The 54,849-nt window shown below is 57.3% G+C and carries 66 protein-coding genes (2 of these 66 running past the window's edge); 41 read left to right on the forward strand and 25 right to left on the reverse strand.

What is annotated here, in order from left to right:
• A protein-coding gene (locus HW561_RS13450) for a trypsin-like serine peptidase (RefSeq protein WP_176865584.1) crosses the window boundary here: on the forward strand, positions 1–760 show its 3' portion. Its footprint begins 56 nt before the window's first position; only the last 760 of its 816 coding nucleotides appear in the window; the start codon falls outside the window, past its left edge; its stop codon occupies positions 758–760.
• Between the two features lie 124 nt (positions 761–884).
• A complete protein-coding gene (locus HW561_RS13455) occupies positions 885–1,352 on the forward strand; it encodes an Hsp20 family protein (protein WP_176865586.1) in 468 nt (155 codons plus the stop codon).
• A 131-nt stretch (positions 1,353–1,483) separates the two neighbouring features.
• Here HW561_RS13455 and HW561_RS13460 read toward each other — a convergent pair whose 3' ends face one another.
• Both HW561_RS13460 and HW561_RS13465 read right to left on the reverse strand, forming a co-directional pair.
• Positions 1,484–1,993 carry a GNAT family N-acetyltransferase gene (locus HW561_RS13460; RefSeq protein ID WP_176865588.1) on the reverse strand — a complete coding sequence of 170 codons (510 nt, stop codon included), beginning with the start codon at positions 1,991–1,993 and terminating at the stop codon, positions 1,484–1,486.
• A gap of 143 nt (positions 1,994–2,136) precedes the next feature.
• The gene (locus HW561_RS13465; RefSeq protein WP_176865590.1) at positions 2,137–3,612 is read right to left on the reverse strand and encodes an NAD-dependent succinate-semialdehyde dehydrogenase; all 1,476 of its coding nucleotides are present in this window, start codon (positions 3,610–3,612) and stop codon (positions 2,137–2,139) included.
• Positions 3,613–3,881: 269 nt separating this feature from the next.
• Between HW561_RS13465 and HW561_RS13470 the strand changes: the two genes are divergently transcribed.
• Genes HW561_RS13470 through HW561_RS13515 form a run of 10 tightly spaced genes read left to right on the forward strand, consistent with a single transcriptional unit; the run spans position 3,882 to position 11,807 of the window.
• Positions 3,882–4,961 (forward strand): coiled-coil domain-containing protein, encoded by a 1,080-nt coding sequence (locus HW561_RS13470; RefSeq protein WP_176865593.1) that lies wholly within the window; start codon positions 3,882–3,884, stop codon positions 4,959–4,961.
• Positions 4,962–4,966: 5 nt separating this feature from the next.
• Positions 4,967–5,374 (forward strand): hypothetical protein, encoded by a 408-nt coding sequence (locus tag HW561_RS13475; protein ID WP_176865595.1) that lies wholly within the window; start codon positions 4,967–4,969, stop codon positions 5,372–5,374.
• A complete protein-coding gene (locus HW561_RS13480) occupies positions 5,371–6,489 on the forward strand; it encodes a hypothetical protein (RefSeq protein WP_176865597.1) in 1,119 nt (372 codons plus the stop codon). Before HW561_RS13475 ends, HW561_RS13480 begins: the two co-directional genes overlap by 4 nt.
• Before the next feature lie 56 nt (positions 6,490–6,545).
• A complete protein-coding gene (locus tag HW561_RS13485) occupies positions 6,546–8,477 on the forward strand; it encodes an AAA family ATPase (RefSeq protein ID WP_176865599.1) in 1,932 nt (643 codons plus the stop codon).
• Complete coding sequence (locus HW561_RS13490) at positions 8,474–8,833, forward strand: hypothetical protein (protein WP_176865602.1); 360 nt, start codon at positions 8,474–8,476, stop codon at positions 8,831–8,833. Before HW561_RS13485 ends, HW561_RS13490 begins: the two co-directional genes overlap by 4 nt.
• Position 8,834: 1 nt before the next feature.
• Positions 8,835–8,978: a hypothetical protein gene (locus HW561_RS13495; protein WP_176865603.1), complete on the forward strand. Its 144-nt coding sequence runs from the start codon at positions 8,835–8,837 to the stop codon at positions 8,976–8,978.
• Between the two features lie 5 nt (positions 8,979–8,983).
• The gene (locus HW561_RS13500) at positions 8,984–9,547 is read left to right on the forward strand and encodes a hypothetical protein (RefSeq protein WP_176865605.1); all 564 of its coding nucleotides are present in this window, start codon (positions 8,984–8,986) and stop codon (positions 9,545–9,547) included.
• Positions 9,544–10,881 carry a DUF6638 family protein gene (locus HW561_RS13505; protein ID WP_176865607.1) on the forward strand — a complete coding sequence of 446 codons (1,338 nt, stop codon included), beginning with the start codon at positions 9,544–9,546 and terminating at the stop codon, positions 10,879–10,881. Before HW561_RS13500 ends, HW561_RS13505 begins: the two co-directional genes overlap by 4 nt.
• Positions 10,882–11,148 carry a hypothetical protein gene (locus HW561_RS13510; RefSeq protein WP_176865609.1) on the forward strand — a complete coding sequence of 89 codons (267 nt, stop codon included), beginning with the start codon at positions 10,882–10,884 and terminating at the stop codon, positions 11,146–11,148.
• Positions 11,149–11,159: 11 nt separating this feature from the next.
• Positions 11,160–11,807: a DUF1523 family protein gene (locus HW561_RS13515; RefSeq protein WP_176865611.1), complete on the forward strand. Its 648-nt coding sequence runs from the start codon at positions 11,160–11,162 to the stop codon at positions 11,805–11,807.
• 74 nt (positions 11,808–11,881) lie between these two features.
• Here the strand turns inward: HW561_RS13515 and HW561_RS13520 are convergent, their stop codons facing one another.
• From HW561_RS13520 to HW561_RS13545, 6 genes are all read right to left on the reverse strand, one after another.
• Positions 11,882–12,976 carry a flagellar basal body P-ring protein FlgI gene (locus HW561_RS13520; RefSeq protein WP_176865613.1) on the reverse strand — a complete coding sequence of 365 codons (1,095 nt, stop codon included), beginning with the start codon at positions 12,974–12,976 and terminating at the stop codon, positions 11,882–11,884.
• Positions 12,973–13,980: a flagellin gene (locus HW561_RS13525; RefSeq protein ID WP_176865615.1), complete on the reverse strand. Its 1,008-nt coding sequence runs from the start codon at positions 13,978–13,980 to the stop codon at positions 12,973–12,975. Before HW561_RS13525 ends, HW561_RS13520 begins: the two co-directional genes overlap by 4 nt.
• A 2-nt stretch (positions 13,981–13,982) precedes the next feature.
• Positions 13,983–15,434 (reverse strand): flagellar hook-associated protein FlgK, encoded by a 1,452-nt coding sequence (gene flgK, locus HW561_RS13530; RefSeq protein ID WP_176865617.1) that lies wholly within the window; start codon positions 15,432–15,434, stop codon positions 13,983–13,985.
• 33 nt (positions 15,435–15,467) lie between these two features.
• Positions 15,468–16,763 (reverse strand): flagellar hook protein FlgE, encoded by a 1,296-nt coding sequence (locus HW561_RS13535; protein ID WP_176865619.1) that lies wholly within the window; start codon positions 16,761–16,763, stop codon positions 15,468–15,470.
• Between the two features lie 91 nt (positions 16,764–16,854).
• Positions 16,855–17,694 (reverse strand): flagellar motor protein MotB, encoded by an 840-nt coding sequence (locus HW561_RS13540; protein ID WP_176865621.1) that lies wholly within the window; start codon positions 17,692–17,694, stop codon positions 16,855–16,857.
• 86 nt (positions 17,695–17,780) lie between these two features.
• Complete coding sequence (locus HW561_RS13545) at positions 17,781–19,100, reverse strand: FliI/YscN family ATPase (protein ID WP_408015389.1); 1,320 nt, start codon at positions 19,098–19,100, stop codon at positions 17,781–17,783.
• 105 nt (positions 19,101–19,205) lie between these two features.
• On the opposite strand from HW561_RS13545, the gene HW561_RS13550 reads away from it, so the two are divergent.
• Genes HW561_RS13550 through HW561_RS13590 form a run of 9 tightly spaced genes read left to right on the forward strand, consistent with a single transcriptional unit; the run spans position 19,206 to position 23,736 of the window.
• Positions 19,206–19,592 (forward strand): FlgB family protein, encoded by a 387-nt coding sequence (locus HW561_RS13550; protein WP_176865625.1) that lies wholly within the window; start codon positions 19,206–19,208, stop codon positions 19,590–19,592.
• 12 nt (positions 19,593–19,604) lie between these two features.
• On the forward strand, positions 19,605–19,991 hold the full coding sequence (flgC, locus tag HW561_RS13555; protein ID WP_176865626.1) for a flagellar basal body rod protein FlgC: 387 nt from the start codon (positions 19,605–19,607) through the stop codon (positions 19,989–19,991).
• Positions 19,992–20,003: 12 nt separating this feature from the next.
• A complete protein-coding gene (gene fliE / locus HW561_RS13560; protein ID WP_176865628.1) occupies positions 20,004–20,294 on the forward strand; it encodes a flagellar hook-basal body complex protein FliE in 291 nt (96 codons plus the stop codon).
• A 3-nt stretch (positions 20,295–20,297) separates the two neighbouring features.
• A complete protein-coding gene (locus HW561_RS13565; protein WP_120631687.1) occupies positions 20,298–20,570 on the forward strand; it encodes a flagellar biosynthetic protein FliQ in 273 nt (90 codons plus the stop codon).
• Complete coding sequence (locus HW561_RS13570; RefSeq protein ID WP_176865631.1) at positions 20,570–21,280, forward strand: flagellar hook-basal body complex protein; 711 nt, start codon at positions 20,570–20,572, stop codon at positions 21,278–21,280. Before HW561_RS13565 ends, HW561_RS13570 begins: the two co-directional genes overlap by 1 nt.
• 19 nt (positions 21,281–21,299) lie before the next feature.
• Positions 21,300–22,085, forward strand: coding sequence for a flagellar basal-body rod protein FlgG (gene flgG, locus HW561_RS13575; protein WP_176865634.1), 786 nt, complete (start codon positions 21,300–21,302; stop codon positions 22,083–22,085).
• Complete coding sequence (gene flgA / locus HW561_RS13580; protein ID WP_176865636.1) at positions 22,085–22,501, forward strand: flagellar basal body P-ring formation chaperone FlgA; 417 nt, start codon at positions 22,085–22,087, stop codon at positions 22,499–22,501. The genes flgG and flgA overlap by 1 nt, the downstream gene beginning before the upstream one ends.
• A complete protein-coding gene (gene flgH, locus HW561_RS13585; RefSeq protein WP_176865638.1) occupies positions 22,501–23,232 on the forward strand; it encodes a flagellar basal body L-ring protein FlgH in 732 nt (243 codons plus the stop codon). The genes flgA and flgH overlap by 1 nt, the downstream gene beginning before the upstream one ends.
• A 9-nt stretch (positions 23,233–23,241) precedes the next feature.
• Entirely contained in the window at positions 23,242–23,736 is a 495-nt protein-coding gene (locus tag HW561_RS13590) for a flagellar basal body-associated FliL family protein (RefSeq protein WP_328803286.1), read from the forward strand.
• 38 nt (positions 23,737–23,774) lie between these two features.
• Here the strand turns inward: HW561_RS13590 and HW561_RS13595 are convergent, their stop codons facing one another.
• The 8 genes from HW561_RS13595 to HW561_RS13630 all read right to left on the reverse strand — a co-directional run bounded on the left by HW561_RS13595 (position 23,775) and on the right by HW561_RS13630 (position 30,845).
• Entirely contained in the window at positions 23,775–24,161 is a 387-nt protein-coding gene (locus HW561_RS13595; protein WP_235962900.1) for a hypothetical protein, read from the reverse strand.
• A complete protein-coding gene (gene flhB, locus HW561_RS13600) occupies positions 24,158–25,246 on the reverse strand; it encodes a flagellar type III secretion system protein FlhB (RefSeq protein WP_176865640.1) in 1,089 nt (362 codons plus the stop codon). Before flhB ends, HW561_RS13595 begins: the two co-directional genes overlap by 4 nt.
• Before the next feature lie 2 nt (positions 25,247–25,248).
• Positions 25,249–26,016, reverse strand: a complete 768-nt coding sequence (locus tag HW561_RS13605; protein ID WP_176865642.1) for a flagellar biosynthetic protein FliR — start codon at positions 26,014–26,016, stop codon at positions 25,249–25,251.
• Complete coding sequence (gene flhA, locus HW561_RS13610; protein ID WP_176865644.1) at positions 26,013–28,100, reverse strand: flagellar biosynthesis protein FlhA; 2,088 nt, start codon at positions 28,098–28,100, stop codon at positions 26,013–26,015. The genes HW561_RS13605 and flhA overlap by 4 nt, the downstream gene beginning before the upstream one ends.
• 9 nt (positions 28,101–28,109) lie before the next feature.
• The gene (locus tag HW561_RS13615; RefSeq protein WP_176865646.1) at positions 28,110–28,808 is read right to left on the reverse strand and encodes a transglycosylase SLT domain-containing protein; all 699 of its coding nucleotides are present in this window, start codon (positions 28,806–28,808) and stop codon (positions 28,110–28,112) included.
• A gap of 72 nt (positions 28,809–28,880) precedes the next feature.
• Positions 28,881–29,309, reverse strand: a complete 429-nt coding sequence (locus HW561_RS13620) for an Lrp/AsnC family transcriptional regulator (protein ID WP_176865648.1) — start codon at positions 29,307–29,309, stop codon at positions 28,881–28,883.
• Between the two features lie 51 nt (positions 29,310–29,360).
• A complete protein-coding gene (locus HW561_RS13625) occupies positions 29,361–30,578 on the reverse strand; it encodes an MFS transporter (protein WP_176865650.1) in 1,218 nt (405 codons plus the stop codon).
• Positions 30,579–30,581: 3 nt separating this feature from the next.
• A complete protein-coding gene (locus HW561_RS13630; RefSeq protein ID WP_176865652.1) occupies positions 30,582–30,845 on the reverse strand; it encodes a metal-sensing transcriptional repressor in 264 nt (87 codons plus the stop codon).
• 134 nt (positions 30,846–30,979) lie between these two features.
• Here HW561_RS13630 and HW561_RS13635 point away from each other — a divergent pair, with 134 nt between their 5' ends.
• The 7 genes from HW561_RS13635 (at position 30,980) to HW561_RS13665 (ending at position 35,763) form a co-directional block, all read left to right on the forward strand.
• The gene (locus HW561_RS13635) at positions 30,980–31,594 is read left to right on the forward strand and encodes a ribonuclease D (protein WP_176865654.1); all 615 of its coding nucleotides are present in this window, start codon (positions 30,980–30,982) and stop codon (positions 31,592–31,594) included.
• Positions 31,591–32,559, forward strand: a complete 969-nt coding sequence (locus tag HW561_RS13640; protein ID WP_176865656.1) for a KpsF/GutQ family sugar-phosphate isomerase — start codon at positions 31,591–31,593, stop codon at positions 32,557–32,559. Before HW561_RS13635 ends, HW561_RS13640 begins: the two co-directional genes overlap by 4 nt.
• A gap of 11 nt (positions 32,560–32,570) precedes the next feature.
• Positions 32,571–33,170, forward strand: a complete 600-nt coding sequence (locus HW561_RS13645) for a hypothetical protein (RefSeq protein WP_176865658.1) — start codon at positions 32,571–32,573, stop codon at positions 33,168–33,170.
• 3 nt (positions 33,171–33,173) lie between these two features.
• Positions 33,174–33,665: an LptA/OstA family protein gene (locus tag HW561_RS13650; RefSeq protein ID WP_176865660.1), complete on the forward strand. Its 492-nt coding sequence runs from the start codon at positions 33,174–33,176 to the stop codon at positions 33,663–33,665.
• Positions 33,665–34,423 carry an LPS export ABC transporter ATP-binding protein gene (gene lptB, locus HW561_RS13655; RefSeq protein ID WP_176865662.1) on the forward strand — a complete coding sequence of 253 codons (759 nt, stop codon included), beginning with the start codon at positions 33,665–33,667 and terminating at the stop codon, positions 34,421–34,423. Before HW561_RS13650 ends, lptB begins: the two co-directional genes overlap by 1 nt.
• A gap of 252 nt (positions 34,424–34,675) precedes the next feature.
• Positions 34,676–35,239: a ribosome hibernation-promoting factor, HPF/YfiA family gene (hpf, locus tag HW561_RS13660; RefSeq protein ID WP_176865664.1), complete on the forward strand. Its 564-nt coding sequence runs from the start codon at positions 34,676–34,678 to the stop codon at positions 35,237–35,239.
• A 59-nt stretch (positions 35,240–35,298) separates the two neighbouring features.
• Entirely contained in the window at positions 35,299–35,763 is a 465-nt protein-coding gene (locus tag HW561_RS13665) for a PTS sugar transporter subunit IIA (RefSeq protein ID WP_176865666.1), read from the forward strand.
• 62 nt (positions 35,764–35,825) lie between these two features.
• Here HW561_RS13665 and dalA read toward each other — a convergent pair whose 3' ends face one another.
• Positions 35,826–36,341, reverse strand: coding sequence for a divisome-associated lipoprotein DalA (gene dalA, locus HW561_RS13670; RefSeq protein ID WP_176865668.1), 516 nt, complete (start codon positions 36,339–36,341; stop codon positions 35,826–35,828).
• Positions 36,342–36,510: 169 nt separating this feature from the next.
• Here dalA and HW561_RS13675 point away from each other — a divergent pair, with 169 nt between their 5' ends.
• Both HW561_RS13675 and HW561_RS13680 read left to right on the forward strand, forming a co-directional pair.
• Positions 36,511–37,110 (forward strand): L,D-transpeptidase, encoded by a 600-nt coding sequence (locus tag HW561_RS13675; protein WP_176865670.1) that lies wholly within the window; start codon positions 36,511–36,513, stop codon positions 37,108–37,110.
• Between the two features lie 139 nt (positions 37,111–37,249).
• Positions 37,250–37,432: a hypothetical protein gene (locus HW561_RS13680; protein ID WP_085823694.1), complete on the forward strand. Its 183-nt coding sequence runs from the start codon at positions 37,250–37,252 to the stop codon at positions 37,430–37,432.
• A gap of 74 nt (positions 37,433–37,506) precedes the next feature.
• Here HW561_RS13680 and hemH read toward each other — a convergent pair whose 3' ends face one another.
• Both hemH and HW561_RS13690 read right to left on the reverse strand, forming a co-directional pair.
• Positions 37,507–38,556 (reverse strand): ferrochelatase, encoded by a 1,050-nt coding sequence (gene hemH / locus HW561_RS13685; protein ID WP_176865672.1) that lies wholly within the window; start codon positions 38,554–38,556, stop codon positions 37,507–37,509.
• Between the two features lie 56 nt (positions 38,557–38,612).
• Positions 38,613–39,443, reverse strand: a complete 831-nt coding sequence (locus HW561_RS13690; RefSeq protein ID WP_176865674.1) for a class I SAM-dependent methyltransferase — start codon at positions 39,441–39,443, stop codon at positions 38,613–38,615.
• Between HW561_RS13690 and HW561_RS13695 the strand changes: the two genes are divergently transcribed.
• The 5 genes from HW561_RS13695 to HW561_RS13715 all read left to right on the forward strand — a co-directional run bounded on the left by HW561_RS13695 (position 39,424) and on the right by HW561_RS13715 (position 42,405).
• The gene (locus HW561_RS13695; RefSeq protein ID WP_328803287.1) at positions 39,424–40,188 is read left to right on the forward strand and encodes a ComF family protein; all 765 of its coding nucleotides are present in this window, start codon (positions 39,424–39,426) and stop codon (positions 40,186–40,188) included. The genes HW561_RS13690 and HW561_RS13695 overlap by 20 nt on opposite strands.
• Before the next feature lie 37 nt (positions 40,189–40,225).
• Positions 40,226–40,483: a glutaredoxin 3 gene (gene grxC / locus HW561_RS13700; protein ID WP_176865676.1), complete on the forward strand. Its 258-nt coding sequence runs from the start codon at positions 40,226–40,228 to the stop codon at positions 40,481–40,483.
• Positions 40,483–41,313: a carbon-nitrogen hydrolase family protein gene (locus HW561_RS13705; protein WP_176865678.1), complete on the forward strand. Its 831-nt coding sequence runs from the start codon at positions 40,483–40,485 to the stop codon at positions 41,311–41,313. Before grxC ends, HW561_RS13705 begins: the two co-directional genes overlap by 1 nt.
• Before the next feature lie 14 nt (positions 41,314–41,327).
• A complete protein-coding gene (locus HW561_RS13710) occupies positions 41,328–41,768 on the forward strand; it encodes a MarR family winged helix-turn-helix transcriptional regulator (RefSeq protein ID WP_176865680.1) in 441 nt (146 codons plus the stop codon).
• A 100-nt stretch (positions 41,769–41,868) separates the two neighbouring features.
• Positions 41,869–42,405, forward strand: a complete 537-nt coding sequence (locus HW561_RS13715; RefSeq protein ID WP_176865682.1) for a hypothetical protein — start codon at positions 41,869–41,871, stop codon at positions 42,403–42,405.
• Positions 42,406–42,431: 26 nt separating this feature from the next.
• Here HW561_RS13715 and ubiG read toward each other — a convergent pair whose 3' ends face one another.
• Positions 42,432–43,178 carry a bifunctional 2-polyprenyl-6-hydroxyphenol methylase/3-demethylubiquinol 3-O-methyltransferase UbiG gene (gene ubiG, locus HW561_RS13720; RefSeq protein WP_176865683.1) on the reverse strand — a complete coding sequence of 249 codons (747 nt, stop codon included), beginning with the start codon at positions 43,176–43,178 and terminating at the stop codon, positions 42,432–42,434.
• 48 nt (positions 43,179–43,226) lie between these two features.
• Between ubiG and pip the strand changes: the two genes are divergently transcribed.
• The 6 genes from pip to infB all read left to right on the forward strand — a co-directional run bounded on the left by pip (position 43,227) and on the right by infB (position 50,539).
• Positions 43,227–44,204, forward strand: a complete 978-nt coding sequence (gene pip / locus HW561_RS13725; protein ID WP_176865685.1) for a prolyl aminopeptidase — start codon at positions 43,227–43,229, stop codon at positions 44,202–44,204.
• Positions 44,201–45,022, forward strand: coding sequence for an ABC transporter substrate-binding protein (locus tag HW561_RS13730; RefSeq protein WP_176865687.1), 822 nt, complete (start codon positions 44,201–44,203; stop codon positions 45,020–45,022). The genes pip and HW561_RS13730 overlap by 4 nt, the downstream gene beginning before the upstream one ends.
• Positions 45,023–45,191: 169 nt before the next feature.
• The gene (rimP, locus tag HW561_RS13735; RefSeq protein WP_176865689.1) at positions 45,192–45,782 is read left to right on the forward strand and encodes a ribosome maturation factor RimP; all 591 of its coding nucleotides are present in this window, start codon (positions 45,192–45,194) and stop codon (positions 45,780–45,782) included.
• A complete protein-coding gene (nusA, locus tag HW561_RS13740; RefSeq protein ID WP_176865691.1) occupies positions 45,782–47,401 on the forward strand; it encodes a transcription termination factor NusA in 1,620 nt (539 codons plus the stop codon). Before rimP ends, nusA begins: the two co-directional genes overlap by 1 nt.
• Before the next feature lie 22 nt (positions 47,402–47,423).
• Complete coding sequence (locus HW561_RS13745; protein ID WP_176865693.1) at positions 47,424–48,047, forward strand: RNA-binding protein; 624 nt, start codon at positions 47,424–47,426, stop codon at positions 48,045–48,047.
• An 8-nt stretch (positions 48,048–48,055) separates the two neighbouring features.
• Complete coding sequence (gene infB / locus HW561_RS13750; RefSeq protein WP_176865695.1) at positions 48,056–50,539, forward strand: translation initiation factor IF-2; 2,484 nt, start codon at positions 48,056–48,058, stop codon at positions 50,537–50,539.
• A 65-nt stretch (positions 50,540–50,604) separates the two neighbouring features.
• Here infB and HW561_RS13755 read toward each other — a convergent pair whose 3' ends face one another.
• The 5 genes from HW561_RS13755 to HW561_RS13775 form a co-directional block, all read right to left on the reverse strand.
• Complete coding sequence (locus tag HW561_RS13755) at positions 50,605–51,435, reverse strand: alpha/beta hydrolase (protein ID WP_176865697.1); 831 nt, start codon at positions 51,433–51,435, stop codon at positions 50,605–50,607.
• Between the two features lie 3 nt (positions 51,436–51,438).
• The gene (locus tag HW561_RS13760) at positions 51,439–52,326 is read right to left on the reverse strand and encodes a tryptophan 2,3-dioxygenase (protein ID WP_176865699.1); all 888 of its coding nucleotides are present in this window, start codon (positions 52,324–52,326) and stop codon (positions 51,439–51,441) included.
• A 64-nt stretch (positions 52,327–52,390) separates the two neighbouring features.
• Positions 52,391–53,419 carry an L-threonine 3-dehydrogenase gene (gene tdh / locus HW561_RS13765; RefSeq protein ID WP_176865787.1) on the reverse strand — a complete coding sequence of 343 codons (1,029 nt, stop codon included), beginning with the start codon at positions 53,417–53,419 and terminating at the stop codon, positions 52,391–52,393.
• A 14-nt stretch (positions 53,420–53,433) separates the two neighbouring features.
• A complete protein-coding gene (locus tag HW561_RS13770) occupies positions 53,434–54,618 on the reverse strand; it encodes a glycine C-acetyltransferase (protein ID WP_176865701.1) in 1,185 nt (394 codons plus the stop codon).
• Positions 54,619–54,727: 109 nt separating this feature from the next.
• Positions 54,728–54,849 carry the 3' end of a helix-turn-helix domain-containing protein gene (locus HW561_RS13775; RefSeq protein ID WP_176865703.1) on the reverse strand. It continues 442 nt past the right edge of the window, so only the last 122 of its 564 coding nucleotides appear in the window; the start codon falls outside the window, past its right edge; the stop codon is at positions 54,728–54,730.

The following is a 54,849-nucleotide window of genomic DNA, read 5'->3' on the forward strand; positions in this document are numbered from 1 at the left end:
TCATGCGCAAAGTGACAAGCGTAAACTGACGGATCGCGATGACCTTTATGGATGGGAGGCCATCGGACGGCTGGATGTCGGAACCGTGTCCTTTTGTACCGGCACTCTGATCGCGCAGGATATGGTTCTGACGGCAGCACATTGTGCCTTGGACAAGGAAACCGGGGCTCCGTATCTGCCGGGTGAGGTCACGTTCCGGGCGGGACTGAGCAATGGTACAGCGCTGGCAGAACGCCAGGTGGTACAGATTGCGGCGCATCCGAATTACGGAGCTAACGATCCATTGTCGCCGCAAAGCATCCGGGATGATGTGGCGCTGATGCGGTTGGAAACGCCGATCCCCTATTCCGTCGCAGACCCTTTCGCGCTGCACAGTGGACGGGTGTCAGGGACCGAGATCAGCATCGCCTCTTACGGGCGCGGTCGGGCTGAGGCCATCACGCGCGAACGGTCCTGTCGAATTTTGAACCGGCGGCAGGGGCTGATTGTCTTTGATTGCGATATCACCTTCGGGTCGTCCGGATCGGCTATTCTGGCTAAGAAAGGGTCACGCTGGCAAATCCTGTCGGTTGTATCCGCAGTCTCCGTCACTAACGGCAAAAAGGTCGGGTTTGGCATGGAGCTGGCGGGTGTCGTGTCCGATCTCAAGGCGATTATGCGCCGGGATGCCCCACAGCCCAAGGCCACGATCCGCAGGCTGCAGGTTGGGTCCGGCAAGTCCAGTTCCGGTGCGAAATTCATCAGCTCCGGAGGGGGTTGAACTCGGTCAAATTGCTACCCATGTGAATTGTATCGGATCGCCGCAAACGGGGTTCGGTATTGATAACCGCCCGTCCATTCGGAGGGCACATATCGTAAATCGCTCGAGAAAGAGGATACGACACATGCGTAGTTTTGATTTTGCACCGCTGCACCGTGCCACCATCGGTTTCGACCAGATCGCAGACATGATGGATCGGGTTCTGACCAATGATGTGGCTCAGCCCAGCTATCCCCCGTACAATATCGAGAAAACCGATGCCGACACCTACCGGATTTCGGTGGCCGTCGCGGGCTTTTCGGAAAACGACCTGTCGGTCGAAATGAAAGAGAATTCACTGCTCGTCGCTGGTAAGAAAGCGGCTGAGGACAAAGATCGCAGCTATCTGCACCGTGGTATCGCCACCCGCGCGTTCGAACGCCGCTTTGCGCTGGCCGATCACGTGCGCGTCACAGGCGCCAGCCACGAAAATGGCATGCTGCATATCGATCTGAAGCGTGAAGTGCCCGAAGCGCTGAAGCCGCGCCGGATTGAGATTTCCTCGTCCAAGGCGATCGAAAAGGATGTGGTTGACGCAAAGGCCGTGAACTGAAGCTTTTGATAATCGCGCGATAGTCCGTTCCTCCCTGGACTATCGCAACACGCGCCCCGCGTTCCTCCAGACGCGGGGCGCAGTTTATTCGGAGCTTTTCACAGCATCCTTCACAACTCAGATCACCATGATCACCTGAGTTGGTAGGAATAAACGTTGTTCAGGTATCCTTCGGTTTCGATGCGAAAGTAGGCTTCCCCCACGAATTCAAAGCCCTGAGAGAGATAGAACGCGATGGCAGGAGTATTCTCGGCATTGGTTGCCAGCCACACGGATTCGATGGATCTATCGCGGCATTCGCGTAATGCAGCATGAAGAAGGCGCTTTCCAACTCCCTTCCCATGATGGCGCGGTTGAACATAGAAAGTTGAAATTTCAACCTCGGAACAGCCTGATACCGGTGCTGTGCACCCCGAAGACAAGCGTATGAACCCGTCGAGACCTTCTTCATTTTCAGAAACGAGGATGAAATGATCGGGATCTGAAATCAGGCCTTCGATCTTCGCCGAGGTGAACTCGGCCAACGCATAATCTGCAAAGAAACCGCTGACACCGCGTTTCAGATAAGTGCCAATCCAAACCTCGATCGAAATTGCCGCAATACTCGACGCATCCGATATTTTTGCCTTGCGCAGTGTCATGACGGATAGATGCCAGAATTCCGCGCGCGGTCAATGCTGCGTTTCTCGATAGACCAAACGGATCGTTGTGCCGATTGCCCCAGCTCATTTAGAGTGGATTGCGCGGCCCCTGAATGGATGTCCAAAACAGAGGCCGCTTGAAATCAGACTGACAGGCAGACGTATTTCATCTCAAGATAGTCTTCCATCCCGTGATGGCTGCCCTCGCGGCCAAGGCCGGATTGCTTGACGCCGCCGAACGGGCCCAGCTCGGTCGAGATGATACCGGTGTTGACGCCAACGATGCCGTATTCCAGCGCTTCGGCCACTTTGTAAACACGGCTCAGATCTTTGGCATAGAAATACGAGGCCAGACCAAAGATCGTATCATTGGCCATGGCGATGACGTCATCCTCATCCTCGAATTTGAACAGAGGGGCCAGCGGGCCAAACGTCTCTTCCTGCGCGACCTTCATATCCTGCGTGACACCGGTCACGATGGTCGGCTGAAAGAACGTGCTGCCCAGGTCATGGGGCTGCCCGCCTGTCAGGATCTGGCCACCCTTGGCGGTTGCGTCAGCGATATGATCCTGCACCTTGGCGACGGCCTTGTCGTTGATCAACGGGCCTGTGGTTACGCCGTCTGCAAGACCATCGCCAACGGACAGCGCCTCGGTCGCGGCCTTCAGTTTGGCGGCGAAGGCGTCATAGACACCAGCCTGCACGTAGATACGATTGGCACAGACGCAGGTCTGACCGTTGTTGCGGAATTTGCACATCATCGCACCTTCGATGGCCGCATCCAGATCGGCATCGTCGAACACAATGAAGGGCGCGTTTCCACCCAGCTCCATCGAGCATTTCATCACCTGATCCGCTGCCTGGCGCAGCAGGATGCGGCCCACTTGGGTTGAACCGGTAAAGGTCAGCTTGCGCACGCCGGGGTTTTCGCAGAATTCCTTGCCAATCTCGCTGGCGTTGACCGAGGGTACAACGTTGAACACGCCCGCCGGTATGCCCGCGCGTTCAGCCAGTACAGCCAACGCCAAAGCCGACAGGGGTGTCTCTTCGGATGGGCGCGCGACAAAGGCGCAGCCTGCGGCCAGCGCCGGCGCTGCCTTGCGGGTGATCATTGCGTTGGGAAAGTTCCACGGTGTGATCGAGGCGGCCACCCCGATCGGCTGTTTCAGCACCATGATCCGCTTGTCGCGCTGATGGCCCGGGATCGTCTCGCCGTAAACCCGCTTGGCCTGTTCGCCAAAAAACTCGATGAACGAGGCGCCATAGCCAACCTCGCCAATGGCCTCGGCCAGCGGCTTGCCCTGTTCAGCCGTCAGGATTTTGCCCAGATCTTCGGCATTTTCCATCATCAGGTCGAACCAGCGCCGCAGAATTCCCGCGCGTTCTTTTCCGGTCAGCTTGGCCCATTCCTTCTGCGCCGCTTCGGCTTGGGCAATTGCACCGGCGACCTGCGCACGGCTCAGATCCGCAACCTCGGTCAGAACGTCGCCGCGGGCAGGGTTGGTGACGGGAAAGGTTCCGTTGTCGCCGTCCACCCACTGGCCGCCGATATAGGCTTGGGTCGCCAGCAGTTCAGGGTCTTTCAGGATCGATTTAAGGTCGGTTGTCGCGTCCAACATGGGTCAGTCTCCGGCAGGAATGAAATTGCGTGCACCCAAACAGGTGGCGCGGTTTCTGTCTATGGCCACTCGGGTCCTCCGATCAATCCAGATAGGGTCGTATTCAGCCATTGTCTGGCTCGCGCAGATCTTCTTTGGATTGCGTTCTCGCGCCTATCTTTTTCGTTGCGATTTTGCCAAAGTCCCAGTGATTTGGAGACCCAAGGGGATGTAAATGGTCATAACATTCCCTATCTTATTGGGTACATAAGAAAAATAGGGATAGAAAGATGTCGAACCAGCAATTCGAAGCGTTGATTGAAGAGACTCAAACCAAGGTGCGCGAGTCACAATCGCAGATCGAAGGCCTGACATCACGGATTGAAAAAGCCCGAGCCAAGATCGGCACCACCGAGGCCGATATCGATATCGAAAATGCCACGCTCGAAGATGTGCACGCCCACACCGAGGTGATGAACGCCAATATTGCCGAGCTGATCATGGGTCTGGACGACGTTACCAGCGCGTTTTCCAAAGATTTCGACGAGATGCGCTCGAAATCCGGGTGGGAGTCGTTTGTTGGCATATTCTCGAAAGGTAAATCCGAGTCGATGCGGCAGGAGCGGATGCGTACCGCCAGTATCGATGACAAACTGCAGGACCTGATCGCCAAATCGGACGTGATCGTGCAATTGCTGCAAGGTCAGCTGGCCGTTCTTGAAGAGCAACGCGTGAAGGTCGAGGAAAACCTGACTGCCACGCTGGACGACCGTGAGGCCACCGTGGCGGAACTGGAAGCGCTGCGCACCGAAATTCAGGGCATGGACCCAACCATTATCACGTTGGAAAACAAGATCAGCGTCGAACAAGACGCCGCGGCGCGGACTCAGCTGGAAACCGAACTGGCCGAGCTGAACAAGCAATACAACGCCAAGGTTCAGGAAGAGCAGGTCAAGCTGGCCAAAAGCCAAACGCTGGAGCGGTATATCGAAAAAGGCAAAACCTGGGTCGATTCACTGCAGAACCAGGCGGCGACGCAGATGGTGCTGATCAACAAGCTGCAGACAGACACGCAACAGCGTGTGGTGTTGTACGATGCCCTGACCAAATCGCTGAAAACGGCGCAGCAGCAGGACGTGGCCCACCGCATCAACGAGATCGGCGTGCAGACGGACCAAGAGGCGCAGACCGCCATGGCCTCGATCGGCACCGCGACCAACCAGAAGATGGCCGACATGCTTGAGGCGCATGAGGACCACATGGTCTTTGCTCGCGACGTGTTGGAGAAAAAAGCCAAGGCGGATGAACGCTTTGCCCGCCGGTTTGCCTCGATTGTCGAGAAGCATGATAAGAATTTGTATGGGGGCTGAGGTAGTTGTTTACCAAAACTGTTCGCAACAGGATCGCCCGCATAGTTGGGTACTCATCGCTTCTTCTGTGCCTCTTAGGGATTTTCTTGGGGACCAACGCGGTTCTTGTCATTGGAATTTGGGGTTGCGCGTTCGCGCTTTGCATCGTGTCGCCAATACCGATGGGCTCAGATGCAAGAGAGATTGGCGAAGAGCAAAAAATTAGTTTCGCCAATGCAATTGCGGTGAAAGTCGTTTGGGGTTCGATGCTGAGGAAATATGGCGTTTACATTGTTTGTTTGGCCATCGGCACCTTTGCGCTGCTCCGTTGGGGCGTACCTTGGATCGGAATTCTGGGAATCTATGCAACTGCATTTCTGAGCTTTTTCAAGTCAGACATAGTCGAAGTTGAGCGATCGCAAGTCAGCACATGACAGACCCCACCCAAGACCATGTCGGCCTGACCGATACCTTCGCCTCGCGCCGCTATTTCCGCAAATTCGAGGTGATCACCGTTCACCTCCTGCGCGTCGCCGCGACGATGGAGGCTGAGGGCGCGATCAGCAAGCAAGAGGTGCGGATCGTGTCGCGCTACCTCTCGGGGCTGCTCTACACCTTCCGCGCGCTGTCCATGAAATACCTGCTGGTCGGGCGTGATACTGGGCGGTTCTTTGGCAGCCTCGCCATGGACAAGCGCGACAGCGGGTTTCCGGTGGCGGCCGAGTTGCTGACCATGGCCAATGATGCTCAACAGGCGCAGGTGCATCTGGCGAATATGCCGTCCGAGGACGAGCTGAAAACCGATATGGTGCGGACGATTATAAGCGACCGCGAAATCCCGACCAAGCTGCAATTCGCACTGTCCCAAAGGCTCTATTACGAGGAATTGCTGAAAGGTCAGCTGTTTTGGGCCCGCAACGATCCCGAATGCCACTGGATCGGGAATGAGGGCGAACGGCGCAAGTTCATGATCCATTGGGCGGTCTATGACAGCCAGATCAACCTGCCGGTCATCTACCTGATGCAGTTGGAGGATAGTGGCAAGATGGCTCTGCCCAAAGACCAACGCCGCTGGCCTGAGGTGCAGGCGCATCTGATGGCGCAGGCGCTGGGCGGGCTGAAATTGGTGACTATCGCCAAAGGCTTCGATCAGGATTTCGACGACCTGCACCCCAAACACCTGCGCCGCATCCATGTGGGGCCGATGTATTCCACGGCTTTTACTGAACAATCCGGGCCTCTGCGGCAGGTGCTGGAAGATGCGAAGTCCCCTCAGGGACAGGATTGGGCACTGGCCTGGACCACCGAAGAGCTGCAAAGCGAAGAGGTCATCGAAGAACGCGCCGGGTGGTTTTCCTCCGTCGAGCGCGAGATTTTCGCACTGGACCCCTTTGGCGGGCAGGGTGCCGAAACCGGCGCCACCCGGACCCAGCGGTCGATCATCCTGCCTCAGCGTCCGTTTCAGGTGCTGGCTGAGCGCAACCCGCCGGGGTTTGCCGATGTGCGCAAGTTCGTCGTTAGCAACGCCGGGCAGGTGTTGCGCTATTAGAATTTATGGCTCCGCCGGGAGTGTTTTTGAAAAGATGAAGCAAGGACGGTTTTGAAATGAGTTTGACGTCAGATCAGATGGAATTGCGAGAGGCGGATATTCGCAAGCATTATCCGGCGGCGACTGCCTTGCTAAACGGGTTTGAGCATGCGCCGCGTATTGCGAAGGCGGTTGAGGTTTCGGCTGAGCGGTCGCCGGGGGTGTCCACGAAACGACGGTTTCGGTCCACGACGCCGGGGCTGGTGACACGGCGTACAGTGCGTGCGGATGGGATACATCTGGTTGAGCGGATTGAGGCATCGGATGACGGCGACACGCTGGTCTCACCGCCTCAGGCCACCACGCAGCAAGCCATCCGCCGCGCCATCGCCATCGCTCTGGCCGTGGCCGAGGCATATGCGGAACAGACCCCGCTGGCCGATCTGAAACGCGCGAACCTCGCCGGGGATCTGCCCATTGCCCGCAAGACCGAATTCTCGGAACTGTTGACGGCTGAAGCCTTGATCACTTCCCATGTTCTCGGGAACGCACTGGCCTATCTGATGTCCTCGCATCTGGGCGAGACCACCGTTGACATTGGCGAGATCGAAGAGGTCCTGACCGACAATGGCCAACTCGCCCTGCACGGCGCCCTGTGGGAGTTGGATCAGACGCTGGCCAAACACGCCCCCGATGATGCGCATATGATCGCCGCGACCAGTGCCTATGCCGAGCAACTGCTGGAAAAGGCCACCCTGCGCGCCCAATCAGCTGGCCATCTGGCCCCGTTCCAGAACGCAGCCTGGCATATCGAGGCCGATGATCTGACAATCCGCGGGTTTGAGCCCGCCTCGAAGGCCAAGTCCACCACGCTGACCATGACGTTCAAGAAACCGAACGAGGTGGTCGGCAACCATATCGCAAAATATCAGGCGATGAAACTAGCCAAGATGGTCATGGCCTATGACTTCGACCGCCGCCTGAACCCGTTTGCGGAGCTCGGCGGGTTCATTTTCACATTCATGGGTGATGGCAAACCGGGCACCGGTAAGACCACACTGATCCAGATGATGGCTGGGCTGATCAACAATTATTGTCAGAACGCGGGCTATCCGTTCCGCTATCAGAACCTGAGCACCGACAATATCGACAGCTATCAGGGTAAATCGGGCCAGAACGCCAAGGCCTTTATCAACACGATCCTTGACCCTTCGGTCATCGGCTTCGGCACCATCGACGATATCGATCAACTTGCGGGCAAACGCGGTGACCGGCAATCCAGCGCAGGGCAACTGGAAATCACCGCCGTACTGATGGAGAGCTTTGCCGGCGCCAACACCGTCGTGCGCGGCAACTGCACCTTTGGCATGTTCTCGAACTACCCCGAAAATGTGGACGACGCCCTGCGTCAGCGGGCGGGTGCGCGGTTCCTGGTGGACGGGCCACAGACGCGCGAGGATTACATCGACATCCTGCACCTGCTGATGGGCCGCAACCACGACATCCCGCTGGGCGAGCACGAAGCCTATGCGGCGCAGGAAATCAAAAAAGCCGTCGCTGCCAGTTTCGAAAGCCATTCCCGGCCGCATGAAGAGGCTCTGTTGCAGGTCTATGACCGGGTCGAGGGGCAGATCGGCCAGATGGATACGATCGCCAAGATGGGTGCTTACCTCAAGGCGATCCAACAGGCGGATGAGCAGTTCACCGGCCGCGCGATCAAGAACATCACCGACGCGGTCAAGGTCCGCGCGATGGATTTCGAACTGCCCGACGAATGGATGGAAAACCCGGACCTGTTCCTGTTCCGCGACTACGACACCAAGAAAGCGATGATCGAGGACCTGCGCCAGCCGATCACAGTGGAAATGGTGATCCAAGAGATCAACCGCTATGCCGACAGCGAATTCCGCTATGCCGACAAGAGCGACGAGGTCGCCATCGAAAACGCCGTCCGCGAAATGGGCCGGATGGAAGAGGCCAAGCGGCGGTATCTGGAGGGTAATGGGTGACCGGAGGACTATTCCTTATTCTCGCTACACTAGTCTCGACCTGTATCTATTTTGGGGTCTCCGTGGCTCGAAAACGATCGGGTACTTTTGGTGCGTTCGCTCAACTGTGTCTGATCATTTTTGCGATTTGTTATGTGTGGAGTTCGCTGTTTGAGATTTGGATAAACGGTGCCTCGTTGGACGACCCGAAGTCGTTGCTGCACGCTTTTGGTCCCGGTCAAATGCCGTCTTTGTTTTTGCAAAGGGCTGTTGCTTGGTTCATTCCAGCGATGCTTATTGCTGCTATAAGCTTTGGGTTGGTGCGGGTTCGTATTGTGAATTCACGCGATGATGCGGAACAGCAAGAGGAGGGTTGAGATGGTGATGCAAGAGATCAACCGCTACGCCGACAGCGAGTTCCGCTACGCCGACAAGAGCGATGAGGTCGCCATCGAGAACGCCGTCTGCGAGATGGGGCGGATGGAAGAGGCCAAGCGGTGGTATCTGGAGAGGAAGGGGTGACGCCAATGGTGATTGAATTCCTTCAAGATGTCGTTGGGGTGTTGGGAGTGCTCAACGAATGGCTGAGTGCCAATAAGCTTCTGGTTTTTTCTTTGGCTATTCCTGCCTTTTCATATCTTTTCTCAAAGCAATATGAGGAACGGTCTGCCATCCGTGCGTTTGATCAACGCCAACATGAACGAAACCTTCAAAAAGAACTCAGGCTATTCGATCTAAAAGAAAAAAGGATGGAAGAACTTCGACGAGATTTAGCCAGAGTCATCGAACTAGACGCGTTGGCAGCAGCTACTAGTACGTCTGAAGAAGATAAGATTAGCGCACTTGAGACGATTGCAAGCCTACGTCTTCGAGTTCCAATAGACGACCCTGATTACCAATGTTTCCATGATTCTTGCAAATTATCGACGCAGAGAATTCTTGGTGAGGCAGTTGACAAACCAATATTGGAGTCTCGGGAGAAAAGTATCCGCCCGCTTGTTTCGGTGGGTCACGAGATACTGTGTAGATGGGAGCGAGACTTAGAAAAAAATCTTAGAATGTCGGACATGCAGAAGGGTAATTCGACATGATCCGTCTCATCGAAAAGGGCCTGATGTTCGGCAACCTCGTCCACATCTCCAGCCCGCCTCTGGTCGAGCGGTATAACCGCGCGCTGCAGCATCTGGCGGGCAAAACCACGGCGCTGATGGATTTCCATGTCGATATCTCGGGTTATTCGCCGGAGGTGGGGATTGAGCTGGACGACGCGCTCTACCTCAACCCCAACGGGGTCAACCGGCAGTTCATCCTGCTGACGACCGAACAGAAACGTGCGCCGCTGCTGAACGTCAAATTCTCGACCTCGCGCGATATCCTGCGGGACTTCATCGAGATGAACGAGGCGCAGCTGTTTGCCCTGACCGCCACCGATGCGGTGGCCGGAGAGTTGGTGAACTCGGTCATCAAACTCAGCACCCCGCGCGATCTGTTCAACCTGCGTAAGATCGAGATCGAGGCCGACACCATAGGCGGCACCCTGCGCAAGGCCCAGCAACTGGCGGGCATGGTCGAACAGTTCAAGACCGAAGAAGACGCCTGGTTCGACGATGTGCTGATCGCCAAGATGATCGAAACGGCCAAAGAAACCGGTGACGTCACCCGCAATCCTGTCCGTTTGCGTCACACCGCATTCGAGCAACGCAACTTCTGGACGGCGCATTTCGGCGGATTGTACCTATTCCCGGATATGGATCACCCGGCGGCGATCTGCATGGGGGAAAAACCTGATGATCTGAAGATCAAATACACGTTCGATCCGTCACAGCGGAACCAGATTGCCAAGTTCCTCGACTACAATGATCTGGTCGAACCCATCGTCAAAGCACGCGGTGTGGATGCCACCGCGATCCTGCAGCAGAAGATGGATTTCCTGACTATCGACGCTGCCGCGGATGCCGATGTTGACCTGACCGGGTTGGATCGCAGCGACATGCGCCGTCTGGCGCGCAACCATTCGGATCGGTTGCCGCAAGCTTATCACGGCCTTGCGCAATTGCTGCGCTGGGCAAGTGATGGCGGCCCATGGCCACGGATCACCTCGGATCACCCGGCCTATTTCTATACCCTGCGGGCGACCGATACGTCGAACCGCGATCTGGTGAACATGATGCTGGCTGAACTGGCCCCGCTGGACCCGCGCCAGATGTTCATTTGCCACAAGGAACTGTTCTATAGCACCTACGCCAATTGGCCCGAAAGCAAGAAGGCCTATGTTGCCGAGTTCCTCGCGCGCGAGTATCAGGTGGACAAAGCCGGTTCCCGAGCGGCTCTGTTTGGTCACGAGCCAGATATGAGCGGTGACGACCGGATCAGCGATGAGGTCATCGCGCGCGTGGGTCCCTGGGGCTCAGTTGGGAGAAATTGAATGATCGTCGCAATCCGTTTTCTGATTCCGCTGCTGATTGTGCTGACGGTGATCTATGTCGGCCTGTCGATCTATTCCCGCTTGGTAAGGCGACGCAAGCTGATCACGCATTGGGAGAAAAAAGAGTTGAAGGGTGATCGTGACGCGTTTGTCGCGCGCGGGTTGAAGAAATACGATAGCTCCTTTCGCCGAAAACTTTTATTGGGTGTCTATGTTGTCCCGCTTGGGGCAATTGCCCTGCTGATCTATATTATCAACTTCAAATGAGGGCCGGATCGATGGTCTATGTCAAATGGGCGTTCATCGCAGTTTTCTGGGGCTTAGTCGCCTCAGTGTTGGAGTACACCCTGCCACAGCAGGACGTGGTGCGCGTCGTCAAAACCGAGGTGCGTCGAGTTGATTTCGGCGAGAACTCAATCTTCTGGGCGCAGCAGGACACCGGCCAGGAATCCGCCCAGACGGTCAATCGCGATGTTCGTTTTGTTGAGACCTTCCGCCCCAATGGAAAGCCACGGGTCTACCGCAACGAGGATACAGGATGGGGCTGGCCGCCTTACTTCAAACTCGATAGTTCCAACCTACAGGCAGAACTTACCAATCTGGTTTCGACCTCTAAGGACCCACAATGGGTCGTATTGCGCCACTATGGTTGGCGGAACGAGTTCATGACGATCTACCCGAATGTCGTATCTGTGCGCCCGGTCGACAGTCCTGACGTGCGGCTGATCCCTTGGTTCAACATCATCTTCCTGACGATGTTCTTTGCCATTGTCTGGGCCCTTTGGGTGCGGTGGCGCCGTTTCCGGCAAAGGAGGATCGACCCTGTGCTGGAAAATATGGAAGACGGCCTTTATGCCGCCGGGGACGCGATAGAAGAAAGGCGCAACGGTTTCCGCCGGTGGCTAGACAGCTGGAAATCAAAGTAGGGTCCAATATCTGAAACTGGCGCCGTCGTGAACCTGCTACATACTGGCCCACCGAATGTATCTGCGGACCGACGTCATCTGACGATGAATTCGGCATGCAAGGCACCGGCTGCCTTTATGGTTTTCAGAATGTCGATCATATCGCGTGGTGAAACACCCAGGGCGTTCAACCCAGCCACGACCTCGGATAGGGTGGTGGCCTCGGGTATCTCGGCCAGACCGGTGCCTTCGTCTTCCTCTATCCCTGCGATTGTCCTTGGTACTACAACCGTTTCTCCGCGCGCGAATGGGTTGGGTTGAACCGCAATTGGGGCTTCTTCGACGGTAAGAGTCAGGTTGCCTTGTGATACCGCCACGCGAGAAATCCGCACCTCTTGTCCCATGACAATGGTGCCAGAGCGCTGATCAACAACAACACGGGCCTTGGTTTCGGGCTCTACCAGAATGTTCTCGATCCGTCCGATCGCATGCGCGGTGGAAATGGCCTGAGTGGCCGCGATGTTCAGCTCGACCGTTCCGGAATCGCGCATGATCGCTACGGCGCGGTTGAATTCGGTGTTGATCGCGACCTCGATGCGCCCTGCTGTTGTGAAATCGGGTTCTCGTAAGGCAAGTCGCATTTGAGTCAAAGTCGACAGATCAAAGTCGATCTCACGCTCTACGCGCGCGCCGGAGGGGATTACGCCGGAGGTCGGCACACCACGCACGACGGATGCGGCCTCGCCCTCGGCAACGGCACCGCCGGCGAGGACTGTCCCTTGTGACACCGCATAGATCTGCCCGTCTGCCGCATTAAGCGGCGTCATGATCAGCGTTCCACCCAACAGACTGTTGGAATCCCCGATGGCCGAGACGGTCACATCGATCTGGCCCCCGACGCGTGCAAACGGAGGCAGGCTGGCTGTTACCAGAACGGCGGCCACGTTCTTGGGTCGAAAATCCTCACCGGTGACATTGACGCCCAATCGTTCGAGGATGTTGGACATGATCTCTTCGGTGAAGGGTGAGTTTCGCAGCCCGTCGCCGGTCCCATTCAGCCCCACGACAAGGCCATAACCTACAAGGTCATTGCCCCGCACACCGTCGAAATTGACAAGGTCCTTTAGCCGGATCGCGCCAGCAGACGCTATTCCGGGCAAGAGTATCAAAAGGAAAAAGAGAACTCTCATCTCAGGAAATTCACCAATGACAGATTCGCGTTGCGAACCGTGACGGAATAGAGACTTTCCAACTGGAATTGCACCGTTTGCAACTTGGCAGCCGTCTCATATGGATCGGCCTCGATCAGCGCATTTCGGCTGTAATCCAGGCTGGTGCGTGCGGCAGAGTTGCGGATGGCAGCCTCTTCGACACGGGCTTCGGCCGCGCCAACCTCCGCCCGTAATTTCACGGTTTCATCCTGAGCGTTGGCGAGGCCAACACCCAGTTGTGCAAACAGGATCGTTCGTTGATCTGTTGGCAACGCGAGCGCATCGTCCGAGGTAAGCGCTGCGACGGCGACATCTCTCAGCGCGGCCTTGAACGCTGGGTCGGTTGCGGTGATTGGGATGGTTATGCGTTCATTCTCAGAAATCTGCATTGACGACAAGGGTGTGTCCGAGCCCTGATAAATCACGGCATCGAACCCCGCTGGATCATTGAACCAAGCCTCTGCGGCCGCACGAATGTCTGTCACCGTTGTCAGGCCGGTCAGCTCAGCCTCCAGCGCGGTCAGCAGCGTTTCCGAAGACGGCAGCGGCGAAACATCCGTCGCGATCCCTGAAAACAGGCTGCGCCCGCCCACTCGCGTGTTTAGGGACGACATCATAGTGTCGAGCTCATTGCGGGCTTGCACTGCGGCCTGCTCATGCGTGACCGTGTGGTTGGCCGTTCCGAATGACAGGAGAGAGGCGGTGATTTCACCAACCGAGTCGCCGAACGTCGTCAGGCTTTGCTGCATGACATCGGTGAACAGATCGGCCTCGGCAGTGGCGGTCCTGAAGGCGTCGAGCCTGGCAAGGCTGCGGTCCAGATCCAGAATTTGGGAATAGTCTCCGCCCAGACGTTCCGAGATGTCCTGTACCTTTCCGGTCGACATTTCGTAAGACAGGGTCTCAATCTGGGTTTTGATTTCTGTAGCGCGTGTTCGAAGGGTCAGGCCCCGCGCCAGATCACCTATTGCAGTCAGGTTCATGTTCACAACCTCAACAGAGTTTCCATAAGCTCATCAACGACCGTGATGACCCTTGCGTTTGCGGCATAGATCTGTTCGATCTGCATCAGGCGCTGCAGTTCCTGATCCGTATCCACGCCTTGTTCAGCCTCGATCTGAGCCATTTGTAGCTGTGCGCCGTTTGCGAAGGTTTTACGCTGGTCGGCCACGTGCGCATTTGCCCCGGCCTTCGACAACAATGCTTCGGTGATTTCAGCAGCGCGCATATTTCCGGTGCCAAAAAGAGACCCTGATACCGGGCGCGCGTCGCTCAGGATCGCACTGAAGGCTTGCAATTGTGACGCACTCCCCGGTTCACCCGGGACTGCTGCACCAAGACCGGTTCGAAGTTTCCAACTGTTTCCCCCCGCATCCGGATCGACAACTGAATTGATTGCAATGCGAGAAGCCAATCCGGTCATGCTTGCCGCATCGAACCGATTGCCGTCATCCGTGAACAGTCCAGGATCGGTTGCAAGCGCGGTCAGGTCCAGACCGGGTGTCTCAAAGCGTTCGACCAGATCGCGGGCAACGGTGTCCAATTGCACCTGGGCTTCAACGGCCAATTCATCACGGATGGCGAATTGGGCCATCAACGCGCCGCCACGGATCTGGGCATCTTCGCCACTTGTTCGCACCGGCTGCCCGTTCATTTCCAGCCCTGACAGCAGCCCGTTTGCAACGGTCATGTGTGGTTTCGTTTCACCAGTGGTGGAAAAGGTGAATTCAGCAGCCTTCCCTTCCAACAGGATCAGTCCACCGTCGGAATACAGGGACACCCGATCATTATCGCGCGCCACAACATTGACCGGGATCAGTTCGTTGACCTGATCAATCAGGACCTGCCGTTGATCCAGCAATGCTCCGATGTCACCGCCCGAGTTCTGGATGGCGGGGATTTTGGCGTTCAGGTCTTCGATATCTTTGAGAGTCTGGTTCAGGCTGTCGATCTGCGTTCCGATCTTTCGATCTGCATCCGATCGTGCTTGTCGTACGCCCTCGGACGCTGCGTTTAGGCCATTTGCAAGATCGCGCCCGGTGCGGGCTACCTGATCAAGGCGTTCAGCTGAATCAGGTGAGCTGGCTGCAGTGATCAGGCTGCCTTCGAAAGACGACAGGCGCGCAGCCAGAGATGTCGCATCATCCGCTGATCCAACCAAACCTTCGAAGCGTGTGTGAAAGTCTGATACCGCTGATTGTCTGGCCAAATCCGCATCAGTTGTGCGTCGATTGGCAGTCAATACGGGATCCTGATGCCGGGTCACGCCGACAGTACGTACTCCATTTCCTGAAATCGGGCTGGTTGCCAGTTCAAGGGATCGGCGCGCATAGCCTGGCGTCAGGGCATTGGCGATGTTGCCAGACACCACTGCGGCCCCACGACTGGCTGCGGTCAGCCCGCCCAATGCGTTGTTGAAAGCCGTCGACATGTTCATGAGACCGTTCCTTTCCTGTGGTCAAGACCCGGATCAGCGTTTGATATTCGTTGTTTCCTGCAGCATTTCGTCCACCGTCTTGATGACCGTGGCGCTGGAGGAATACGCGCGTTGCGTTTGAATCAACGAGGTCAGCTCGGTTGCGACGTCAGTGGTTGATTCTTCCCGCGCGAATGAAACAAGATCTCCGGTTGGGCCTTCGCCGGAATCCCAGAGAAAGAAGGTACCGCTTTCGCGTGACGGCGCATAAGTTTGACTATCCAACGCCGTGAGGCCGTTCGGGTTGGGAACATCTGCCAACGGAATCTGGAACATACGTCGGCTGACACCGGTATCGTAGAACGCGTAGACATACCCGTTTTCATCCACTTGAACGCTTGTCATCGTACCCACGGCTGAACCGTCGCGGGTGATTGAAACCGGTGCGAACGTATCGGAAAGCTGGGTAATTCCGTCAGGATCACCGATCATGCCGACATTGACCTCCATCGGTCCGCCAGCAACGTTGACTAGGACGCTGCCGGTTGCCGGGTCATAAGCTCCGCCAGAAACTGCGGTGACACTGGCCAAGGTGCCTCCGGCAGTTCGGCTATCGGTAAAGGTCAGCGTGTACTCGCCGATGATCGCGCCGCCTGATGCCGAATCGCGCATGATCATGGTCCATTCATTGCTGGAACCAGTTGCCGGTACGGTTGGCACCAACTCGATATCGACGCTTTCGGATTTGCCCAGATTGTCGAAATACTCGACCGACAATGGCTGCGTATCACCCAGAGAACCGGCTTCGGTGGCAGTTGCCGGCAGGTTCATCCGCAGGTTCATTTGCGTGGTGGGCGAGCCGGACAATTGATTGACGCTGAGTTGGATCGGCTCAAGCGCAGCAGGAGTATCCCGCGGTACGGCCGGGATAGAGCCGTCAGCGGCGGCGCGCCATCCCAGCAATACCAGACCGGATTCGGTGACCAGATACCCTTCCTCATTTGCGCGAAACGAACCGGTGGTGGTCAGTAACATCTCGTTCGATCCAGACGCGATCTGGGAGCTGGGGCGCACGGGCAGCATGCCGCGCCCACGGACGGCAAGGTCGGTTGAATTATTGGTTGTAACGAGCGCACCACGCTGATCGATCAGGCGTTGACTGGTCGTTCTGACACCGCCCGCTGAATAGCTACCACCTTGGCCGGATGTGACCATCGAGTGAAAATCCGTCTCGACCCGTTTGTAGCCAAAGGTTGAGGAGTTCGCGATATTGTCGGAAATCGTGGCCAGCCTGTTGGCGTTGGCCTTCAATGCGGCCACCCCGGCATTCAGCGAAGAGGAAATTGTCATCGGCACGCCCTTCTGTTGCGTCAATCGTTGATGCAACAGGTAACGCGCTGGCCCTTAACACCGCGCTAACAGGTAAAATGCGTTCTATCCTTTAGGTGCCACGCAGGAAAATAATCTCGATCCGGTTGTTGCGCGGGGCCATCGGATTTTTGCTGAACAGTTTCCGGTCGGCATGGCCCGTGACGCGGTCAAGACGCTGTGCCGCAACGCCTTTGTCCTGCAATATCTGACGCACGACCTGTGCCCGCGATGTTGAAGTGTCCCAGGATGGGTTGCGAGCCAACACAACCGGAGATGCGCTGACATGACCTTCGACGGCAATCGAGTTCGTCACCAAATCCGAAGATCTGGCCAACATCAGCGCCAAAGCGCGCATTGTCGAGGTTGGATTGTCGGTACCCGGTTCGAACAGCTGTTGATCCTCGGTATCGAACAGTTCGACGATCAGGCCTTCATCTGTGACACGTGTGACGATGTGCTTGAGAACCTTGTCCGACACCATGCTTTCACCGGTGCGGCCCAAAAGCTGCGCCTCGAGGGAAGAGAAGTCTTCGAACGCGCCTTTGGCACCACCCTCAGAATCCACTCCGCTTGAACCGCGTGCCCGTTTGGCTTCGGTCGGGCGTTGATTGCTTGCGCCCGAACCGTCCATCACCATTGTATTTTCTGAAAACATGTTGTTTCCGCCAAAGGCGCCATCGCCGCCACCTGACACCGGATTGACCGGGATCGTTGGCGAAAAGTAATCCGCCAGCCCTTTGCGTTGCTTTTCTGTTGTTGCATTCAGCAGCCACATCAACATGAAGAAGGCCATCATGGCCGTGACAAAGTCCGCATACGCGACCTTCCACGCACCACCGTGATGGCCATCGCCACCCGATACACGCTTCTTCTTGATGATGATTGGCGCCGCATTGGTTTGCGCACCCATCTCCACCACCTTTTTCTCACCCACTACCGGAGTATCAGCGCAGGTCTTAAGGTGGGTTTAACACTTAAAACTGTTCAGATTTCCTGTCACCGCGGCAAGCCTGCTGTCGCGCGGCGCAGGATCAGAGACAGGCGATTAAAGCTGTTTTTGATCCCCTCAGCGTCCGCTTTGCCAAAGAACCCGTCCAGCTCTTCACGAACCCGCACAGCTTGATCCAGCAGTGGATCGGTGCCTTCCGAGTAAAGCCCGGCCCTGATCATCACTTCGGATTGCTCATAGCTGCCGACCAGTTTCCGCGTTTCCGAGATCATTTGATTCTCGGCTTCGGCAGCAGCAGCAGGCAAGCTGCGCGACACGGACCGACTGAGATCGATGGCTGGAAATCGGCCGCGTTCGGCGATGTCACGGCTGAGGACAATGTGCCCGTCCAGAACGCCGCGCAGGATGTCGGCCACAGGTTCGTCCAAATCCGACCCCGCGACTAACACGCTGAATACGGCAGTGATGTCGCCCTGATCATGTCTCCCGGGCCCGGCGCGTTCGCACAGATTGGCAATCAACGGTGTAACGGACGGGGGAAACCCGCGCAGCGATGGCGATTCGCCCATGGCAACGGCGATTTCCCGATGCGCTTCGGCAAACCGTGTAACAGAATCTGCGAGAAACAGAACGTTCAGACCCTGATCGCGCAGATATTCCGCCACCGACATGGCCGACCATGCGCAGCGTCTGCGTGCAAGGGCCGATTGATCCGAGGTCGCCGCCACGACCACGGACCGTTTCATGGCTGCGGGGCCTAGGGCGTTGGCCACGAACTCATTCACCTCCCGCCCACGTTCCCCGACCAGAGCCACCACAACTGCGTCCGCCTGCATTGACCGGGCCAACGTCGCCAAAAGCGTGGATTTCCCGACGCCTGATCCCGCGAACAGACCAATCCGCTGGCCTCGCACGATAGGTAAAATGGTGTTGAGTACGGCCAGACCGGTCGCCATCCGCTCACCCAGAGGTTTGCGTTCTACAGCGGGCGGCGGTGCTTGCATGATGTCCCGGTTCTGCAATCCGCCCAGCAGGGGTTTGCCATCCAGTGGCTTTCCAAATGGGTCAATCACCCGACCCAGCCAGTGATTCCCGGGCGTAAATCCGGGGGAAGGATCAAGATACACACGATCCCCCAGGCTGACCCCATCGGGTGCCGCGCCCGGTAGCATGTGAATATGCTCGGCACCGACATGTAGAACCTCTCCCGCCAGATCTGGCCCGGTGCGACGCTGCAATGTCAGCAGATCCCCGGTTCGGGCCTGTTCGGTCAGGCCGCCCACTTCGATAACGCCATGTGCCACGCCGGTGACCAGTCCGATATGCCGGACCGCAGTCATCCTGTCGAATTCGCACTTCAGAAGCATCGGGTCGAGATCGGACATCGCGAGTCCTCCAATTGGTTTCTGAAAACTGTTTCTAAAGGAATCGGGGTTAAGCCTTGATTGAAATTGATCGAGGGAGAAGCCCCGATGTTCTCTGACCTGAACGTCTTTAAGACAGCGTACGCAATGGCAACCCATGCCGGGCAACGGCAAGCTGTCATTTCGCGCAACATGGCCAATGCAGATACGCCCGACTACCAGCCCCGCGATATCGAGGCCTTTCAAACCGCATTCGAAAACTCCGGTCGACAGACCGTGATGACCGCCAGCCGACAAGGGCATTTGAATGGTGGTCCGTCCGCACAGCCTTGGCCCGAGTATCAGGCTGAACCGTCGGGTGATCCCAACGGCAACGGCGTGTCGTTGGAAGAGGAGATGCTGAAAGCGGTCGAGGTCAAGCGGCAGCATGACCGCGCTCTGGCCATCTATCGCTCGTCTATCGGAGTGCTGCGGACCAGTCTGGGTCGTGGGTAACAGGAGGCTGACATGAGTGACTTTTCCCATTCCCTGACGGCCTCGGCCAGCGCGCTGCGTGCGCAGGCCGCGCGGTTGCGCCATGTGTCCGAGAACATCTCGAACGCGGATACGCCGGGATACCGGCGCAAAACCGTACCGTTTGAGATGGTTCAAAAAGACGGAAAAGACATGGTTCAGGCTGGCCGGGTTCAGCTCGACCGTCGCGATCTGAGCCGCATTTATGACCCCAGCCATCCGATGGCGGATGACACCGGCAATTATCGCGGCTCGAATGTCGATCTGATGATCGAAATCGCCGACGCACGGGAAGCCCAGCGCAGCTATGAGGCCAACCTCAAAATGTTCGACCAGACCCGGCAGATGTCGTCGTCGCTGATGGAATTACTTCGTAGATAAAGGAAAGCCAGAATGGATATCCGATCACTGAGCGCGGCGCAAAGCTATGCCTTTGCCCGCCCCGCAACACAGCCCGAACCAGACCATAACGGAATGGCGCAAGGGATGCGTTTGACCTTTCAGGATTTTGCCACCACGCTGAAACACAGCGAGCATATGGCTGAGGCATCGATGGTTGGGCAAGCCGACCCGCACGCGTTGGTTCAGGCATTGGCCCAGACTGAACTTGCGGTCGAAACCGCAGTGATCGTCCGCAACAAGGTGGTCGAGGCTTATCAGGAAATTCTGCGGATGCCGGTCTGAGCGATGCTGAGCGAAGGTCTCTTCTACGACATCGTCCGTCAGGCGCTGTGGATTGCGGTCATCACCTCGGTCCCGATTCTGGCGGTGGCGCTGATTTCAGGCCTGATCGTAGGCTTGTTCCAGGCGCTGACCTCGGTGCAGGAGATGACGCTGACCTTCGTCCCCAAACTGATTGCCATCGTCATCGTGTTCTGGATTTCGATGGGGTTCATGACTCAGACACTCGTCACTTTTTTCACCGGGACGCTTGTCCCATTGATTGCAGGAGGTCGTTGATGGACACCGCCTATGTCACCTTGTCCCGCCAGTCCGGGCTGATGAATGAAATGCGGTTGGTTGCGAATAACATCGCCAACGCCAATACCACCGGCTATCGCCAGCAGGGGCTGGTGTTCTCGGAGTTCATCCGCGACATGCCAAACAACCCCCCGCTGTCCATGAGCCGTGCAGAAGTGCGCAATACCTCGCTGCAACAGGGTGTTTTGACGGAAACCGGCGGTCAGTTCGATTTCGCCATCGAAGGTGACGGGTTCTTCATGGTCGAAACGCCAGAAGGCAATCGCCTGACCCGGGCGGGCAGCTTTTCCCCCAACGTCGAAGGCGATCTGGTTGCCATGGACGGGGCGCGGGTGCTGGATAGCAATGGATCGCCGGTTTTTATCCCGCCTGATGCGGCTTCGATCGATGTCGGCAATGACGGAACGCTGAGTGTGGATGGCCAGTTACTGGGTCAGATCGGGGTCTACCAGGTTGCTGAACCCAAGGATCTGGTGCGCGAGGGCAATACCCGGTTTCGACCGCAGGGAGATATCGACCCTGTCGACGAGCCGGTTGTTCTGCATCGCTTTCTCGAAGGATCGAACGTCAACGCCATCCAGCAGGTGACCCGGCTTGTCGAAATTCAACGCGCCTATGAGCTGGGTCAGAGCTTTCTGGAAACTGAAGATGAGCGTGTGCGTGGGGCGCTCAAGGCCCTGATGCGTTAAATTTTGTGGAGAACTCAAGATGCGTGCTTTGAAAATTGCAGCCACCGGCATGACCGCGCAACAGATGCGGGTCGAGACGATCTCGAACAACCTGGCGAATATGAACACCACCGGCTACAACGCCCGCCGCGCCGAATTTGCGGACCTGCATTATCAGCAGATGGCGCGCGCCGGGGCGGTCAATGCCTCAGACGGGACAGTTTTGCCGACAGGAATTCAACTGGGTCTGGGTGTACGTCCTGCCGCCGTAACGGTTCAATTGGCGCAAGGCGCGTTGTCCGCCACGGGCAGCGATCTCGATATTGCCATCGAAGGGCGGGGGTACTTGGAGGTGACTCTTCCAAACGGACAATCCGCATTTACCCGGGATGGCAGTCTAAAAAGATCGTCTGAGGGCTTGATCGTGACGTCTGACGGGTTTGCGGTCGCGCCTGAAATAACCATCCCTGATGATGCCCGTTCCATTTCGATCAACGCCTCTGGCGAGGTTTATGCCTATTTTGACGACACGGCCGAAGGGCAGCTATTGGGTGAGTTCACTCTGGCGAGTTTCTCGAATGCCAAAGGGCTCGAGGCGGTTGGCAGTAACTTATTCAAGGAAACCGAAGCATCTGGCGCGCCGGTTCTGGGTCCTCCGGGTGAGGATGGGTTGGGCATTCTGCGGCAGGGGTACTTGGAAGACAGCTCGGTTGATGCCGTGCGCGAAGTCACCGAACTGATCGAAGCGCAGCGTGGCTACGAGATGAATGCCAAAGTCATCTCCGCCGTCGATCAGATGATGAGTGCAACGACGCAGGTGCGGTGATGCGACTCTTTCTCATATCAATGGCGCTGGTGGTGCCGATGCTTGCGCAAGCCGATATCGTGGTGTCGACCCGTACCATTCGCGCGAAAGAGATTATTGTCGCGGCTGACCTCGACACAAGGCCAAAGGATACACCCGGCGCGGTTACGGATCCTGATGTTCTGATCGGGCAGGAGGCCCGTGTTGCCATCTATCCGGGTCGTCCTATTCGGGACACGGATGTGGGCGCGCCCGCCATCGTGGATCGTAACGACCTAGTCGTCTTGGTGTTCAATCGTCAGCCCCTGTCGATCACTGCAGAAGGTCGTGCGCTAGGCCGTGGCGCGGCGGGTGACCGAATTCGCGTCATGAACCTGTCGTCCCGAACAACGGTGACGGGTCGCATTCGGTCTGATGGATACATTGAGGTAAAATAATGACTGGACTGTCCAAAACCCTTTTGTTCACGGTTCTTGCTGTGTCCGCTTGCGGTCGGCTTGATCATCTTGGTAAACCGCCAAGCTTTACCCCGAACGAAGAGTCCCCCGAGCAAGTTGCCATGTTGTGGCCAGGTCTGCCACTGCACACTCAATCTCAGCGCAACGTTGACAGATCGTCATTGTGGAGCGGTGGGCAGCAATCGCTGTTAGGTGATCAAAGGGCAATCAAGAAAGGCGATATCTTGACGGTTGTCATCGAATTGGACGAAGAGGCCGAGATTTCGAACAACACCAACCGCTCTCGTTCAGGGTCGGAAGAACTGGGGGTTTTCGGCCTGTTCGGTCTGCCGCAGCGGGTACAGGAGCGCCTGCCTGATGGCGCAACTTTGGACGAGGCCGTGTCGATTGAATCTGATGCGTCCAGTGCAGGTCGTGGTTCTGTCAGGCGCAAGGAAAAGCTGACCTTGCGCGTTGCTGCAACGGTGCTTGATGTGTTGCCAAACGGGGTGTTGTCGATTTCCGGCTCGCAGGAATTGCGTGTCAATTTCGAATTGCGAGAGCTGCTGGTGGCCGGATATGTCCGCCCCCAAGATATCTCACGCCAGAATGAGATCACCTATGACAAGATCGCTTCGGCGCGGGTGTCGTATGGAGGTCGGGGGCAGATCACGGACGTGCAACAGCCGCGGTACGGCCAGCAAGTCCTCGATTCACTTCTGCCGTTCTGAGGTGTGGATGTGATCAAGATACTGATGCCAATTGCCTTTTTATCCGTGGGTCTTGGGGCCGGTATCGGGGTGGGGATTTACATGGCCCCCTCCGAAGCACCAGCGCTGGAAGAGGCAGAAACCAAACCCGAAATGGCTAAGGACAAATCCCATAAATCGGGTAAAGAGGGAAAGGCAGACGAGTTTGATTACCTGAAAATGACAAAGCAATTTGTTGTCCCGATTGTGGAAGACGACAAAATTGCAGCCATGGTGACAATGTCCCTGAGCTTGGAAGCCAACCCCGCCGTCACCGATACGTTTTATGCCATCGAGCCAAAATTGCGGGACAGGTTTTTGCAGGTTCTGTTTGATCACGCCAATACTGGAGGGTTTGACGGCCTCTTCACGCAATCTGACAATCTGGGCGCATTGCGTAAGGCGTTGCTGGAGGTGGCGCGCAAGGATCTGGGCGATGATGTTTCGCAGGTTTTGATCATGAGCGTAAATCGTCAAGACACCTGATACATTCAGCGTTGGTCCTGGGTGGTGGACCAACGCTGCTACTGCATCAATTGTTTTTTGGCTACGGCCTGCAGACGGTTCCGCAACTGGGTCGTCGACAGGTTTTCCACAGCTTGTTTGCGACCAAAAGCCGTTCTTAGAGCCGCAAGCGCCGCAAGTTTTTGTGCGCGCAGCCGGGCAAGCTCCATGTTGAGCTGACGACGGGTAGCGGATTCCCAGCCATTCCAGAGAACATCAGTTCCCGTGATTTTATACCCATCTGCATCAGAGCTGTCCTGACGGGCCTTATGTGCCTGTGCATCCAGCTTGACCAATTGTTGCTGGATTCTTGCTTCTGCCTCCAACACCGGACGCAGAGTCTGGAACCTCCTTTGAAAGACTGCTTCGGTCACAGTCTGCAGGTCCGACAATTTGGTGCGGCTCATCCGATCTGCCCTTTCGCGCGTTTGCGCATTGCTTCGGCAAACCGGATCGCGGCGGCAACCGGGCGATAGTGCTCTTCAGCGATTTCCTGGCCGATTTCGACCGACGCGTGCAGCGCGCGTGCAGTGGGTGGATCGGAATGGATTGGCACGCCAGCCTGACCCGCAGCCGACCGAATTGCGGCAGCAATTTCATCAACGCCTTTGGCCACGCAAACCGGTGCCGTGCCCGTCGCTCGCGACCATCTCAGCGCAACAGCGAAATGGGTCGGGTTGACGATGACCACATCGGCGTCGGGGACATCAGCCATCATCTGGTTCGTGGCAATCTCTTGCGCGCGCTGGCGGCGTTGTTGCTTGACGTGAGGATCACCTTCCGCATCCTTGGTCTCATCCTGGATTTCCTTGCGCGACATCCGGTTCTTGCGGATATGCTCTGCGTATTGCCACAGGTAATCGACGATTCCGATGGCCAGCGCGATTGCAATAACAATGAACAGGAAGCGAAACAGCAGGTTCATCATCAGCAGGATCGATGATTGGGCGGGCGCCGCGCTGGCCGAGAGGATTTCGGTCAAGTTGGCTCGTAGGAACAGCGCCAGACAGGTGCCGTAGATCACCAGTTTGACAAAGCTTTTGGCGAATTCGAACAAGCCGCCCCGCCCGAACTTGTTTTTGGCATTCGAGGGGATGGAGATGCGCGATAGTTTTGGTTTGAGCTTGCTGGGCGCAAAGATCAGGGCGCGCTGGGCAATCAGGCTCAGTAGGACGGCGGCGGCAGGCAGGGCAAACATAAGGGCGACAGGAATCAACGCTCCTTTCAGCATGCCAGCTATCGGAGCGGCAGCGGGACCGGTTGAAACCAGGTGCGCAACCTCATCCGACTGATCAAGCAAAACGACAAAGAGCGCGCCCAGATGCTCTGCCGTGTATTGGCCCGCAGTCAGAAGTGTGATTAACAAACCAGTATATCCTGCGACCACGGAAAGATCATTCGATTTGGCGACCTCCCCCTTGTCCCGCGCTTTCTGAAGTTTTTGTGGGGTTGGGTCAAAAGACTTGTCACTGTCATCATCCGATGCGCTCATGGTCACATTCCAATCGGATTGAAGATGAAAGAAAACAGGGCATCCGCCCAAACCGACAAGATCAGTGGGGCTCCGGCGAACAGCAGAAACAAGCCGGCAAAGGTGATCGCAGGCGCGCCGACAAAGGCCACCATAAGCTGCGGCATTGCTCGGTTAATCACGCCGAGCGCCAGATTGTAGATCAAAGACGCGATGACAAAAGGGGTCGCAAGTGCAAAAGCCAGACCGAAGCTGCGCGATATCTGCAAGACGCCCCACTGCGACAGATCCGGGGCGGCCGGGGCCAAACCCATTGGAAACAGCGTGTAGCTGTGAATCAAGAACTGCGCGGCACGGATATGAAGGCCCAAGAGGACCGAAAGCGCCAGACCTGCCAGTGTCAGCAGGTAGCCCATTGCCGGAACCGGATCGACGGCTGCCCCGCCAAGAAGTTGCGACAGGGATGTGGACTGCGCGGCAATTGATCCGGCGGTCTGAAGGGCCAGAACAAACAGGCGCAATCCCATCCCGAGAGCCATTCCGACCAGGATTTCTGTCCCGACCAGACGCGCCATCGATAGCACGCTGGGTGCGACGTCCGGGGGGTGGATAGCGGGTGCAACAACTAGGGTGAATGCCCCGGCGCACCCGAGTTTTACACGGGCCGGCACGCTGCTTTCTCCAAAGGCGGGAAGCAAACTCACCAGCGCGGACACCCGAAGAAACACGGCAAACAGGTGCCACAGACCGATCCCCAGTTGCGATAACAGCTCGGGCGGCAGGGTGATCACGCCGCCACCGTGCCGACCAGAGCGGGCCTTGCCTCGAGCCCGATTTCTTCAAAAGACAGAACCGGGTTCGCGACCCCACGAGCGTGCATGATGGTGCGCAATAATCGACGTCTGCGGGTTGATGTCACGACCGCGGGGAACAGCCCATGATCGACTGATTGTGCGACGCTGTCGACAACGTTGTCGGCCAATTTGTTGAACAGATTAGGCGGCAGGGCGACGTCTAGCCCGGAATTTGGGGAGTCGATCTGGTAAGTAGCAAAAGTGTCCTCCCATTCGGGTGCCAGCTGGATCAGAGGGACTGATCCATCTTCGCGTTTCATTTCGGCAACCAGTTGAAAGCCCAACCTCTGACGAACCAGTTCGCAGATACCTTCGGGCTGCGTGGTGGTCAGTCGTGCCTCGGCCACGCTTTCCAGGATCAGGGCCATGTTGCGGATCGAGACACGCTCGTCCAGCAACAGGCGCAAGACCGCATGAAGTGTGTCAATCGGTACCTTATCCGGGATCAATTCGTCCAGCAGCTTGCGATTGGCCTCGGCCCGAACCGGATCGCTGAGCCGGGTCATCTCTGACAGCAAACGGCGCAGCGATTTCAACGTCAGCAGGCGCGAGAAGTTTTGTTTGATGATCTCCAACAGGTGTGTCGCAAGGATTTCCGGAGGGGACACAATTGTCGCGCCATTCAGGGCGGCCTCTTCCTGGTCCTTGGGCAGAATCCAACGAGCGGGTGCCCCATAGACAGGTTCGGTTACGTCATTGCCATCGGGCAGCAGATCAAGACCATCCTGCACCAGCGCCAGCACCAGATCGGGGTTCAGCACACCGCGTGCCTGCTCGACGCCCTGAACCTTGATCACGTAGGTTCCTGTGGGCAGTTCGGCGCGGTCGGTCAGGCGAATCTCAGGCAGGATCAGACCAAAGCTGGAGGCTACATAGGTTCGCATATTGGCAATGCGCGCGTCGAGCCCGGTGCCTTGATTCAGTACCATGCTTACCAGATCCGGGGCGAACTCCAGATGTACATCATCCAGATCCAGAATGTCGCCAATGGCTTGAGACACGGGCGTATCGGTCTCGGTCGCTGAGGTTTGCGCAGCGACCTCGGCAGTTTTTTGGCTCTGATGCACATAATATGCCGAGTATCCCAGAACAGCCGCACCCAGAATGAAGGGTAGAAACGGCAGGCCGGGCACCAGCGCAAATAGCACCATCAGCGTCGCAACGGTGCCTAAAGCCGCTGGGTGCCGCCCGAGTTGCGAGAAAATTGCGTTGTCCGTGGCGCCCTGTGTTCCTCCGCGGGCCAGCAGCAGGGCCGAGGCGATCGAGATGATCACAGACGGTATCTGCGAAACCAATCCGTCGCCAACTGTAAGGATGGCATAGGTTTCAAAGGCCGACGTGACGGGCATGCCATGCACGATCACGCCCATCACCAGACCCATCACCAGGTTCAGCAAAGTGATCAACAGACCAGCGACCGCATCGCCTTTGACGAACTTTGACGCCCCATCCAGCGATCCAAAAAATGTCGTCTCTTGCTGTTCCCGTTCGCGTCGTTCCTTGGCTTGCTGGTGATCAATGGCGCCGGCGGACATGTCGCTGTCGATGGCCAGCTGTTTGCCGGGCATCCCGTCCAGCGCAAAGCGCGCACCAACCTCAGCCATACGGGCGGCGCCTTTGGTGATGACCATGAAATTCACGATCAGCAGGACGCCAAACACCACAAGACCCAGAAATATGCTGCCGCCCATGACGAAGTTGGCGAACCCCTCGATCACATCCCCGGCCGCGTTGGGGCCGGTGTGCCCTTGACCGATGATCAGCTTGGTTGATGAGACATTCAGCGATAACCGCAACATCAGCGAGGCCAGCAGGATTGTCGGAAAGGACGAGAAGTCCAATGGACGTTCTATGAACAGGGTCAGGGTGAAAATCAGGATGGCCAGAGCAAAGGACGTGGCCAGCCCGACATCCAGAACCCAGGCGGGCATCGGTAGGATCATCATCACGATGACCGTCATAAGCGCCAGCGCCAGCAGGACGGTTGGCGAGAACAGGGACCGGATGTCGATATTGGGCACGCAGAGCTCCTAATTGAAAGCGATGAAGGCGGTGGCGGTGTCTGCGGCGGGCACCAATGAGCCCAATGCGCCTTGCCGGGGTTGAGACGTTTGTTGCGGGATCAGAGGTGCGGCATTTTTGGTGAAGGGATCGCGCGATATCGCCACTGCTGTTGCAACGGTGCCGCCATCCAATTGCGCCATTACAGTTTGAAAGCGCCCGCGATACGCATCGGCCAATGACTGTGTACGTGAATGATAGGCCCCGGCCGCGGCGGGCCAGGATCCGAGCTCGCCATGTAGCTCTTTCAGAAACCGGGCCGCATACGTGGCATTTTCATCCGGATCGAACATCGCGTCGATGGAGCGAAATGCCTTGCCATGCCAGCGGTAATTGACCTGAAAGCACCCCACATCAAAGCTGCGCTTCCCAGCCTTGAAGATTTTGAAAACATAGGACTTGGCTTCGATTTCAGAGGTGAACCAATACCCTTGTCCCTCGACATTGATCGTCCAGGGCCACGGTTGCAGTTGGCCGTCGCGTGTGCGTCCTGTCTCCACCCGCGATATCGCCTGCAAGACCTTCAGAGGCACGTCTTCGGACAGCGCAGCGCGGCGGGCCGCCTGATCGCATAACGCATCAGTGCGTGCATCCGGCATGGCAAAACCCGCCTGTGCCATCAGCACCTGCGTCAACAAAAGGGAAATCAGGATCTTGCGATTTGGCATTCTGCCGGTCCGGGATTTGATATGTCCGGGCCAAGCTAGCCAATCATTGGTTTACAGCGGGTTATCGGCTTGTCATTTTCGGTCGATGCGCCGACCGAATACAATGCTGGTGTTTGTGCGCAGGACACCGGGGATTTTAGCCAGATCATCTACCAGAATATCCAGGTCTTCGATTCTCGGGGCCTCGGCCGAGAGCAGCAGGTCAAACTCACCATTGATCGACAGGCAACGTTTGACTTCCGGATACGCCTCGAGCCGCTTGATGATGCGCGTGGTTTCTTTTTGCTGAACTTCCAGCAGGACAACGACCTGAACGCGTGGCGCGTCTTCGGAGCTACTCAAAACCACGGAATAGCCCGCGATCACCCCGCGCTCTTCCATCCGGTTGATCCGTTCATGCACCGTGGTCCGGGCCACACCCAGTTTTGCAGCGATCTTGGTGGTCGACTCACGGGCATTGTATTGCAGGGCGGCGATGATGCGGCGGTCAAGCTGATCCATGGGGTCTCCGACATGGGGTCGCTTTGGTTTAGTGCAGATTTGTGCCTGTACTCAAGGCCGGTGCGATACCGGGGTCTGGTCGGAACGTGGCCAAATCGCCAACGCTACGACAAGGCCGGGCACCGCAATGATGGTCATCCACGTCAGTGCGACGGTTACTCCGAACCGGGTCATCAGCCAACCAGCCAGCGGATAAAGCACCAGCCAACAGGCGTGAGACAGTGTGAACTGAGCGGCAAAGACGGCAGGCCGGTCCTCGGGCCGGGCGGATCGTGTTAGTAGTCGGCCCGATGGTGTGAGGGTCACGGAATACCCGAACCCCACACACGCCCAAAGTGCCGTCAGCAGCATCAAAGACATTGAACCGATTGTCAAAACTGCCGATGTGGCCATCGCCACCGTTCCAATTGCGGCGCCCACCATCATGACCCGGCGGTCTTCAAACCTATCCAGAAGGGGTGGCAAGGAAAAAGCGGCCAACATGGAACCGCCACCAAAGCCCGCCAGTGCAATCGCCACGGCGCTTTCGGACAATCCCAGATCAGTGCGTACGATCACCACTGTGTTGACGATGACCATCGCGCTCAGCGCGGCAGCAGTCCAGCTGAGGGCCAGCAACCCGCGCAAGCGAGGCGTGGCGAGGTACAGGCGGATTCCGCGCGTAGTGCGATCATAGATACCCCTTCGTTCGGTCGCCTTGGGCGAGGGCAGGACAACGGACACCACCAAAAGCGCTGAGGCCACGAACCCCAGGCTGGTCCCCAGGAACAGGGTATCGAAGCTGACAAAGATCAGTAGCGCCGCCGCCAGTATCGGGCTCAGCAAGCTTTCCATATCGACCGCCAGTCGGGACAGGGACAGGGCGCGCGTATAGTCATGTTCGTCCGTAAGGACATCGGGGATCGTGGCCTGAAACGCGGGGGTGAACCCGGCGGATGCGGATTGCAACACAAAGATCAGGACGTAGACCTGCCAGATTTCGGTTACGAAGGGCAGACAGAGCGCGACGGTCGCGCGCACCAGATCCAGTATCACCAGCATCTTGCGCCGGTCGAGCTGTTGGGCGAAGGCTGCCGCCAAGGGCGCAATTCCGACATAGGCTACCATTTTGATGGTTAATGCGGTGCCCAACACTAGCCCTGCGGAAGCTCCGGCCAGATCATAGGCCAAAAGTCCCAGGGCGATCGTGGCCAGACCAGTCCCCGTCAGAGCAACAATTTGCGCCGCCAGCAGGTGGCGATAAGTACGGTTTTGCAGAATGCCGAGCATTGATCACAAATACTTCGTGATGGTTTTGAAGTCTTCGACATTCGACGCTTCGTTTTCGCCCTGAGGCGTCAGACAATGATCGATATGATCGTGGATCAGAACACGTTTTGCATTGGTTATTGCTTTTTCGACTGCAAAAAGTTGTTGGGCGATATCCGAACAAGGTGCCTGATCTTCAAGCATTGTGATGACTTTTGCCAAGTGCCCATGCGCTCGCTTTAGGCGCGCGGTGATCTGAGGGTGAGACTGATGTGTGTGATTCTTCATGCTTTATCCCTATCCTCCCCATAGGGATAAAATCAAGTTTGGCGGCATCGGTTGGCCGGTGCCCAGCCGACAGCGTTGAGTTTGTGTGCCAAACCTCCTATCTCGGGGTCGATACGGCTCAAAGGAACATTCGCGTGGCGAACCACTTGTACAAAAATGATCTGCCGGACGGGTTGGATATGGGTCCTGTTGTGGCCATTGATTGCGAAACCATGGGTTTGAATCCGCACCGAGATCGACTCTGCGTGATTCAGATGTCAGGCGGCGACGGCAACAGCCACATCATTCAGGTGGAAAAGGGGCAGACCGCTGCGCCGAACCTGTGCGCTATGCTGGAAAATCCGGATGTGCTGAAGCTGTTCCATTTCGGGCGTTTCGATATCGCCGCGATGTACAATGCCTTTGGCGCCTTGGCTGCACCGGTCTATTGCACCAAGATCGCCAGCCGTCTGGTGCGGACCTATACTGACCGACATGGGCTGAAGAACCTGTGTCAGGAACTGATTGGCGTCGATATTTCCAAACAACAGCAGATGAGCGATTGGGGGGCGGAATCCCTGACCGAGGCCCAATTGGATTATGCGGCGTCCGACGTGCTTTACCTGCACCGCTTGCGGGATGAGTTGAACAAACGGCTGGCCCGTGAGGATCGGATCGAAATGGCGCAGGCCTGTTTTGATTTCCTGCCGATGCGTGCGAAACTGGACCTCGCAGGCTGGCCCGAAACGGATATTTTTGCGCACTCATGACTGACAATGAATCATTTCTGAAAACCGCGCGACAGGTCATCACGGATGAAGCCCGCGCGCTGGATGTTCTGGCCGAAAGCCTGGGTGAAGACTTTGCCGAAGCCGTGCAGCTGATTTTGCAGGCGCCGGGTCGCATCATCATCAGTGGAATCGGAAAATCCGGCCATATTGGGCACAAGATCGCGGCAACGCTGGCCAGCACGGGCACGCCAGCCTATTTCGTGCACCCGGCCGAGGCGAGCCACGGTGATCTTGGCATGGTGTCCAAGGGCGACGTTGTTCTGGCGATCTCGAATTCGGGTGAGGCGCCCGAGCTGGCCAATCTGTTGGCCTTTACCCGCCGCTTTGGCATTCCGCTGATCGGGTTGTCGAGCAAGCCTGAAAGCACCCTGATGAAGCAGGCGGATGTGCATCTGCTGATTCCGTCTCTGGGTGAGGCTTGCGGTTTTGGCATGGTGCCGTCGATCTCGACGACACTCACGCTCGCGATGGGGGATGCGCTGGCGATTGCGCTGATGAAATATCGTGACTTCAAGCCTGAGGATTTCCGTGCCTTCCACCCTGGCGGCAAGCTGGGTGCGCGGCTCAGCACCGTGCAGGATCTCATGCATACCGGTGCAGCGCTGCCCCTTGTGGCTGCTGACACTCCGATGAGCGGCGCTCTGATCGAGATCAGCCAGAAAGGGTTCGGTGTGGCAGGTGTCACCGATGCAAAGGGCCGACTGGCGGGCATCATTACTGACGGAGACTTGCGACGCCACATGGATGGGCTGCTGGACAAAACGACCGAAGAAGTCATGACCCAAAACCCTACGACTATCTCACCGGGGGCTTTGGCCGAAGAGGCGGTAGCGATCATGAACGATCACAAGATCACATCCTTGTTTGTCGTTGATCCGGACGCGGCGGGACAGGCGCAAGGGCTGCTGCACATCCATGACTGCTTGCGCGTCGGATTGGGCTGAGGGAGGCTGAGGTGGACCGATATTCCCGCATGGTGCAGTTCCTCAAGGTGCTGCTGCCGCTTGCGGCAATTCTGATGCTGTCCACTGTCTTTCTGTTGTCGCGCAGCATTGAAACCAACGTCTCGGTTCCGTTCACGCAACAAGACATTGACGAACGTCTCGCGGGGCAGGTGGTCACGCAGCCAAATTATCGCGGCACCACCCGCAAAGGCGAGGATGTCCAGATCGAGGCCACACAGGCCACGCAGGGCACCAACGGCTCTGTCCCAACGGCGTCAGAGTTTCAGGGTCGCTTCGGGCTGTTGAGCGGCGGGATTATCACACTGGACTCGAATTCGGGTCTGATCCGGCCCGACCAAGGGACAGCAACCTTTGTCGGAGATGTGGTCATCACCACCACCGACGGCATTCAGGTCACAACGGATCTCCTCAATACATCGCTGGACGAAATTCGGGGCGACACACCGGGACAGGTGAACGGAACCGGAGTTATCGGTGATTTTTCAGCGGGTCGAATGACGTTTGGAACTGAAAAAAAGGACGGCCCGGTCCATATTCTTTTTACAGATGGCGTGAAGCTGGTATATGAGCCAACAAAAGCAGAAAGATAACCTGTGTTCAATTTTCGTTTAGTCCTTTTGTGTCTTGCCCTGGTAACGGGTGCTGTTTCTGCAACTGCGCAGGAAACGCAGGTGGCGTTCGGTTCCACCAAAGCCGACCCCAGCCAACCGGTCGAGGTGACCTCGGACACCCTCAATGTGAATCAGGAAGACGGTTCGGCCGAGTTTGTCGGCAACGTGATCGTCATTCAGGGCGAAATGCGGCTGACCGCCGCCCGGGTTCTTGTGATCTACAACCAGGAACGCTCGGCCATCGAACGGATGGAGGCGACCGAAGATGTGGTTCTGGTCAGCCCACCCGATGCAGCCGAGGGCGATTGGGCGGAATACACCATCGATTCCGGTGTTATCGTGATGAAGGGGAACGTGTTGCTGACACAAGGTCCCAGCATCATCAGCGGCGATCAGATGATCGCGAACCTGACAACGGGCACTGCAACCATGGCAGGCCGGGTCAAGACGATTCTGCAGCAAGGCAACAACTGATGGCCCGACCCAATCTCTCAGTTGCTGAAGGCAGTTCGGGCCTCAGGATTGAAAAGCTGCGCAAATCCTACCGAAAGAAGACCGTGATCCGCGAGGTCTCGATGACGCTCGACCGATCCGAGGTTGTGGCGTTGCTGGGGCCTAACGGCTCGGGCAAGACCACGACATTCTATTCCGTGGCTGGGCTGGTGTTTCCTGAAGCGGGCAGCGTCACGATTGACGGGCAAAATGTCACGACCCTGCCAATGTACCGCCGCGCGCGTATGGGCATTGGGTATTTGCCGCAGGAGATGTCGATCTTTCGCGGTATGAGCGTCGAAGACAATATCGCCGCCGTTTTGGATATTACCGTCAGCCACCCCCACCGCCGCAAAGAACGGCTGGAGGAACTGCTGTCGGACTTCTCGATCGAACATCTGCGCCGCGCACCAGCGTTAGCCCTGTCAGGTGGGGAACGCCGCCGGGTTGAAATTGCGCGCTGCCTGGCCGCCGATCCGAAATACCTGTTGCTGGATGAGCCTTTTGCCGGTGTCGATCCGATCAGCGTTGGGGATATCCGGCATCTGGTGGCAGATCTTAAAAAACGCGGTATCGGTGTTCTGATCACTGACCACAACGTGCGGGAAACGCTGGAAATCGTCGACCGCGCCTACATCCTGCATGACGGTCAGGTGCTGATGTCGGGCACACCTGACGAAGTTGTCGAAAACGAAAATGTGCGCCGCGTGTATCTGGGCGAAAACTTCCGAATTTCATGAGCTTGCGCGGGTTTGCGCCGGCTGCATGCCGGAAATCGCGTATATACACACCTGTTTTGATTGACTCTCCCGCCGTCTCTTGCCTCAATTGGGATATGGCATTTCCTCGGTTCCAGACAGGATCTCGATGTCCCTTCGGTGAAGGGCTAGAACAACGGCAACCGCAGAAAATGTCGATACCCCCCACCCGATAAAAACAAGTTCGTCACGTGATGTGACGTCAGAATGGGTGTGAATTGTGAAGGAGATCACATGCGTTACCAAATCAGCGGAAAACAGATCGACATCGGCGCGGCCCTGCAAACCCATGTGCAGACCGAGCTGGGCGAGGTCGTGGGCAAATATGCTCAGCGTCCGACAGACGCCAACGTCGTCTTTTCCCGTTCAGCGCATGAATATGTATGCGAAACCACAGTGCATCTTTCCACGGGTCTGACGGCGCAGGCCAAGGCCCACGCAACCGAAATCTATGCGGCGTTCGAGGGCTGCTGCGCCAAGATGGAAACCCAACTGCGCCGCTACAAGCGCCGCCTCAAGGACCATCACAAGGATCGGTCCGAACCGGTTGAACTCTTTGGGGCGTCCTCTTATATCCTCGCCTCTGACGAATCGGATACGGCCGCCGAACCGGAATCGCTGCAGCCCATGATTGTGGCTGAGATGGAAACAAAGATCCCATCGCTCAGTGTTGGTGAGGCCGTCATGCAGATGGAACTTGCTGGTGCTCCGGTACTGGTGTTCAGAAATGAAAACAAGGACGGGTTGAATGTCGTATATCGTCGGGAAGACGGTAATATCGGCTGGATCGATCCGTAACAGGCAATGATAACAAGGCAGGCCCCTGCGCGGCAGGGGCATTGCCATGGAGCGTGATCATGGAGCTTTCGAGCATACTGAAGCCCGAAGCAGTACGTGTGTTGTCCGCCGCTTCCAGCAAGAAGCGGTTGTTTCAGGAAATCGGCGAAGTTGCGGCCGCTACTCTGGGTCTTGAGGCTCAGATCGTGGTCGATTGCCTGTTGGAACGCGAAAGCCTCGGACCCACAGGCGTGGGCCATGGCGTAGCGTTGCCGCACGCCCGCCTGTCCGAGCTTGAAGCGGTCTCGGGTGTGTTTGTGATGCTGGAGAAACCTATCGATTTCGGATCGGTCGACCGTCAACCGGTGGATATCGCGTTTTCCTTGTTTGCGCCTGAAGAAGCAGGCGTCGATCATCTGAAGGCTTTGGCGCTGGTGTCCCGGACACTGCGCGACACCTCGGTTTGTGCCAAGCTTCGGGCGAACCCTGATCCGGTCAAGCTTTACGCGATTCTGACCGAAGCTCAGTCGATGCAGGCGGCGTGAACCCCTGAAACAAAAAAGCCCCCGAAATCCGGGGGCTTTTTTGTATCCAGAGGTGGCGCTGATCAGCCACCACTTCCCATTTCCAATGTCCACCAGATTTTGCCGCCACCCTCTTGGTGCCAGGCAAAGCCCATTTGTGTAGCCTTTGGATCCATGATGACCGATCGCGGTCCTGACTCCTGCATCCACGCAGCCAGTGTCTCGGTCTCGGTTTCATAGGTTTCCGAAATTGCCTCACCCAGGAACGTCCCGTAATATCCGACACGCGCGGCCCGATCTATCGGCGAAGAGCCGTCGGAACCAAAGTGCCAGGGGCGATTTTGCCGGGCCATATCCTTGGCGTGCGTAGCCGCCGCCGCATTCAGCTGTGAATTCAGTTGAACAGATTGCAGCCCTTGCGCCTGCCGCAGCGCGTTGACCGAATCAAGCATGCGAAACTGAAGTTTTTCGGGATTACCCCGAATCTTGTAGACCGTCGGCAGTGGACGACCGTCAGAGCCATATGTCGGGGTGGAACTATCCGTACATGCCGCCAGAGCGACAAAGCAAATCAATAGTAAAGAAAGGATACGCGTCATGATCGACCTGATTATTGTGTCAATTACGGGCATAGCGCGCCTGACAGTCCGGAGCAAACGTGCAATGGCTATAACTTGCGTGATTCTGCCGGTTTGATTTGCGACTGAAGCATTCTGGCAATAAAATGGGTCAGATTTTCAGTTTCGTCTTAGAAAAGGACCGCCTGTCATGGTCAAGAAATGCATTTCCCCTTCGAGCCGCCGTGGGTTTCTGGTCGGCGCGTCGGCCCTGTTGGCATCACCTGCGATTGCGCAATACACCCCGGGGGATCCTCTGAGACCCGCGCCCGAACTGGAACCGGCTGTCCGTCGCAATGTTTCGGGTTTCCGGGCCCTAGACTGGCAGACCTACTTCTCGAACACCCGGAATGGAGCCATTCTGGTCGATACGGTATCTCGGGCGCTGCATTATTGGTCAGATGACCAATCCGTGTACAAACTATACCCATCTTCGGTGCCATTGACCGAAGAAATGACGCGTCGCGGGCGTACAAGCGTCATTCGGAAGGTCGACGGCCCAAGTTGGGCACCTACCCCATCGATGAAGAAAAGAAATCCCGAATGGCCGGATTACATTCCACCCGGACCAGATAACCCATTGGGAACGCATGCTTTATATTTGGGTTGGAAATATTACCGCATCCATGGAACGCATGACACGCGCAAGATCGGACGAAGGTCGTCCAATGGCTGCATCGGTCTGTTCAATGAGGATATCGCCGAGCTGTTTTCTATGGCGAAAGTCGGCACGCAAGTGTTGCTAATTTGACGACATTTTCGCGCACGAACCCGCTTGCGGCGCAAGTTGCAATTGCAATCCCGGCGCATTGCTGATTAGAAAAAACCACGAGGTAAGTCTTAGGTGTGTGGTTCCGGGTAAAGGAATCGCGCAAATTCTGGAGGTTAATATGAAAAAACTCGTTCTCGCCGCTGCTCTGACTGCTGCTGCTTCGACGGCTTATGCCGGTAACTTGGAAGAGCCGATTGTTGAAGCACCTGTCGTTGTTGAAGAAACTCAAGGTTCTTCGCAGGGCATCCTGCTGCCGCTGATTCTGCTGGTCGTTGTTGCCGCAGCTGTTGCAGCAAGCTAATTCGACGAGCGTTATCCAGAGAAAAGGCGGTGGATCTTTCCACCGCCTTTTTTCACACCTGATTGGTGCCTGTCTTAATCAAGCCAGCCCCGCAGGTTGTTTTCGATGATCGTGCCAAGTGCTGCGATATGCGAATCATCGTCGTTGAGGCAGGGAATATAGGTAAACTCCTCGCCCCCCGCTTCCTCAAAGCTTTCTTTTATCTCTTCGTTGATCTCTTCCAGCGTTTCGATGCAATCGGCAGAGAAAGCCGGGGCGATGACAGCAATGTTCTTTTTGCCCTGACGCGCCAGTTCGGCCACGTGATCCACGGTATAGGGTTTCAACCAATCTTCGGGGCCGAAACGCGACTGAAAGGTTGAGATAATTCGATCACCCGACCAGCCTAAACGCTCTTTCAAGAGTCTCGAGGTTTTTACGCACTGGCAGTGATAGGGATCGCCCTGCTGTAAATAGCGTTCCGGCATTCCGTGATAGGAACAGACAAGGATATCGGGTTTGGTGTCCATTGCCGCATAGGCGCGCTCGACTGATTGCGCGAGTGCTGCAATGTAGGTCGGTTCGTCGTAATAGGCCGGAACGGTGCGACTGGCGGGTTGCCAGGCTTCCTCCATCAACGCGCGAAAGAATTGATCGTTTGCCGTAGCTGTCGTGGCGCCTGCATAGTGCGGGTACAGCGGGAAAAACAGGATGCGATCACAGCCTTCGGCCACCATCTGCCGGACTTTGGATTTGGTAGACGGATTGCCATAGCGCATGCAGAAATCGACCATGACCTGATCGCCAAAGCGCGTCCGCATTGTGTCGCGCAGTTTTGCAGTCTGTTCTTTGGTGATGGTCATCAGCGGGCTTTCGCCCTGGTCATGGTTCCAAATGGACTTGTAAGCCTCGCCCGAGCTGAAGGGACGCTTTGTCAGGATGATTGATTGCAGGATCGGTTGCCATTTCCACGCGGGGTAGTCGATCACACGGCGATCTGACAGGAACTCGTTCAGATACCGCCGCATTGGCCAATAGGTATAGTCATCCGGTGTGCCCAGATTGGCCAGCAGGATGCCAACGCGCCCCATTTTTACTTTGGGGTGATCGGCTGGTGCATGCGCGGGGCGGATGGCGTCAAACATATGGGCATTCCTGAATTTAAATGGTCTGGCCTGAGATAAAGGGAAATGTTCGCTCGTCAATCGGGCAGTTTGCCCTCATTCGTGCGCAGGGCGTCGGCAAGGCGCATCCGGGCCGAGCCCGGACGCATCGGTTTGGGTTGGCTGGCATCGGGGGACCAGCCGGTCAGGCAGATCAACTCGAAGGTGGCGGGTAGACGCCCTTCGGGTGTTGCGAAGTGGTCGCGGTAAATCTGCTGTGCTCTGTCGAACACCTTTCGCCGCGTTGGACGCATTAGGCGATCTGACAGGATATTTGTCTCGGCCATCGCCCGCAGATCGTGCATCAGATGGAACAGATCGCGATATTCCGCTGTCAGCGGGGCTGCATCGGCCACGGGCAATGCCAAGCCTGCGCGCTGCAACAAAGCCCCCAGATCGCGTAGTTCGGCCATGGGGGCGATGCGGGGGCTGAGCCCGCCGGTGACCTCGATTTCGGCCTGTCCCAGCGCAGAGCGCATCTGATGCAGGGTTTCCCCACCCAAACAGACAGCTAGCAACAACCCGTCAGGGCGCAAGGCGCGGTGGCATTGGATCAATTGCCCGACCGGATCGTTTGCCCAATGCAAGGCCATGGCGTGGATCACCAGATCATGCGCGCCCGGGATCAGGTCCAGAACCTCGACATCTTCCACAATCACGGCTCCGGGCAGCACGTCCTGCCAGATATGCGGGAAACCAGTCACAATCGCTGGCGCCATAAAGGATCTGTTAACCAAGGACAGCCGATCCTGCACTTCATCAACAGCAGCACGGTGCAGGAACAGGGCATCGTCCTGCGCGCGGGCGCGTCGGCGAGATAGGGTCTCGCGGTCAAACAGTGAGGGTGCAGTGGACGCAGGCAGTTTCATACGCCGCAAGTATCGCATTTGGCAGCAAGTTCAAACCGCTGTCGAGCTGATCTATCCGCCCAGATGCCTGGGCTGCGGCAATCTGACAGAATCAGATTTCGGCCTGTGCGGGTCATGTTGGCGCGACACGCCTTTTATCGGCGGTGCCGTCTGCGATAGCTGCGGCGCGCCTGTGCCCGGAAACGCGGATGGTCATCGCATCGAATGTGACGATTGCCTGAAAACGCCTCGGCCCTGGCGTGATGGGCGGGCAGCCTTGTTGTATCAGGCGCGCGCCCGGTCGCTGGTCCTGTCTCTGAAACACGGCGATCGGCCCGAACTGGCCCGACCTGCATCGCGCTGGATGGCGCAAGCCGGGCGCGCGTTGTTTCGGCCCGACATGCTGATTGCGCCGGTCCCGTTGCATTGGTCTCGCTTGATCAAGCGGAGGTACAATCAGTCGGCCTTGCTGGCCCAACATCTGGGGCGGGAAACGGGTTTGGACGTTTGCCCCGATCTGCTGGAGCGTCGGGTGCGGACACCGGTACTGGACGGCAAGACCGCTGCAGAACGCGCGGAAACCCTGTCGGGAGTAATTTCCCCGCATGCCAAACGAAAACGCAAGATGCAGGGGCGGGATGTGCTGTTGGTCGATGATGTCATGACCTCGGGGGCGACGCTGGCCGCATGTACGCAAGCTTGTGCGACAGCCGGGGCAAATCATATTTTCGTGTTGGTACTGGCGCGCGTTGCCAAGGATGCCTAATTCGCCGAAGGTTATGCGAAACGCGAAGGGACGGAATATGAAACCGGTAGAAATCTATACTTCTCCGCTATGCGGCTTTTGCCACGCGGCGAAACGGCTGCTGAAACAGAAAGGCGTCGAGTTCAAGGAAATCGACGTGTTGCTGCACCCCAAACGCAAGCCCGAGATGATCAAACGTGCTGGTGGCAAACGGACCGTCCCGCAGATCTTTGTCGGTACCGATCATGTCGGAGGGTGTGACGAATTGTACGAACTGGATCGCCAGGGCAAACTGGATCGGTTGCTGGCTGTCTGATGAAAACTGCGCTGCTGCAAATCACCTCATCGGACAATCCGGTCGAGAATCTGGATATGGTTCGCACCATGATGGACCGGGCCGCCCAGGAAGGTGCCCAGTTTATCCTGACGCCCGAAGTCACCAACTGCGTCTCGACCAGCACGACGCGGCAGCGCGATGTTCTGCAGCACGAAGAAGACGATATCACACTGGCAGGCTTGCGTGAGCAGGCCGTCGCGCTGGGCGTATGGGTGCTTATTGGATCGCTGGCGATCAAGACTCATGACGCGGACGGGCGCTTTGCGAACCGGTCTTACATGATCGGCCCGAAAGGGCAGATTGTTGCCCAGTATGACAAGATCCACATGTTCGACGTACAGGTCACTGAAACCGAGACATTTCGCGAATCAGCTAACTACCGGCCCGGCACTACAGCCGTCGTCGCCGATACAGATTTCGGCAAAGTTGGCCTGACCATCTGCTATGATATCCGTTTCCCCCATCTGTATTCCGCGCTGGCACAGGCTGGGGCGCGAGTCATTACCGTTCCGGCGGCATTTTCGCCGGTTACAGGGGTGGCGCACTGGGAATCACTGCTGCGCGCGCGGGCCATCGAAAACGGCTGTTGGGTGATTGCGCCGGCTCAGACCGGTGAACATCCCAAAACACGTGGAAAAACACGCAATACACACGGTCATAGCATGGTTGTGGCCCCATGGGGCGAGGTCGTCATCGACGCAGGCACCGATCCGGGCATTCACATTTTCGATTTGGATGATAGTTCTGTGACAGAGGCGCGCCGTCGCGTACCGTCTTTGACACATGTCCGTTCCTTTGACGGGCCCTGATCCAGAACCGGACCATGACTGACGAAAAGAATGCCCTGGCGGTCACGCTGTTCAGCGAGATCCTGACTGCCGATCAACTGTTGCGCAACCGGCTGAGCCGGGTGCTGCCCAAGGGCATGGAAATCTCGCATTTCTCGGTGCTGAATCATCTGGTCTTTATCGGAGATGAGCGCAGCCCGGCGCAACTGGCCAGTACATTCCACGTGACCCGAGGGGCCATTACCAACACATTGGCCAAGCTGGAATGGGCCGGATACATTCATATCCGCCCCGACTGGGACGACGCGCGCCGAAAGATGGTGGCGATCAGCCCCGCTGGCCGCCGCGCGCGCGATCAGGCGATTTCCGCGATTGCGCCACTGATCAACCGCGTGGTCGGAGAGCTGGGGCTGGAGCGGGTCCGAAGCACACTGCCCGTGCTACGGGATTTGCGGTTGCAGCTTGAGGGGGAGTAGGGGCTGAGGTCAGCGGCCTACTGGGGTGATGGCTTTGTCTATGAGGGCAACGACCCTTCCAGTTGCGGCCATGTTTTTTGCTTTATCGGAGATTCATTGATTGAAGAATTATTTGATAGGTGGGTGCATATGTCTGCTAGGGATTTTGATCATCGGCATCGAGCCGTTGCAGCGAGCGATAAACGACTCAATGAACCGAGGCACCCTGAAGGGTGCGGAAACTTGCATATCCTATTCAAGCAGTGAACTTCTTTCAACGGAAACGATTAGATCAACTTGCGTAAATGCGTTTCAAATGCCCCTTTTTGATCACGATCACGCAACAGGTCGTGCAGGGCCTTGGATGGAACCAGGGGTCGCAGGTTGGGAAGGTATTTTAGAGAACAAGATGCCTGACTTTGTTACAACTTGGGTACAGATTTCAGTAAGCATCTACGATCCGGGAGGCGTCGAACAGGAGTATTTTGCCGAAACTTCGATCTGGATCGATCCTCAAGACGAAGCGGAGTTTCGGATGAAGATACCCGCACTCAAGCGCGAACAAATTGAAGGCATCGAGTTTTGCGAGAATGACAATCCAGCGCCGAAAGCGTGCATGGAATGGGGTGTCAAACGCATATTGGGGCTTTCGATTTAGGCCTAGTACCCGCTTCACGGCCAAACTTACCCCGGCTTCACACTCGCAGTCACATAATTCACGCTCAGATCCCGGTCCGAGATCGACCAGCTCCACAGGATCGGGTTGAACACAAACCCCTTACGATCCACCGGCTCCAGCCCGGCTTGGCGCAGCAGGTCGAACAGCTCATCAGGGGTGACGAACTTGTCCCACTCATGGGTACCACGCGGCAGCCAGCGCATGACGACCTCGGCCCCCAAAATGGCCATCGCATAGGATTTCGGGTTGCGGTTGATGGTTGAGCATATCTCAAGCCCGCCGGGTTTCAGCAATTGCTGCGTGGCGGTCAGGTAGCTTAGCGGATCGGCAACGTGCTCAACCACTTCCATGTTCAAAACAACGTCGAACTGTTCGCCTGCCTCGGCCATCGCCTCGGCCGTTGTGTGGCGATAATCGATTCGCAGCCCCGATTGTTCTGCGTGGACGCGCGCGACCGGTAAATTGCCCTCAGCAGCATCAGCGCCGACAACCTCGGCACCCAGACGTGCCATTGGTTCGCTCAGCAAGCCGCCGCCACAGCCGATATCCAGCAGGCGCAGGCCCTCGAACGGCTTTGCAGCCTTCAAATCGCGATCAAATTCACCCGCAATCTGTTGCGTGATATAATCCAGTCGACAGGGGTTGAGCATGTGCAACGGCTTGAATTTCCCATGCGGGTCCCACCATTCCGCGGCCATTGCCTCAAATTTTGCGATCTCGGAAGGGTCAACCGTGTTCGGATGCGCTTGCATTCCTGTCTCCGTGTGCTCTTTTACGCTTAAGGACTATACAGGCCCATAATGGACAAGTACCCGGACCAAAAGCGCGCAGTTCAATATCTGTACCCGCCGACCGAGCCATTCGATCAGCGATTGGTCAGTGTGGGCGATGGGCACCAGATTTATATGGAGCAAAGCGGTAATCCCAATGGGGTGCCGGTGGTGGTTCTGCATGGCGGCCCGGGTGGCGGATGCAGCCCGGCGATGCGGCGGTATTTCGATCCCCGTGTGTTCCGGGTGATTCTGTTCGATCAGCGTGGCTGCGGGAAATCGCGGCCGCACGCTTCGGTCGAGGATAACACGACCTGGCATCTGGTCGCGGACATTGAGCGCCTGCGGAGCTTGCTCGACATCGAGGATTGGATCGTCTTTGGCGGCAGCTGGGGGGCAACGCTGGCGCTGATTTATGCGCAGACGCACCCGGATCGCGTCAGCCGACTGGTTCTGCGCGGTGTTTTCCTGATGACACAGGCAGAACTGGATTGGTTCTACGGCGGTGGGTCCGGAAAGTTCTGGCCTGAACAGTGGTCGAAGTTTACCTCATTGCTGTCCGAGGATGAGCTGTCCGACACAATTGCCGCTTATAACAAACGTCTGTTTTCGGGCGACCGCGCGACGGAAATTCTATACGCGCGGGCCTGGTCCAGTTGGGAAAATGCACTGGCCTCGATTCATTCCAATGGTGCAGCCGGTGAAAGTCCGGGCGAATATGCCCGGGCCTTTGCAAGGCTTGAGAATCACTATTTCATCAATGGCGGCTTTCTTGAAAAGGACGGGCAGATCCTGGATCAGATGGACAAGATCGCCCATATCCCCGGCCATATCGTGCAAGGGCGTTATGATATGATTTGCCCACCGCAAGCCGCCTGGAAACTGTCCGAGCGGTGGCCGAATGCCGAGCTGAAGATGGTGCGGCACGCAGGCCACGCACTGTCTGAACCCGGGATCAGCGCCGAACTGGTGCGCATCATGGATCGCGTGGCGGAGGGATCGACATGACCCGGATTGATCGCCGTGCTCTGTTTGCCTCGGGTGCTGCCGCTGCGCTGCTGGCGGCAACGGGTGCGTCACTGGCAGATACGCCAAAGTTCGGCGGAGTACTGCGGTTGGCCGTTCCCCGGGATGACAGTTTGGAACAAGTCGCGCGCGGTGCGGTCTTTGATAACCTGACCGAAATTGCCCCGGACGGCACACTGCGCGGGGAACTGGTGACCGGATGGCAGACCGATGCGGACGCGCGCGTCTGGACATTCGATCTGCGCGACGACGCCGTGTTCCATGATGGCGGGGCGCTTGATGTAGGGGATGTTCTGGCCGTATTGGACGATTTCGGACGCACTGAAGCGCTGGCCCCCAACCGAGTGTATCTGGAGCTGTCCGAAGCCAATCCTGGCCTGCCGTTCCTGTTGGCGGACAGCCGTTTTGTCATCACGCGTGCCGGGCAGGGCGTAACGCCCTTGAATTCCGCCAATGGGACCGGATGCTACCGCGTTGACCGGGCCGAGGATGATCGGCACTTTTTGGGACGTCGCGCTGCAAGCCACTATAAGGATGGTCAAGCTGGCTGGGTGGATGCCCTCGAAATCATTGTGATTCCCGACGCCCATGTTCGGGCCGAAGCGTTGCGTGACGGCTATGTCGACGTTGTCGCTGTACCAAATCCGGAAGATACGCGCCGCATCCGGGGTCTGCGTTATTACCCATCCGAGGCTGATATGGCGCTGGCCGTGTCTTCGAATGTCGGGATGCCGCGGCAAATCGGTCAGCGCGGTTTGTTGGATGATGGGCGTATCGCGGAACGGTGGTGGATGGCATGAAACTGGCCTAAATCCGATCACGATCTTTTCCGGGGGTTGCAGACTCGGAAACTCCTGCGTATATGCAGTTGCAACAGCGGCGCGTCGGACTTCTGGTCCGGGGCTCCACCGGAAATTTCGACGGGCCGCGCGCCCGTTTTTTTGTGCCCGGACAAGGGTAGAGCACCAGATGACAAACGACCTGATAGCCAAAGCAGCCATCGACCGGCGACTGGCCGAGATCATCATCCCCGTGATCGAAGATCTCGGGTATGAGCTGGTCCGCATCCGCTTGATGAGCGGTAAGCAGACGACGCTGCAGATCATGGCCGACAAACCCGATGGCGGGATCGAAGTCGATGATTGCGGCGAGATTTCGAACGCGGTCAGCGCCACGCTGGATGTCGAGGACCCTATTCTCGATGCTTACGCGTTGGAAGTTTCCAGCCCTGGTATTGACCGCCCTCTGACTCGCCTCAAGGATTTTGAGATGTTCGAGGGGTATGAGGCCAAGATCGAGACGTCGGAACTGATCGATGGCCGCCGCCGCTTTAAGGGCGAACTGGCCGGGATCGAAGGCGACGAGGTTCTGATTAACATCTCCGAAGGGGACGAGATCATTACAATCGGCCTGCAATTCGACTGGCTGAGCGACGCCAAGCTGGTCCTGACCGATGACCTGATCAAAGAAATGCTGCGCCAACGCAAAGATGCGGGCGCCCTGAATGAAAACGCCTTCGACGAGATTGAGACCGAAGGGTCCGAAGAGGAGACGAACTGATGGCAATTACCTCAGCCAACCAGCTGGAGCTGTTGCAAACCGCCGAGGCCGTGGCCCGCGAAAAGATGATCGACCCCGGTCTGGTTGTCGAAGCGATGGAAGAATCGCTCGCTCGCGCTGCCAAGAGCCGTTATGGGGCCGAGATGGACATTCGGGTGTCGATCGACCGTAAAACCGGCAAAGCGACCTTCACTCGTGTCCGCACTGTGGTTACCGACGAAGAGCTGGAAAACTATCAGGCCGAGATGACTGTCGAACAGGCGCGCCAGTACATGGAAGCGCCCGAAGTCGGCAACGTCTACGTCGAAGAGGTTCCCCCTGTCGAAATGGGTCGCATCGCTGCGCAATCAGCGAAACAGGTGATTCTGCAAAAGGTCCGTGAGGCCGAGCGTGATCGTCAGTACGAAGACTTCAAGGATCGTGCAGGTACTATCATCAACGGCGCCGTCAAACGCGAAGAGTTTGGCAACGTCATCATCGATCTGGGTGGGGCCGAGGCCGTTCTGCGTCGCAACGACAAGATCGGACGCGAAAGCTATCGCCCGAACGACCGCGTGCGCGCGTATATCAAGGAAGTGCGCCGCGAAGTGCGTGGCCACCAGATCTTCCTGTCGCGCACCGCGCCTGAATTCATGGCCGAGCTGTTCAAGATGGAAGTGCCGGAAATCTATGACGGCATCATCGAGGTCAAGGCCGTGGCCCGTGACCCCGGTTCGCGTGCCAAGATCGCCGTTATTTCTTATGACGGTTCCATCGACCCCGTTGGGGCGTGCGTTGGTATGCGCGGCAGTCGTGTGCAGGCCGTTGTGAACGAGCTGCAGGGTGAGAAAATCGACATCATTCCGTGGAACGAAGATCAACCGACCTTTTTGGTGAATGCGCTGCAGCCTGCAGAGGTTTCCAAGGTGGTTCTGGACGAAGAAGCCGGCAAGATCGAGGTTGTCGTTCCCGAGGAGCAGTTGAGCCTTGCCATCGGTCGTCGTGGTCAGAACGTGCGTCTGGCCAGCCAGCTGACCAATCTGGACATCGACATCATGACCGAGATTGAAGAATCGGCCCGTCGTCAGAAGGAATTTGAAGCCCGCACCGGTCTGTTTATGGACAGCCTGGATCTGGACGAATTCTTCGCCCAGCTGCTGGTGTCCGAAGGCTTCACCAACCTCGAAGAGGTTGCCTATGTCGAGCTCGACGAACTGCTGGTGATTGACGGTGTTGACGAAGGCACCGCGCAGGAACTGCAGACCCGTGCACGTGAACACCTGGAGGCACAGGCCAAGGCGGCTTTGGATGCTGCGCGCGCTCTGGGCGTCGAGGACAGCCTTATTGAATTCGAAGGTCTGACACCCCAGATGGTAGAGGCATTGGCCAAGGACGACGTCAAAACGTTGGAAGACTTCGCCACCTGCGCTGACTGGGAACTGGCCGGTGGCTGGACAACGGTCGATGGTGAACGCATCAAGGATGACGGTGTTCTGGAGCCTCTCGGTGTCACGCTGGAAGAGGCGCAAGATTTGGTCATGACCGCACGTATCATGTTGGGCTGGGTCGATCCGGCCGAGCTTGAGCAGGCCGACGAAGAGATTGACGACGAAACAACTGAAGAGGAGGCCGAGGCCTGATCTCGGGCTTCGGGTGGCGCAAATGGGTCGCGGTGGCGTCCATAAGGATCGGTCAGATGGACCAGAGCGAAAGTGCATCGCTACGGGCGAGGTTCAGCCAAAGTACGGGCTGATCCGCTTTGTGACGGGGCCGGACGGTCAGGTCTATCCGGATGTCGCGGCAAAATTGCCGGGGCGTGGTGTCTATGTTGCGGCGGACAAGTCTGCGCTGGACAAGGCCGTGGGCAAAAAGCTGTTCGCGCGCGGGTTCAAGGCGCAGGTGACTGTGCCTCAGGATTTGGCTGGTGAGGTCGAGCGACAGGTGTTGCGTCGTGTGATCGAGTTGTTGAGTCTGGCGCGCAAATCCGGTGATGCGGTTGCGGGCTATGAAAAGGTCAAGACGTGGCTGGACCGGGAAGACGCACAGGTGCTGATTCAGGCTGCTGATGGGTCGGGGCGCGGCAAGTCCAAGCTGAGCACGCCGCACTTCGGCAAATACATCGGTTGGCTGACCGCGGACGAGTTAGGACAGGCATTTGGGCGCCAAACCGTGATTCATGCGGCGCTGGCCTCTGGTGGACTCGCCAAACGTGTTGTAGAGGAAGCGCAGCGCCTGCGTGGCTTGCGCGAAACGGATGACGGCGGCAAGGGCCGCACGGAAGGGTAAGAAGCTTTATGAGCGATAGTGACGGCAAAAAGACATTGGGTCTTCGTGGTGGGGCACGCCCCGGGAATGTGAAACAAAGTTTCAGCCACGGACGGACCAAGAATGTCGTGGTGGAAACCAAACGCAAGCGCGTGGTGGTCCCCAAGCCGGGCGCGGGCAAACCGGGTGGTGGTGCAACGCCGTCGGGTGATCCGTCGCGTCGCCCCGCAGGTATTTCCGATGCCGAGATGAGCCGCCGCCTGAAGGCGTTGCAGGCCGCCAAGGCACGCGAGGCCGACGAGGCCGCAGCCCGTGAGGCACATGAAAAGGCGCGCGAAGAAGAGCGCGCCCGCCGCCGTGCCGAGCAAGAGGCCAAGGAACGCGAACAACGCGAAGCCGAAGAGCGCGCGCGCGCCAAGGCCGAAGAGGAAGAGCGTAAGCGCAAAGAGGCTGAAATTGCAGCTCAACGTGCTGCTGCTCCTGCGGCACCGACAGAACCCAAGGCGGCAGCGCCGCGCAGCCCGGCCAACAAACCGGCCCCCGCTGCCACACCGCGCAAGAACGATCGCGAGCGTGAACAGCGTGGCAATCGTGGCAAGGGCCGTGACGACAACCGCCGTTCGGGTAAGCTGACATTGGGTCAGGCCACTGGTGGTGAAGGTAGTCGTCATCGCTCGATGGCCGCGATGAAGCGCAAGCAGGAACGTGCGCGTCAAAAGGCGATGGGCGGGACGGTCGAGCGTGAAAAGGTTATCCGCGACGTACAGCTGCCCGAGGCCATCGTGGTGTCCGAGCTGGCCAACCGTATGGCTGAACGTGTGGCTGATGTCGTCAAATCGCTGATGAACATGGGCATGATGGTCACGCAGAACCAGACCATAGATGCTGATACTGCCGAGCTGATCATCGAAGAATTTGGCCACAAGGTCACCCGCGTCTCTGATTCGGATGTCGAGGATGTCATCAAAGAAGCCGAAGACGACGACAAAGATCTGCAGTCGCGCCCGCCGGTCATCACCATCATGGGTCACGTTGATCACGGTAAGACCTCTCTGCTGGATGCGATTCGCGATGCACGGGTTGTTGCTGGCGAGGCGGGTGGTATCACTCAGCATATCGGTGCTTATCAGGTGCAGACCGACGATGGTGTAACATTGTCCTTCCTGGATACGCCGGGTCACGCGGCCTTTACCTCGATGCGCTCACGTGGAGCTCAGGTGACGGATATCGTGGTTCTGGTGGTGGCTGCCGACGATGCGGTCATGCCGCAGACGATCGAAGCGATCAACCACGCCAAGGCCGCTGGTGTTCCGATGATCGTGGCGATCAACAAGATCGACAAGCCAGATGCGAATCCGGACAAGGTGCGCACCGATCTGCTGCAGCACGAAGTGATCGTCGAGAAAATGTCCGGTGAAGTTCAGGACGTTGAGGTTTCGGCCATTACCGGTCAAGGTCTGGGTGAACTGCTTGAAGCCATCGCGCTGCAATCCGAGCTTTTGGAACTTAAAGCCAACCCGAATCGCGCCGCACAGGGTGCTGTGATCGAGGCGCAGCTGGATGTGGGCCGTGGTCCCGTCGCTACCGTTCTGATTCAGAACGGCACGTTGCGCCAGGGCGACATCTTTGTTGTGGGTGAGCAGTACGGTAAGGTCCGTGCGTTGATCAACGACAAGGGTGAGCGCGTGAAAGAAGCCGGACCGTCGGTTCCGGTCGAAGTTCTAGGTCTGAACGGGACGCCCGAAGCGGGCGACGTTCTGAACGTGACCGAGACCGAAGCGCAGGCGCGTGAAATCGCTGAGTACCGCGAGCAGGCCGCCAAGGACAAACGTGCCGCTGCCGGTGCCGCGACAACTCTTGAACAGCTGATGCAGAAGGCCAAGGATGACGAAAGCGTCACCGAGCTGCCTATTCTGATGAAAGCAGACGTTCAGGGCTCGGCCGAAGCTATCGTTCAGGCGATGGAAAAAATCGGCAACGACGAGGTGCGCGTGCGCGTGCTGCACTCGGGCGTTGGTGCGATCACGGAAACCGATATCGGCCTGGCCGAAGCATCGGGTGCCCCGGTCTTTGGTTTCAACGTGCGCGCCAATACCTCGGCGCGGAACACGGCGAACCAAAAGGGTGTGGAAATCCGCTACTACTCGGTGATCTACGATCTGGTGGATGACGTGAAAGCCGCTGCATCGGGTCTGCTGAGTGCCGAGATCCGCGAAAAGTTCATCGGTTACGCCGAGATCCGCGAAGTCTTCAAGGTTACTGGTGTCGGCAAGGTTGCAGGCTGTCTGGTCACCGAAGGTGTCGCCCGCCGGTCCGCTGGTGTGCGCCTGCTGCGCGACAACGTGGTGATCCACGAAGGCACGCTGAAAACCCTGAAGCGCTTCAAGGACGAAGTGTCCGAGGTTCAGTCGGGTCAGGAATGCGGTATGGCGTTTGAGAACTACGACGATATCCGTCCGAAGGATGTGATCGAGATCTTCGAACGCGAAGAAGTCACGCGTACGCTGGACTGATCACACAAGACATAAAGACTGAAAACAGCGGCTCTTTGGGCCGCTGTTTTTTGTTTGGATCGGGTTTAGCCAGACCCGTCAGGTAAAAAAGTTCCGGGGTGCAGGATGATGTCAAAGTGGTGCATCCCTTTTTGCAAATCAAAGCTGACTGAATGCCCTGCTTTTCGTAGCAATTCGGCATAGTGCCGGCTTTGGCGAATAAACTCGGCCGTATCCCGTTCGGCCACTGTCACGCGGTACCGCGGGCCGGGGGCAGGCAGGTGTAGACCCGGTGAAAGATCGTGAATCTCGACCGGACTCAATTGCAGCGGGTCATTCGCCGATGTCAGACTGATGGGCTCCAGATCGAATATACCGCTGATCAGGATCACTTCGCGTATCCGCAACCCGGCGTGTGCGAAGATGTCGGCTGATGTCGCCATGATCATCGCCGCCAGATGTGCGCCAGCGCTATGCCCTGAAAGGGTGATTCGTGAGGTGTCGAATCCCAGCGTGCTTGCATGCGACGCCAGCCAAAGCAGGGCCTGACGGCATTCCACCATCATCTGATCCAGCCGCGCCGCCGGTGCGAGCGTGTAGTTCAGGGTGGCGAACGCCTGTCCGCTTTCGGTGACGGCCAGGGCCATCATTGCCGATTCGCGCTGGCTGAGCGCCTGCCAGTAACCCCCGTGAATGAACAGATGCAGCGGCGCATTTGTATCGCCAGAGGGAAAGAAATCCAGCACCTGCGTGGGGCTGTCGCCATAGGCCAAGTTCTCATGAACCGGCTGGCCCGCGCGCGCCTGCGCGCTGAGCGCCGCATAGCTGGCGAGATAGGGCGACAGATCATCGCCGATCATGGAACTGGGTGAATACTCCTGCTCCAGCTCTTGTTGTGAAAATCCCCGGTACAGCATTTCTTAGGCCTGCCCGCTATACATCAGTTCCGTGCGCACATCGTACAGGTCGTGGAAGAACCGCAGTTCCAGCGCCTTGCGTAAGAATGCAACGCCACTGGAGCCACCCGTGCCGGGTTGCATACCAATGACCCGCTCGACCGCCGTGGCATGATCAAAGCGCCAGCGTTGAAACAAGCTTTCGACATCCATCAGCTTTTCAGCCAGTGCATAGAGATCCCAATGCGCTTCCGTGTCGCGGAACACCTGAACCCATATCTTCACAACACGCGGGTCGCCGGAATAGGGTTGGGTATAGTCACGATCGATCAGGTCTTTCGGAACATCGAACCCCTGACGCGCCAGCATGTGCAACACCTCGTCATAAAGCGAGGGCTTATTCAGTGCGGCGTTGAGCATTTCCATGACTTCGGGATCATGTTCGTGCACCTTCAGGGTGGATGCATCCTTGTTGCCGAGAATGAACTCGATTTGTCGGTAGCCGTAGCTTTGAAATCCCGAGGAACTGCCCAGAGCCTGCCGAAACGTCATGTAATCGGCCGGTGTCATGGTCAGCAACGTTTCCCAGGCGGCGATCAATTGCCGTTGGATTGCCTTGATCCGGTCGAGGTTTTTCATCGCCGGGCCAAATTCATCCTGTTGCAGGAACCGGCGTACCTCGACAAGTTGGTGATGCATCAGTTTCAACCACAGCTCGCTGACCTGATGGATGATGATGAACAGCATCTCATCCGGTTGCGCAGGGTCCTGAAAGGTCTTTTGCAAGTTCAGCAAAGTCTTGAGCTGTAGGAAATCACCATAGCTTTGGCGATGAGTCTCGGCAAAATCAGTGACCAAGGTCTCTTCTACGCCCCGTTCTATCAGGCGTTTGTCCTTGTCGTATTCACTCATCCCATGCCTCCCCTGCGCAGGTTTCACACTTGTTTAGAGGCAGATTTTGCAACTATCCAGCAGGTTAGGTCCAGTCCAGTACAACCTTGCCGGAAAGCCCGGATTTCATCGCGGAGAAGCCTTGGGCGAAATCATCCACGGCATAGCGGTGCGTGATCACGCGGGACACGTCCAATCCGTTCTGCAACATGGCAATCATCTTATACCACGTCTCAAACATTTCACGGCCATACACGCCTTTGATGGTGATCGCCTTGAAAACGATACGGCTCCAATCCACCGGAGATTTGCCCGGGGGAATCCCCAGCAAGGCGATCTTGCCGCCCATCACCAACGCTTCGACCATCTGGTCCAGAGCGGCTTGTGATCCGGACATTTCCAGGCCGACGTCAAACCCTTGCGTCATGCCGAGTTCGGTGATGACATCCTGCAGATCCTCGGATGTGACATCCACTGCGCGCAATGTGGGTACAACGTGCTGCGCCAGTTTCAGCCGTTCGGGGTTGATATCGGTGATCACCACATGCCGCGCCCCGGCATGGCGGGCCACTGCAGCGGCCATTATTCCAATAGGGCCTGCGCCGGTGATCAGCACGTCCTCGCCCAGCAGATCAAAGCTGAGCGCGGTATGAACCGCATTGCCCAAAGGATCGAGGATCGCTCCGATATCGTCGGGGATATCTTCTGGCAGGGGCACCACGTTGAAGGCGGGCAGTTTCAGATACTGGGCAAACGCGCCCTGTTCGTTGACACCGATGCCGCGCGTGCCGGGGTCCAGATGGAACTTGCCCGCGCGGCTTTGGCGACTGTCGGTGGTGATCAGATGCCCCTCGCCCGAGCAGCGCTGCCCGATTTCGAGGCCCGTAACATTGCGGCCGACCTCGACAATCTCACCCGCGAATTCGTGACCGGTGATCATTGGCACAGGAACTGTCGCTGCCGCCCACTCATCCCAGTTCCAGATATGGATGTCGGTGCCGCAGATGCCGGTTCTGTTGATGCGGATCAGCACCTCATCCGGGCTGATTTCGGGCACCGGTGCCTGAACCATCCAAAGCCCTTCTTCAGGCTTTGATTTCTCCAGCGCCTTCATCGTGTTCGCGCGCATCAGATCACCCCCAGTTCTTTGCCAACCTTGCCAAAGGCAGCCAGCGCCCGATCCAGTTCATCCCGTGTCAGGGCCGCATTCATCTGGGTTCTGATCCGCGCCTGCCCACGGGGAACCACGGGGAAGAAAAAGCCCGAGACATAGACTCCTTCATCGAACAGTTTGGTTGCCATTTCCTGCGCCAGTGTTGCCTCGCCCAGCATGACAGGGATGATCGGATGTTCGCCGGGTAGCAGGTCGAACCCCAACTCCTCCAACCCCGTACGCCAGTATTTGGCGTTACCGAATAGCTGCGCGCGCAACATGTCACCTTCTTCGACAAGCCGAATCGCCTCGAGACCTGCGGCGACGATGGAGGGCGGCAGCGAATTCGAGAACAGATAGGGCCGCGCCCGCTGCCGCAGCAGGTCGATCACTGGCTGCGGCCCGGCGATATAACCGCCGATTGCCCCCCCAAGTGCCTTGCCCAAGGTTCCCGTCAGAATTTCCACATCGACGCCGAAATGATCCGGCGTACCCGCCCCGTGCGGCCCCATAAAGCCGGTGGCGTGGCAGTCGTCCACCATGACAATGGCGTCGTACTTGTCAGCCAGTTCCCGGATCTTCGGCAGGTTGGCCAGATAACCATCCATCGAGAACACGCCATCAGTTGCGATCATGATATGTCGCGCGCCGTCTTCGCGCGCCTGTTTCAGCCACGCTTCAAGATCGTTCATATCGTTGTTCAGATAGCGATAGCGCTTGGCCTTGCACAGCCGCACACCGTCGATGATCGAGGCATGGTTCAGACTATCCGAGATGATGGCGTCTTCAGGCCCTAACAATGGCTCAAACAGTCCACCATTGGCGTCGAAGCAGGCGGCGAACAGGATCGAATCGTCCTTGTTCAGAAACTTGGCCAGCTTCTGTTCTAGCTCGCGGTGAATATCTTGCGTGCCGCAGATGAACCGGACCGAGGCCATGCCGAACCCTTTGGGCTCCATCGCATCTTTTGCGGCGTCAATCAGGGCAGGATGATCCGCAAGGCCCAGATAGTTGTTGGCGCACAGATTGATGACCTGTTTACCACCCACAGTAATCTCACCGCCCTGAGGCGAGGTGATCATTCGTTCACGTTTGTACAGGCCTTCTGCTTCGATCTGCGTCAGGGTGTCCGTGATGTGGGACAGGAATGCATCTGCCATGGCGATCTCCTTGCTCTGAGTCGCACATCTAACATAACGGACAAAATTCCCAAATAGGGGAATTACAGTATGAAGGAAAAATTTCCGTGAAGGCGGAAATTCGCCAGAATCAGGCGTTCTTGACGATCAGAAACACTCGGGCCGGGCCGTTGGCGGAAATGGAATGCGCGATATCTGCGGCATATCGGGCAGTGTCACCTTGGTTTAGTTCGGAAACTGCCGACCCTGAGG

The organism is Ruegeria haliotis (genome assembly GCF_013377785.1).
In the GTDB taxonomy this organism is placed as follows: Bacteria; Pseudomonadota; Alphaproteobacteria; order Rhodobacterales; family Rhodobacteraceae; genus Ruegeria; species Ruegeria haliotis.

Bases quoted from the DNA above. Each gene is read 5' to 3' on its own strand.
- HW561_RS13455 (WP_176865586.1), top strand. From the start codon at position 885: ATGCGTAGTTTTGATTTTGCACCGCTGCACCGTGCCACCATCGGTTTC.
- HW561_RS13460 (WP_176865588.1), bottom strand. From the start codon at position 1,993: ATGACACTGCGCAAGGCAAAAATATCGGATGCGTCGAGTATTGCGGCA.
- HW561_RS13465 (WP_176865590.1), bottom strand. From the start codon at position 3,612: ATGTTGGACGCGACAACCGACCTTAAATCGATCCTGAAAGACCCTGAA.
- HW561_RS13470 (WP_176865593.1), top strand. From the start codon at position 3,882: ATGTCGAACCAGCAATTCGAAGCGTTGATTGAAGAGACTCAAACCAAG.
- HW561_RS13480 (WP_176865597.1), top strand. From the start codon at position 5,371: ATGACAGACCCCACCCAAGACCATGTCGGCCTGACCGATACCTTCGCC.
- HW561_RS13485 (WP_176865599.1), top strand. From the start codon at position 6,546: ATGAGTTTGACGTCAGATCAGATGGAATTGCGAGAGGCGGATATTCGC.
- HW561_RS13495 (WP_176865603.1), top strand. From the start codon at position 8,835: ATGGTGATGCAAGAGATCAACCGCTACGCCGACAGCGAGTTCCGCTAC.
- HW561_RS13500 (WP_176865605.1), top strand. From the start codon at position 8,984: ATGGTGATTGAATTCCTTCAAGATGTCGTTGGGGTGTTGGGAGTGCTC.
- HW561_RS13505 (WP_176865607.1), top strand. From the start codon at position 9,544: ATGATCCGTCTCATCGAAAAGGGCCTGATGTTCGGCAACCTCGTCCAC.
- HW561_RS13510 (WP_176865609.1), top strand. From the start codon at position 10,882: ATGATCGTCGCAATCCGTTTTCTGATTCCGCTGCTGATTGTGCTGACG.
- HW561_RS13515 (WP_176865611.1), top strand. From the start codon at position 11,160: ATGGTCTATGTCAAATGGGCGTTCATCGCAGTTTTCTGGGGCTTAGTC.
- HW561_RS13520 (WP_176865613.1), bottom strand. From the start codon at position 12,976: ATGAGAGTTCTCTTTTTCCTTTTGATACTCTTGCCCGGAATAGCGTCT.
- HW561_RS13525 (WP_176865615.1), bottom strand. From the start codon at position 13,980: ATGAACCTGACTGCAATAGGTGATCTGGCGCGGGGCCTGACCCTTCGA.
- flgK (WP_176865617.1), bottom strand. From the start codon at position 15,434: ATGAACATGTCGACGGCTTTCAACAACGCATTGGGCGGGCTGACCGCA.
- HW561_RS13535 (WP_176865619.1), bottom strand. From the start codon at position 16,763: ATGACAATTTCCTCTTCGCTGAATGCCGGGGTGGCCGCATTGAAGGCC.
- HW561_RS13540 (WP_176865621.1), bottom strand. From the start codon at position 17,694: ATGGGTGCGCAAACCAATGCGGCGCCAATCATCATCAAGAAGAAGCGT.
- HW561_RS13545 (WP_408015389.1), bottom strand. From the start codon at position 19,100: ATGCTTCTGAAGTGCGAATTCGACAGGATGACTGCGGTCCGGCATATC.
- HW561_RS13550 (WP_176865625.1), top strand. From the start codon at position 19,206: ATGTTCTCTGACCTGAACGTCTTTAAGACAGCGTACGCAATGGCAACC.
- flgC (WP_176865626.1), top strand. From the start codon at position 19,605: ATGAGTGACTTTTCCCATTCCCTGACGGCCTCGGCCAGCGCGCTGCGT.
- fliE (WP_176865628.1), top strand. From the start codon at position 20,004: ATGGATATCCGATCACTGAGCGCGGCGCAAAGCTATGCCTTTGCCCGC.
- HW561_RS13565 (WP_120631687.1), top strand. From the start codon at position 20,298: ATGCTGAGCGAAGGTCTCTTCTACGACATCGTCCGTCAGGCGCTGTGG.
- HW561_RS13570 (WP_176865631.1), top strand. From the start codon at position 20,570: ATGGACACCGCCTATGTCACCTTGTCCCGCCAGTCCGGGCTGATGAAT.
- flgG (WP_176865634.1), top strand. From the start codon at position 21,300: ATGCGTGCTTTGAAAATTGCAGCCACCGGCATGACCGCGCAACAGATG.
- flgA (WP_176865636.1), top strand. From the start codon at position 22,085: ATGCGACTCTTTCTCATATCAATGGCGCTGGTGGTGCCGATGCTTGCG.
- flgH (WP_176865638.1), top strand. From the start codon at position 22,501: ATGACTGGACTGTCCAAAACCCTTTTGTTCACGGTTCTTGCTGTGTCC.
- HW561_RS13595 (WP_235962900.1), bottom strand. From the start codon at position 24,161: ATGAGCCGCACCAAATTGTCGGACCTGCAGACTGTGACCGAAGCAGTC.
- flhB (WP_176865640.1), bottom strand. From the start codon at position 25,246: ATGAGCGCATCGGATGATGACAGTGACAAGTCTTTTGACCCAACCCCA.
- HW561_RS13615 (WP_176865646.1), bottom strand. From the start codon at position 28,808: ATGCCAAATCGCAAGATCCTGATTTCCCTTTTGTTGACGCAGGTGCTG.
- HW561_RS13620 (WP_176865648.1), bottom strand. From the start codon at position 29,309: ATGGATCAGCTTGACCGCCGCATCATCGCCGCCCTGCAATACAATGCC.
- HW561_RS13625 (WP_176865650.1), bottom strand. From the start codon at position 30,578: ATGCTCGGCATTCTGCAAAACCGTACTTATCGCCACCTGCTGGCGGCG.
- HW561_RS13630 (WP_176865652.1), bottom strand. From the start codon at position 30,845: ATGAAGAATCACACACATCAGTCTCACCCTCAGATCACCGCGCGCCTA.
- HW561_RS13640 (WP_176865656.1), top strand. From the start codon at position 31,591: ATGACTGACAATGAATCATTTCTGAAAACCGCGCGACAGGTCATCACG.
- lptB (WP_176865662.1), top strand. From the start codon at position 33,665: ATGGCCCGACCCAATCTCTCAGTTGCTGAAGGCAGTTCGGGCCTCAGG.
- hpf (WP_176865664.1), top strand. From the start codon at position 34,676: ATGCGTTACCAAATCAGCGGAAAACAGATCGACATCGGCGCGGCCCTG.
- HW561_RS13665 (WP_176865666.1), top strand. From the start codon at position 35,299: ATGGAGCTTTCGAGCATACTGAAGCCCGAAGCAGTACGTGTGTTGTCC.
- dalA (WP_176865668.1), bottom strand. From the start codon at position 36,341: ATGACGCGTATCCTTTCTTTACTATTGATTTGCTTTGTCGCTCTGGCG.
- HW561_RS13675 (WP_176865670.1), top strand. From the start codon at position 36,511: ATGGTCAAGAAATGCATTTCCCCTTCGAGCCGCCGTGGGTTTCTGGTC.
- HW561_RS13680 (WP_085823694.1), top strand. From the start codon at position 37,250: ATGAAAAAACTCGTTCTCGCCGCTGCTCTGACTGCTGCTGCTTCGACG.
- hemH (WP_176865672.1), bottom strand. From the start codon at position 38,556: ATGTTTGACGCCATCCGCCCCGCGCATGCACCAGCCGATCACCCCAAA.
- HW561_RS13690 (WP_176865674.1), bottom strand. From the start codon at position 39,443: ATGAAACTGCCTGCGTCCACTGCACCCTCACTGTTTGACCGCGAGACC.
- grxC (WP_176865676.1), top strand. From the start codon at position 40,226: ATGAAACCGGTAGAAATCTATACTTCTCCGCTATGCGGCTTTTGCCAC.
- HW561_RS13705 (WP_176865678.1), top strand. From the start codon at position 40,483: ATGAAAACTGCGCTGCTGCAAATCACCTCATCGGACAATCCGGTCGAG.
- HW561_RS13710 (WP_176865680.1), top strand. From the start codon at position 41,328: ATGACTGACGAAAAGAATGCCCTGGCGGTCACGCTGTTCAGCGAGATC.
- ubiG (WP_176865683.1), bottom strand. From the start codon at position 43,178: ATGCAAGCGCATCCGAACACGGTTGACCCTTCCGAGATCGCAAAATTT.
- pip (WP_176865685.1), top strand. From the start codon at position 43,227: ATGGACAAGTACCCGGACCAAAAGCGCGCAGTTCAATATCTGTACCCG.
- HW561_RS13730 (WP_176865687.1), top strand. From the start codon at position 44,201: ATGACCCGGATTGATCGCCGTGCTCTGTTTGCCTCGGGTGCTGCCGCT.
- rimP (WP_176865689.1), top strand. From the start codon at position 45,192: ATGACAAACGACCTGATAGCCAAAGCAGCCATCGACCGGCGACTGGCC.
- nusA (WP_176865691.1), top strand. From the start codon at position 45,782: ATGGCAATTACCTCAGCCAACCAGCTGGAGCTGTTGCAAACCGCCGAG.
- HW561_RS13745 (WP_176865693.1), top strand. From the start codon at position 47,424: ATGGGTCGCGGTGGCGTCCATAAGGATCGGTCAGATGGACCAGAGCGA.
- infB (WP_176865695.1), top strand. From the start codon at position 48,056: ATGAGCGATAGTGACGGCAAAAAGACATTGGGTCTTCGTGGTGGGGCA.
- HW561_RS13755 (WP_176865697.1), bottom strand. From the start codon at position 51,435: ATGCTGTACCGGGGATTTTCACAACAAGAGCTGGAGCAGGAGTATTCA.
- HW561_RS13760 (WP_176865699.1), bottom strand. From the start codon at position 52,326: ATGAGTGAATACGACAAGGACAAACGCCTGATAGAACGGGGCGTAGAA.
- tdh (WP_176865787.1), bottom strand. From the start codon at position 53,419: ATGAAGGCGCTGGAGAAATCAAAGCCTGAAGAAGGGCTTTGGATGGTT.
- HW561_RS13770 (WP_176865701.1), bottom strand. From the start codon at position 54,618: ATGGCAGATGCATTCCTGTCCCACATCACGGACACCCTGACGCAGATC.